Annotated in this window: 56 protein-coding genes and 1 riboswitch (1 of these 57 only partly in view); of the genes, 21 read left to right on the top strand and 35 right to left on the bottom strand. The window is 60.1% G+C overall.

All coding sequences use genetic code 11. The features are described from left to right. The 12 genes from GHO03_RS07460 to cobO form a co-directional block, all read right to left on the bottom strand. A protein-coding gene (locus GHO03_RS07460) for an MFS transporter (protein WP_095003094.1) crosses the window boundary here: on the bottom strand, positions 1–1,185 show its 5' portion. The gene continues 24 nt to the left of window position 1, outside the view; the window shows 1,185 of its 1,209 coding nt (coding positions 1–1,185); its start codon is at positions 1,183–1,185; its stop codon lies off the left edge, out of view. A 52-nt stretch (positions 1,186–1,237) separates the two neighbouring features. Beyond that, positions 1,238–1,651, bottom strand: coding sequence for a MarR family winged helix-turn-helix transcriptional regulator (locus GHO03_RS07455; RefSeq protein ID WP_095003093.1), 414 nt, complete (start codon positions 1,649–1,651; stop codon positions 1,238–1,240). A gap of 88 nt (positions 1,652–1,739) precedes the next feature. Continuing rightward, entirely contained in the window at positions 1,740–2,471 is a 732-nt protein-coding gene (locus GHO03_RS07450) for an adenosylcobinamide-GDP ribazoletransferase (RefSeq protein ID WP_095027046.1), read from the bottom strand. Further along, complete coding sequence (gene cobC / locus GHO03_RS07445) at positions 2,471–3,049, bottom strand: alpha-ribazole phosphatase family protein (RefSeq protein WP_133144864.1); 579 nt, start codon at positions 3,047–3,049, stop codon at positions 2,471–2,473. Before cobC ends, GHO03_RS07450 begins: the two co-directional genes overlap by 1 nt. After that, positions 3,046–4,101 (bottom strand): nicotinate-nucleotide--dimethylbenzimidazole phosphoribosyltransferase, encoded by a 1,056-nt coding sequence (gene cobT / locus GHO03_RS07440; protein WP_133144863.1) that lies wholly within the window; start codon positions 4,099–4,101, stop codon positions 3,046–3,048. The genes cobC and cobT overlap by 4 nt, the downstream gene beginning before the upstream one ends. Continuing rightward, complete coding sequence (gene cobU / locus GHO03_RS07435; RefSeq protein WP_095003089.1) at positions 4,098–4,619, bottom strand: bifunctional adenosylcobinamide kinase/adenosylcobinamide-phosphate guanylyltransferase; 522 nt, start codon at positions 4,617–4,619, stop codon at positions 4,098–4,100. The genes cobT and cobU overlap by 4 nt, the downstream gene beginning before the upstream one ends. Positions 4,620–4,713: 94 nt before the next feature. Next, positions 4,714–6,165 carry a cobyric acid synthase gene (locus GHO03_RS07430; RefSeq protein WP_153399503.1) on the bottom strand — a complete coding sequence of 484 codons (1,452 nt, stop codon included), beginning with the start codon at positions 6,163–6,165 and terminating at the stop codon, positions 4,714–4,716. Next, positions 6,162–7,154 (bottom strand): threonine-phosphate decarboxylase CobD, encoded by a 993-nt coding sequence (gene cobD, locus GHO03_RS07425; protein ID WP_095003087.1) that lies wholly within the window; start codon positions 7,152–7,154, stop codon positions 6,162–6,164. The genes GHO03_RS07430 and cobD overlap by 4 nt, the downstream gene beginning before the upstream one ends. Then, positions 7,147–8,055 carry an adenosylcobinamide-phosphate synthase CbiB gene (gene cbiB, locus GHO03_RS07420; protein ID WP_095019427.1) on the bottom strand — a complete coding sequence of 303 codons (909 nt, stop codon included), beginning with the start codon at positions 8,053–8,055 and terminating at the stop codon, positions 7,147–7,149. Before cbiB ends, cobD begins: the two co-directional genes overlap by 8 nt. Then, positions 8,052–8,702, bottom strand: a complete 651-nt coding sequence (bluB, locus tag GHO03_RS07415; RefSeq protein ID WP_095003085.1) for a 5,6-dimethylbenzimidazole synthase — start codon at positions 8,700–8,702, stop codon at positions 8,052–8,054. Before bluB ends, cbiB begins: the two co-directional genes overlap by 4 nt. After that, positions 8,699–10,012 (bottom strand): cobyrinate a,c-diamide synthase, encoded by a 1,314-nt coding sequence (locus GHO03_RS07410; RefSeq protein WP_153380348.1) that lies wholly within the window; start codon positions 10,010–10,012, stop codon positions 8,699–8,701. The genes bluB and GHO03_RS07410 overlap by 4 nt, the downstream gene beginning before the upstream one ends. 10 nt (positions 10,013–10,022) lie before the next feature. Continuing rightward, positions 10,023–10,634 (bottom strand): cob(I)yrinic acid a,c-diamide adenosyltransferase, encoded by a 612-nt coding sequence (gene cobO, locus GHO03_RS07405; protein ID WP_153399500.1) that lies wholly within the window; start codon positions 10,632–10,634, stop codon positions 10,023–10,025. Positions 10,635–10,711: 77 nt separating this feature from the next. After that, positions 10,712–10,957, bottom strand: a riboswitch (cobalamin riboswitch). Between the two features lie 122 nt (positions 10,958–11,079). Here cobO and GHO03_RS07400 point away from each other — a divergent pair. Next, positions 11,080–12,387, top strand: coding sequence for a sorbosone dehydrogenase family protein (locus GHO03_RS07400; RefSeq protein WP_095003082.1), 1,308 nt, complete (start codon positions 11,080–11,082; stop codon positions 12,385–12,387). 66 nt (positions 12,388–12,453) lie between these two features. On the opposite strand, the gene GHO03_RS07395 is transcribed toward GHO03_RS07400, so the two are convergent. From GHO03_RS07395 to GHO03_RS07375, 5 genes are all read right to left on the bottom strand, one after another. Then, complete coding sequence (locus GHO03_RS07395) at positions 12,454–12,993, bottom strand: C40 family peptidase (protein ID WP_095019425.1); 540 nt, start codon at positions 12,991–12,993, stop codon at positions 12,454–12,456. Positions 12,994–13,138: 145 nt separating this feature from the next. Then, entirely contained in the window at positions 13,139–13,765 is a 627-nt protein-coding gene (locus tag GHO03_RS07390) for a C40 family peptidase (protein WP_095003080.1), read from the bottom strand. A 225-nt stretch (positions 13,766–13,990) separates the two neighbouring features. Then, positions 13,991–14,695 carry a DnaA regulatory inactivator Hda gene (gene hda / locus GHO03_RS07385; protein ID WP_016779862.1) on the bottom strand — a complete coding sequence of 235 codons (705 nt, stop codon included), beginning with the start codon at positions 14,693–14,695 and terminating at the stop codon, positions 13,991–13,993. Between the two features lie 224 nt (positions 14,696–14,919). Further along, positions 14,920–15,993 carry an AI-2E family transporter gene (locus GHO03_RS07380; protein WP_153399497.1) on the bottom strand — a complete coding sequence of 358 codons (1,074 nt, stop codon included), beginning with the start codon at positions 15,991–15,993 and terminating at the stop codon, positions 14,920–14,922. Positions 15,994–16,028: 35 nt separating this feature from the next. Beyond that, positions 16,029–17,063 (bottom strand): DUF2066 domain-containing protein, encoded by a 1,035-nt coding sequence (locus GHO03_RS07375; protein ID WP_095003078.1) that lies wholly within the window; start codon positions 17,061–17,063, stop codon positions 16,029–16,031. A 371-nt stretch (positions 17,064–17,434) separates the two neighbouring features. Here GHO03_RS07375 and purM point away from each other — a divergent pair, with 371 nt between their 5' ends. From purM to GHO03_RS07355, 4 genes are all read left to right on the top strand, one after another. After that, the gene (purM, locus tag GHO03_RS07370; protein WP_016779859.1) at positions 17,435–18,493 is read left to right on the top strand and encodes a phosphoribosylformylglycinamidine cyclo-ligase; all 1,059 of its coding nucleotides are present in this window, start codon (positions 17,435–17,437) and stop codon (positions 18,491–18,493) included. Next, complete coding sequence (gene purN, locus GHO03_RS07365; RefSeq protein ID WP_095003077.1) at positions 18,493–19,143, top strand: phosphoribosylglycinamide formyltransferase; 651 nt, start codon at positions 18,493–18,495, stop codon at positions 19,141–19,143. Before purM ends, purN begins: the two co-directional genes overlap by 1 nt. An 8-nt stretch (positions 19,144–19,151) precedes the next feature. After that, complete coding sequence (locus GHO03_RS07360) at positions 19,152–19,865, top strand: DUF3108 domain-containing protein (protein ID WP_095019423.1); 714 nt, start codon at positions 19,152–19,154, stop codon at positions 19,863–19,865. 266 nt (positions 19,866–20,131) lie between these two features. Next, on the top strand, positions 20,132–20,314 hold the full coding sequence (locus GHO03_RS07355; protein WP_016779856.1) for a hypothetical protein: 183 nt from the start codon (positions 20,132–20,134) through the stop codon (positions 20,312–20,314). A gap of 153 nt (positions 20,315–20,467) precedes the next feature. Here the strand turns inward: GHO03_RS07355 and GHO03_RS07350 are convergent, their stop codons facing one another. From GHO03_RS07350 to GHO03_RS07320, 7 genes are all read right to left on the bottom strand, one after another. After that, on the bottom strand, positions 20,468–21,013 hold the full coding sequence (locus GHO03_RS07350; protein ID WP_019827734.1) for a DUF2058 domain-containing protein: 546 nt from the start codon (positions 21,011–21,013) through the stop codon (positions 20,468–20,470). Positions 21,014–21,035: 22 nt separating this feature from the next. Continuing rightward, on the bottom strand, positions 21,036–21,869 hold the full coding sequence (gene mazG, locus GHO03_RS07345) for a nucleoside triphosphate pyrophosphohydrolase (protein ID WP_095003075.1): 834 nt from the start codon (positions 21,867–21,869) through the stop codon (positions 21,036–21,038). Positions 21,870–21,993: 124 nt separating this feature from the next. Then, complete coding sequence (gene relA, locus GHO03_RS07340; protein WP_095003074.1) at positions 21,994–24,249, bottom strand: GTP diphosphokinase; 2,256 nt, start codon at positions 24,247–24,249, stop codon at positions 21,994–21,996. 118 nt (positions 24,250–24,367) lie between these two features. After that, positions 24,368–25,720: a 23S rRNA (uracil(1939)-C(5))-methyltransferase RlmD gene (rlmD, locus tag GHO03_RS07335; protein WP_133144860.1), complete on the bottom strand. Its 1,353-nt coding sequence runs from the start codon at positions 25,718–25,720 to the stop codon at positions 24,368–24,370. Further along, positions 25,720–26,622 carry a cysteine synthase CysM gene (cysM, locus tag GHO03_RS07330; RefSeq protein ID WP_153399495.1) on the bottom strand — a complete coding sequence of 301 codons (903 nt, stop codon included), beginning with the start codon at positions 26,620–26,622 and terminating at the stop codon, positions 25,720–25,722. The genes rlmD and cysM overlap by 1 nt, the downstream gene beginning before the upstream one ends. 244 nt (positions 26,623–26,866) lie before the next feature. Further along, positions 26,867–28,228, bottom strand: coding sequence for a sensor histidine kinase (locus GHO03_RS07325; RefSeq protein WP_095003071.1), 1,362 nt, complete (start codon positions 28,226–28,228; stop codon positions 26,867–26,869). Beyond that, entirely contained in the window at positions 28,218–28,946 is a 729-nt protein-coding gene (locus GHO03_RS07320) for a response regulator transcription factor (RefSeq protein WP_095019419.1), read from the bottom strand. Before GHO03_RS07320 ends, GHO03_RS07325 begins: the two co-directional genes overlap by 11 nt. Positions 28,947–29,148: 202 nt before the next feature. On the opposite strand from GHO03_RS07320, the gene GHO03_RS07315 reads away from it, so the two are divergent. The 4 genes from GHO03_RS07315 to GHO03_RS07300 all read left to right on the top strand — a co-directional run bounded on the left by GHO03_RS07315 (position 29,149) and on the right by GHO03_RS07300 (position 33,928). Beyond that, positions 29,149–31,914: a response regulator gene (locus GHO03_RS07315; RefSeq protein ID WP_372241715.1), complete on the top strand. Its 2,766-nt coding sequence runs from the start codon at positions 29,149–29,151 to the stop codon at positions 31,912–31,914. A 134-nt stretch (positions 31,915–32,048) separates the two neighbouring features. Next, positions 32,049–33,038 carry a 2-hydroxyacid dehydrogenase gene (locus GHO03_RS07310; RefSeq protein ID WP_095003068.1) on the top strand — a complete coding sequence of 330 codons (990 nt, stop codon included), beginning with the start codon at positions 32,049–32,051 and terminating at the stop codon, positions 33,036–33,038. 51 nt (positions 33,039–33,089) lie between these two features. Further along, a complete protein-coding gene (locus GHO03_RS07305; protein WP_095003067.1) occupies positions 33,090–33,527 on the top strand; it encodes a hypothetical protein in 438 nt (145 codons plus the stop codon). Next, complete coding sequence (locus GHO03_RS07300) at positions 33,524–33,928, top strand: META domain-containing protein (protein WP_095003066.1); 405 nt, start codon at positions 33,524–33,526, stop codon at positions 33,926–33,928. The genes GHO03_RS07305 and GHO03_RS07300 overlap by 4 nt, the downstream gene beginning before the upstream one ends. Positions 33,929–34,014: 86 nt before the next feature. Here the strand turns inward: GHO03_RS07300 and GHO03_RS07295 are convergent, their stop codons facing one another. After that, the gene (locus GHO03_RS07295) at positions 34,015–34,479 is read right to left on the bottom strand and encodes a TlpA disulfide reductase family protein (protein WP_153399491.1); all 465 of its coding nucleotides are present in this window, start codon (positions 34,477–34,479) and stop codon (positions 34,015–34,017) included. A 126-nt stretch (positions 34,480–34,605) separates the two neighbouring features. Between GHO03_RS07295 and arsC the strand changes: the two genes are divergently transcribed. From arsC to GHO03_RS07280, 3 genes are read left to right on the top strand one after another with little or no spacing between them, the layout of a single operon-like run. Further along, a complete protein-coding gene (gene arsC, locus GHO03_RS07290) occupies positions 34,606–34,959 on the top strand; it encodes an arsenate reductase (glutaredoxin) (protein WP_095019417.1) in 354 nt (117 codons plus the stop codon). Beyond that, a complete protein-coding gene (wrbA, locus tag GHO03_RS07285) occupies positions 34,956–35,561 on the top strand; it encodes an NAD(P)H:quinone oxidoreductase (RefSeq protein ID WP_095003063.1) in 606 nt (201 codons plus the stop codon). The genes arsC and wrbA overlap by 4 nt, the downstream gene beginning before the upstream one ends. After that, positions 35,554–35,961, top strand: a complete 408-nt coding sequence (locus tag GHO03_RS07280) for a DUF2069 domain-containing protein (protein WP_095003062.1) — start codon at positions 35,554–35,556, stop codon at positions 35,959–35,961. The genes wrbA and GHO03_RS07280 overlap by 8 nt, the downstream gene beginning before the upstream one ends. Before the next feature lie 81 nt (positions 35,962–36,042). On the opposite strand, the gene GHO03_RS07275 is transcribed toward GHO03_RS07280, so the two are convergent. After that, positions 36,043–36,714: a DNA-3-methyladenine glycosylase I gene (locus tag GHO03_RS07275; RefSeq protein WP_095020929.1), complete on the bottom strand. Its 672-nt coding sequence runs from the start codon at positions 36,712–36,714 to the stop codon at positions 36,043–36,045. Between the two features lie 19 nt (positions 36,715–36,733). Then, complete coding sequence (gene ttcA, locus GHO03_RS07270) at positions 36,734–37,558, bottom strand: tRNA 2-thiocytidine(32) synthetase TtcA (RefSeq protein WP_095003060.1); 825 nt, start codon at positions 37,556–37,558, stop codon at positions 36,734–36,736. Positions 37,559–37,826: 268 nt separating this feature from the next. Here ttcA and GHO03_RS07265 point away from each other — a divergent pair, with 268 nt between their 5' ends. After that, a complete protein-coding gene (locus GHO03_RS07265) occupies positions 37,827–38,429 on the top strand; it encodes a Yip1 family protein (RefSeq protein ID WP_095003059.1) in 603 nt (200 codons plus the stop codon). Between the two features lie 145 nt (positions 38,430–38,574). Beyond that, positions 38,575–39,069 carry a SprT family zinc-dependent metalloprotease gene (locus GHO03_RS07260; protein ID WP_095019416.1) on the top strand — a complete coding sequence of 165 codons (495 nt, stop codon included), beginning with the start codon at positions 38,575–38,577 and terminating at the stop codon, positions 39,067–39,069. 50 nt (positions 39,070–39,119) lie between these two features. Here the strand turns inward: GHO03_RS07260 and GHO03_RS07255 are convergent, their stop codons facing one another. The 3 genes from GHO03_RS07255 to GHO03_RS07245 all read right to left on the bottom strand — a co-directional run bounded on the left by GHO03_RS07255 (position 39,120) and on the right by GHO03_RS07245 (position 42,798). After that, positions 39,120–40,454, bottom strand: coding sequence for a dicarboxylate/amino acid:cation symporter (locus tag GHO03_RS07255; RefSeq protein ID WP_095003057.1), 1,335 nt, complete (start codon positions 40,452–40,454; stop codon positions 39,120–39,122). Between the two features lie 323 nt (positions 40,455–40,777). Then, positions 40,778–42,124, bottom strand: coding sequence for an ATP-binding protein (locus GHO03_RS07250; protein WP_153399489.1), 1,347 nt, complete (start codon positions 42,122–42,124; stop codon positions 40,778–40,780). Further along, positions 42,121–42,798, bottom strand: coding sequence for a response regulator (locus GHO03_RS07245; RefSeq protein ID WP_016779832.1), 678 nt, complete (start codon positions 42,796–42,798; stop codon positions 42,121–42,123). The genes GHO03_RS07250 and GHO03_RS07245 overlap by 4 nt, the downstream gene beginning before the upstream one ends. Before the next feature lie 132 nt (positions 42,799–42,930). Between GHO03_RS07245 and GHO03_RS07240 the strand changes: the two genes are divergently transcribed. From GHO03_RS07240 to GHO03_RS07230, 3 genes are all read left to right on the top strand, one after another. Then, entirely contained in the window at positions 42,931–43,656 is a 726-nt protein-coding gene (locus GHO03_RS07240) for a 4'-phosphopantetheinyl transferase (RefSeq protein WP_095024303.1), read from the top strand. A 73-nt stretch (positions 43,657–43,729) separates the two neighbouring features. Continuing rightward, positions 43,730–45,484, top strand: coding sequence for an ATP-binding protein (locus GHO03_RS07235; protein WP_095003105.1), 1,755 nt, complete (start codon positions 43,730–43,732; stop codon positions 45,482–45,484). A 3-nt stretch (positions 45,485–45,487) separates the two neighbouring features. Beyond that, complete coding sequence (locus tag GHO03_RS07230) at positions 45,488–46,822, top strand: sigma-54 dependent transcriptional regulator (RefSeq protein WP_095019414.1); 1,335 nt, start codon at positions 45,488–45,490, stop codon at positions 46,820–46,822. A 49-nt stretch (positions 46,823–46,871) separates the two neighbouring features. Here the strand turns inward: GHO03_RS07230 and GHO03_RS07225 are convergent, their stop codons facing one another. Together GHO03_RS07225 and pobA are read right to left on the bottom strand one after the other, a co-directional pair. Further along, positions 46,872–48,389, bottom strand: coding sequence for an MDR family MFS transporter (locus tag GHO03_RS07225; protein ID WP_095019413.1), 1,518 nt, complete (start codon positions 48,387–48,389; stop codon positions 46,872–46,874). A 57-nt stretch (positions 48,390–48,446) separates the two neighbouring features. Continuing rightward, positions 48,447–49,631: a 4-hydroxybenzoate 3-monooxygenase gene (gene pobA, locus GHO03_RS07220; RefSeq protein WP_153399487.1), complete on the bottom strand. Its 1,185-nt coding sequence runs from the start codon at positions 49,629–49,631 to the stop codon at positions 48,447–48,449. A 173-nt stretch (positions 49,632–49,804) separates the two neighbouring features. Between pobA and GHO03_RS07215 the strand changes: the two genes are divergently transcribed. Further along, the gene (locus GHO03_RS07215) at positions 49,805–50,686 is read left to right on the top strand and encodes a helix-turn-helix domain-containing protein (RefSeq protein ID WP_095019411.1); all 882 of its coding nucleotides are present in this window, start codon (positions 49,805–49,807) and stop codon (positions 50,684–50,686) included. Positions 50,687–51,073: 387 nt separating this feature from the next. Here GHO03_RS07215 and GHO03_RS07210 read toward each other — a convergent pair whose 3' ends face one another. Then, positions 51,074–51,979, bottom strand: coding sequence for a LysR family transcriptional regulator (locus tag GHO03_RS07210; RefSeq protein ID WP_095024300.1), 906 nt, complete (start codon positions 51,977–51,979; stop codon positions 51,074–51,076). 112 nt (positions 51,980–52,091) lie between these two features. On the opposite strand from GHO03_RS07210, the gene GHO03_RS07205 reads away from it, so the two are divergent. Together GHO03_RS07205 and GHO03_RS07200 are read left to right on the top strand one after the other, a co-directional pair. Further along, positions 52,092–52,976, top strand: coding sequence for an MBL fold metallo-hydrolase (locus GHO03_RS07205; RefSeq protein WP_133144858.1), 885 nt, complete (start codon positions 52,092–52,094; stop codon positions 52,974–52,976). A gap of 29 nt (positions 52,977–53,005) precedes the next feature. Beyond that, positions 53,006–53,623, top strand: a complete 618-nt coding sequence (locus GHO03_RS07200; protein ID WP_095025569.1) for an NAD(P)-dependent oxidoreductase — start codon at positions 53,006–53,008, stop codon at positions 53,621–53,623. 3 nt (positions 53,624–53,626) lie between these two features. Here the strand turns inward: GHO03_RS07200 and GHO03_RS07195 are convergent, their stop codons facing one another. Both GHO03_RS07195 and GHO03_RS07190 read right to left on the bottom strand, forming a co-directional pair. Next, the gene (locus GHO03_RS07195; protein WP_095003047.1) at positions 53,627–54,679 is read right to left on the bottom strand and encodes a Fic family protein; all 1,053 of its coding nucleotides are present in this window, start codon (positions 54,677–54,679) and stop codon (positions 53,627–53,629) included. Between the two features lie 141 nt (positions 54,680–54,820). Next, a complete protein-coding gene (locus tag GHO03_RS07190) occupies positions 54,821–55,705 on the bottom strand; it encodes a LysR substrate-binding domain-containing protein (RefSeq protein ID WP_153399485.1) in 885 nt (294 codons plus the stop codon). Between the two features lie 111 nt (positions 55,706–55,816). On the opposite strand from GHO03_RS07190, the gene GHO03_RS07185 reads away from it, so the two are divergent. After that, positions 55,817–56,460 (top strand): thiamine pyrophosphate-binding protein (locus GHO03_RS07185; protein ID WP_256668443.1); only part of this gene is annotated, 644 nt, incomplete at its 3' end.

Genomic DNA, 56,460 nt, shown 5'->3' with positions numbered 1-56,460 from the left:
CAAACGGGCCACCGGGCGCTCGCGCACGGGCCAGTTCAAGGCAGCCGCCAACAGGCTCAACAAAATCGAGACTTGCCAGATCAGATCATAGCTGCCGGTCTGATCATAGACCACGCCACCCAGCCAGCCGCCCAGAAAAGCCCCCAGCTGATGGAAGAGAAATACGATCCCGCCCAGCATCGACAGGTTACGCACGCCAAACAGGGTCGCCACCGTGCCATTGGTCAGCGGTACCGTCGACAACCACAAAAAGCCCATGGCCATGCCAAACAGGTAAGCGCTGAGTTGTGTGATCGGCGCCCACAAAAACAATACGATCACTACCGCCCGCGCCAGGTACAAGGCCGTCAGCAAGCGCGGCTTGGACATGCGCCCGCCGAGCCAGCCAGCCGTGTAAGTACCGAAGATATTAAACAGACCGATCAGCGCCAGCACCGTGGTGCCAACTGTCGCCGGCAAATGCTGATCCACCAGATAGGCTGGCAGGTGGACACCGATAAACACCACCTGAAAGCCGCAAACAAAAAAACCCAACGCCAGCAGCCAGAAGCCCGAATGCGAGCAGGCCTCACGCAGGGCCTCCCTGAGGGTTTGCTCACCGCCCAGGCTTGGCAGCGGACGATCCTTGAGCATGCCCACTAATGGCACAATCATCGCTACCAGTACGCCCAACACCAAAAGCGCCGTCGACCAGCCGAGCCAGCCAATAAGGCCCAGGGTGCCGGGTAACATGGCAAATTGACCGAAAGACCCTGCGGCACTGGCGATGCCCATGCCCATGCTGCGTTTTTCTGCAGGCAGGGCACGGCCAACCACCCCCAGAATTACCGAGAACGATGTGCCCGACAGGCCGATACCGATCAGCAACCCCGCACTCAACGACAGCGACAGCGGTGAATCCGCCAACCCCATCAGCAACAGCCCTACGGCATACAGCACGCCGCCAACGATCACCACTTTCGCCGCGCCAAAGCGATCAGCCAACGCCCCGGTAAAGGGCTGTGCCAAGCCCCAGATCAGATTTTGCAGGGCGATGGCAAATGCAAACACCTCACGCCCCCAGCCAAACTGCGCGCTCATGGGCGGCAGAAACAACCCGAAGCCATGCCTGACACCCAACGACAATGCCAGAATGAGCGCACTGCCAAGAAGAACCCAAGCGCTGTTGCGCCACACCGTTGTCATTATTATTCTCCGGAAGCGGGTATATACCCATTTAAAGTCAAACGACTGAGTATCAGTCTTTACCCGCCAGCTCATCCAACAGTTGCAACAGCTGCGCACGCCTGGTTTCGCCCAAACGGTCCATCAAGCGCTGCTGGGCGGCCTCCCAGGCCGGCAAGGCAGCCGCAAGGCAGTCCTCACCTGCCCGAGTCAGGCACACCAGCCGGTTACGCTGGTCTGCGCCCTCAGTCATCTTCAGCAACCCGGCGCCCTCAAGCACCCGCACATTACGCCCCAAGGTACTGCGATCCAGCCCCATGGCTTCTGCCAGGGTGGAAATGCTCGGTTGATCGAGCCGCTTGAGATTGCACAGCAAGGAATACTGGGCGACGTTGATCCCGAAGCCATCGAGAGCGCCGTCGTAGTGCCTGCTCACGCCACGTGCAGCACGTCGCAGATTGGTACATAAACACTGGGTTGGTAACATTTTGTATGTATATACCCGCAATAAAAGACAATCAAGATTTATGTAACGCCACCCGCCCGGTTTTTTGTGGGAGCGGGCACGTTCACCATCAGATCAGCGCCAATCCTACCAGCACCAGCACTTCGAGCAGTTCCAGCAGCGCCCCGGCGGTATCACCGGTAGTGCCGCCCAAACGACGGATCATCACCCTGCGCAACCAAACGAACCCCAGCGCTGCCAGGCCAAGCGCCAACCACCCAGAATAACCGGCCAACAGTACACAAACCAGGGCACTAAGCCCCAGCACCCACCAGCCTGCCTTGCGTGGCAGATGATCAGCCAGCGCCTGCCCCAATCCACCCGCGCGCACATAGGGCGTAGTCAGGAATACTGCCAGCAAAGCACTGCGCCCGATCAAAGGGACAATCAGCAAGGCAGTACCGTTGCCGTGCTCAAGCAACGCCAGCAGCGCGCAAAACTTGAGCAACAGCACCAGAATCAACACAACCACCGCAATCGGCCCGCTGCGCGGGTCTTTCATGATGGTCAGCGTACGCTCACGATCACCAAAACCGCCTAACCAGGCATCTGCACTATCAGCCAGGCCGTCCAGGTGCAAACCGCCACTGAGCAACACCCAAAGGGTCAGCAACAAGGCGGCGTGCAACATCAACGGCGCATCGGACAGCAGCCCGCTAACGCCGTACAGCAGCAGGCCGAACAACAATCCCACCAGTGGGTAAAACAACAAAGAGCGCCCCAGTTCTTGAGGCTGGGGCATCCCGGGCAAGCGAATCGGCAAGCTGCTTAAAAACTGCAGGGCAATCCAGAACGGCAACATCACTCGCCGACCTCGAGCAACTGATCATCCGCACCGACCCGCAAACCAATGAGCGCGCCGTGGCCCACAGGCACTTGCAACAGATGCTCACGGGGCAAGCCACGGGCCCGGCCCAGCAACAGTTTCATCACCCCGCCATGGCACACCACGAGCAGCCGCTCACCGGCGAACTGCTGCTGCAAACGGTTGACGGCAGACAGCACGCGCGCCGAAAACGCCAGCACTGGCTCACCCTCGGGCGGAGTAAAAGCATAGGGGTCAGCCCAGAACAAGCCCAGGGCCTGCTCGTCGGTTTCCATCAGCGCCGCAGCACTGCGCCCTTCCCACGCACCAAAATGCAGCTCTTGCAGATCTTTGTCGAAAGACACGGGAATATCGAGCTGCACGCTCAACTCCCGGGCAAACAATGCACAACGCTGCAACGGCGAGCTGACGATACGATCCCACGGCCCTTTGCCCTGGACCGCATCACGCATTTGCGTCCAGCCCAGAGCCGTCAAGGCGTCGTCCAGGCTGCCGCGCAAACCGCCTCCCAGCTCGGTTTCGCCATGACGCAGCAAATCCAGCTGTACGGTCATGCCGGGCGATCTGCCACTGCGGCTTGGGCAAACGTCGCCATCTGCCCGTGCAGGTCGCAGGCCAGACGCATCAACGGCACCGCCAGCGCAGCACCACTGCCCTCGCCCAGGCGCAATCCCAGATCAAGCAGTGGCTCGGCCTGCAGGCTCTCGAGCACATGACGATGGCCCTGCTCTGCCCCGCGATGGCTGAACACCAGCCACTCACGACACTGTGGATTCAGGCGCACGGTGACCATGGCCGCAACGGTGCAGATAAAGCCATCGACCACCGCTACAATCCCCTCCTGAGCGCAGGCCACATAAGCACCGACCAGGGCTGCAATTTCAAAGCCACCCAGACGAAACAGGGTCTGCAGCGGATCATCGAGATGCCCCTCGTGAAACGCCAGCGCCCGCTCAATCACCCGTGCCTTGTGGCTCACTCCCGCCGCATCCAGGCCAGTACCCGGCCCGGTCAACAGTGAAGCCGGACAAGCGAGCAACGCACTGGCCACCGCACTCGCGGACGCCGTGTTACCGATGCCCATTTCACCGCCAATAAACACTTCACTGCCTGCCGCCTGCGCCCGCAGCACGCTGTCGCGCCCGGCCTGCAGGGCTCTCAAACCTTGGCTGTCAGACATCGCCGGGGCCTGGACGAAATTGGCCGTACCCGCACCCAACTGCAGGTGCCGCACCCCGGCCAGCTCCAGCATCGGCGTGACCGTACCCAGGTCCACGACATCCAGTTGCGCACCCAACTGACGGGCCAACACGCTGATCGCCGCGCCGCCGCTGACAAAGTTATGCAGCATTTGCCCGGTCACCGCCTGCGGATAAGCCGAGACACCCTCGGCAACCACGCCGTGATCGCCGGCGAAAATGCCGATCCAAAGTTGATCGACACGGGGCTTGAGCCGCCCTTGCAACCCGGCCAGTTGCACTGCCAGCGCCTCAAGTTGACCTAGCGAGCCCGCGGGTTTGGTCAGTTGTTGCTGATGCTCGCCCGCAGCAGCTTGCATGTCACGATCAACGGGTTTGCAGGGCTTCAGCCACCAGGGGGTGCTCATAGTGCAGTTCCTTTCAACGTCAGGGGCAGGCCAGCCACTGTCAACACGACTCGCTGACAGCGCTCGGCCAGGGCTTGATGCAACCAACCGGCTTCATCGACATAGCGGCGAGTCAATTCGCCCAGCGGTACGACACCCATTCCGGTTTCGTTGCTGACAAACAGGATTTCGCCCGGCAGCTCAGCCAGGCATTCCAGCAGCGCATCACGCTCGGCGTTCAGGCGCTGAAGGTCTTCAAGCATCAGCAGGTTGGTCAGCCATAGCGTCAGGCAATCAACCAGCAGGCAAGCATCGGCGCGCGCGTTGTCGCGCAGTACGCGGGCCAATTCGACCGGTTCTTCAATCAGCGCCCAATGTTCAGGGCGGCGTTCGCGATGATGGCGCACGCGCTCATTCATCTCGCCGTCCAGCGGCTGGCTGGTGGCGATATAGGTAACAGCACAGCCAGACTCGGCCGCGAGCTTTTCAGCCAGACGGCTCTTGCCCGAACGGGCGCCACCCAAAATCAGTTGCAGCATGTCAATTAACCTCTGGAAATGCGGCAAGTCCACTGCGGCAGAGAGCCTGCTCGCGAAGTGGCATTGTTCGCGAGCAGGCTCGCTCCCACACGATTCAAATTCCGCACAGTTCGCGCAAGTACGCCGTATCCAGGTGGTTTTCCACCAGATCCGCCAGCCGCTCGATATCCCGCTCGCGCAGGGCGTGGTAGTCCACGGCCTGCACATCCTGCAAACCGGCCCAGCGCAACAACGCGCTGCAAGCGGCAGGGGATTCGAACAGGCCATGCAGGTAAGTACCGAGAATCTGCCCGTCCGCGCTTTGTGCACCCTCACGGCGTCCGTCATCCAGATGCACTGCCGGTTGCTCCAGAGCAGCCCCCGTCGTCACGCCCGCGTGGATTTCGTAACCCATGACCTCGGCGTTTTCCAGGGCCAGGTGCCCGCGCACATTGCGTAACTGTTTTTCGGCAGCCAGTTCGGTACTGAATGCCAGCAAGCCCAGCCCGGCACTGCTGCCCGCAGTGCCTTCAAGGCCCAGCGGGTCGTGCACCTGCTCACCAAGCATCTGCAAACCGCCGCAAATCCCCAGCAGCTTGCCGCCATAGCGCAAGTGACGGCTGATGACCGTGTCCCAGCCATTGGCGCGTAAATAGGCCAGATCACTGCGCACGCTTTTGGAACCGGGCAGGATGATCAGGTCGGCAGGCGGGATAGGCTGCCCCGGCCCGACAAACTGCAAGTCCACTTGCGGGTGCAGGCGCAGCGGGTCGAAGTCGGTGTGGTTGCTGATGCGCGGCAGCACCGGCACCACCACCTTGAGCACCTGGTCGGCCTTGTCGGTCTGGCGCTGGTCGATGCCGTCTTCGGCCTCGAGGTGCAAGTCCATCACATAGGGCAGCACACCGATCACCGGTTTGCCGGTGCGCTGCTCCAGCCAGTCGAGGCCGGGCTGGAGCAGCGCAATATCGCCGCGAAAGCGGTTGATGATAAAGCCCTTGACCCGCGCCTGCTCGGTGTCCGAGAGCAATTCCAGAGTACCGACCAGATGAGCAAACACGCCACCACGATTGATATCGGCGATCAGCACCACCGGGCAGTCCACCGCCTCGGCAAAGCCCATGTTGGCGATATCACCGGCCCGTAGATTGATCTCGGCCGGCGAACCGGCGCCTTCTACCATCACCACCGGGTACGCCGCACTCAAACGCTGGTGCGAGGCCAGAACGGCCTGCATGGCGATGGCCTTGTAATCGTGATACGCCACGGCATTCATGTTGGTGACAGCACGACCATGAATGATTACCTGGGCTCCGGTGTCGCTATTGGGCTTGAGCAGCACCGGGTTCATGTCCGTGTGCGGTGCCAGCCCGGCTGCCTGTGCCTGTACTGCCTGGGCGCGACCGATTTCACCGCCTTCGGCAGTCACGGCACTGTTGAGCGCCATATTTTGTGGTTTGAACGGCACCACCGCCACGCCCTGACGGGACAGCCAGCGGCACAGGGCCGTCACCAGGGTGCTTTTACCGGCATCGGACGTGGTGCCCTGCACCATCAACGTGCTCATAAGGATTCCTTGGTGTACGCCGCCAGAGCCTGCTCCAGGCGCAGCCAGTCAGCTTCTTCGGCTGGCAGGCCAAAACGCACGCTGCTGTTGTGGGTAAACAGGCGCAGCAAAATGCCGCGGTGCGCCATAAACTCGTAAAGGCTATCGGCATGGGAGGTGATCAACCACTGGAACAGCGCACAGCCCCCTTGCGGCGGCAGATCATGCAAGCCCAACAGACGTTCCAGACGCCCGCTGGCCAGTTCGCTGCGTTCGCGCTGACGAGCTTGGGCCTCGGAGTCGAGCAGGCAGGCCTGGCCGACAATCCGCGTCGGGCCGCTGACCGCCCAGGGACCGACTTGCTCGGCCAGCAACTTGAGTAACTTGAGTTCAGCCAGCACAAAACCCAGCCGAACGCCCGCCAGGCCAAAAAACTTGCCGAAAGAGCGCAATACGATCAACCCGGTACGCTGGGTATGCGCGGCCAGGCTCAGTTGCGGCGTGTTGTCCATAAAGGCTTCGTCCACCACCAGCCAGCCGCCGCGCTGCATCAGCCGCGCATGCCACTCCAGCAGGCGTTCCGGGGTCAGACTCAAGCCCGTGGGATTGTTGGGGTTGACCACCACCAGCACATCCAGTGTGTCGATGTAGAAGTCGATTTCCTGCTCCATGATTTCCCGCACGATATGCCCGCTGCGCCGCCACGCATGGGCATGCTCGGCGTAACACGGCGACAGCACGCCAACCTTGCCGCTACGGCGCAAACGCGGCAGCAACTGAATGGCACACTGTGAACCCGGTACCGCCAGCACATGCGGCGCGCCGTAATAGGCGCAGGCCGCTTGCTCAAGGCCGTCATCGGCCTCAGGCAAGCGCGCCCAGGCGCGTTCGGGCACCTGGGGGATTGCAAAGGGCCAGGGCGCCAGGCCGGTGGACAGGTCCAGCCAGTCCGCCTCGGCAATGCCGTAGTGCAACGCCGCCTTGCGCAAACGCCCACCGTGCTCAAGCATAGAATTCACTCCAGACACACAGGATCAGCAGCCACAGCCATACGCCACGCTGCACCAGTTGCCAGCCACGGCCGATCGACTCGGCGTCTGCCGGTGCACCTTCGCCCAATTGCGGGCGCTCATGCAGTTCGCCGTGATAAATCGCCGGGCCACCCAACTCAACACCCAGCGCTCCGGCACCAGCAGCCATGACCGGGCCGGCATTGGGGCTGTCCCACAGCGGTGCCTGCTTGCGCCAGCTCTTCAGGGCCAGTCGGGTTTTACCCAAAGCGGCATAGGTCAACGCAACCAACCTTGCAGGAATATAGTTAAGAACATCGTCGATCCGCGCCGCAGCCCAGCCAAAACGCTCAAAGCGTTCGTTGCGATAGCCCCACATGGCATCCAGGGTATTACTCAAACGATAGAGCACCACCCCTGGCGCACCCGCGACCACAAACCAGAAAATCGCGGCAAATACCGCATCGCTGCCGTTTTCCAGCACCGACTCGGTGGCGGCACGGGCCACTTCGGTAGAATCCAGCTCACTGGTCTGACGGCTGACCAGATAACCCACCCGCGTGCGCGCCTCATCCAGGTTATTGGCGCGCAATGCCTCGGCTACTGGTTGTACGTGCTCACCGAGGCTGCGCATGCCCAGTGCGCAATACAGCGCCGCAATGTCCACCAGCCAGCCAATATAAGGCAGCCAGGACAGGGCCGTGGCCAGGATCGTCAGCGGCAGCACTGCCAGTACCCAGGCCGTGACACCATGACTGCGCCAGCCACGGCCGCCGGAATTGAAACGCTGCTCAATACGCTCGGCCATACGGCCAAAGGCAACCAGCGGATGCCAGCGTTTGGGCTCGCCGAGCAACGCATCCAGCGCCACCCCGGCAACGCACAGCAACGCCACACTCATGGACTCACTCCCCAATAATTCTCGTACACCAGTTCACTGAGCGGACGCGCTTGCGCCCACCCTTCCAGGACCAGCATCGGCGCCGGATAAAACGCCTCGACCGGGCCCAGGCACAGTACAGCGAGCGGCTTGGCCCCGGCAGGCAACCCCAGCAGATCAGCCAGTGCCTGCGGTTCGAACAATGACACCCAGCCCATGCCCAGCCCTTCGACCCGGGCCGCCAGCCACAGGTTTTGAATGGCACAGGACAAGGACGCCATGTCCATTTCCGGCAGCGTACGGCGACCAAAAATGTGCTTTTCGCGGTCATCCATCAACGCAGCCACCAGCACCTCGGCGCAATCGTTGATACCTTCGACCTTGAGCGTCATGAATTCATCGGAGCGCTGGCCCAGGGCATCCGCGGTGCGTACCCGCTCTTCTTCCACCAGACCCTGGATCTTGCCGCGCAGCTCGCGGTCAGTGATGCGGATAAACCGCCACGGCTGCATCAAGCCCACGCTCGGGGCTTGATGCGCCGCTTCCAGCAAACGCGACAACAACTCGGGTGCCACAGTGCCACCACTGAAGTGGCGCATATCACGACGCTCGGCGATGGCGCGGTACACGGCGGCGCGTTCTTGAGGGCTGAATGCGTTATCGCTCATGGCACCTTCACGGCACATGGCGCAAACAACGCGGCAATGGCCTGAGGATTGGACGGGAAGTAAAAGTGTACATAAGAAGCGGTCATTCGCCCTTCGCGATACACCGCTTCGGCGCCGCGCCCGCCATTGGGGCTCAGGCCGCGAGCAACAGGCTCAAGTTCGGTACTGGTCAGCGAGTGGTGGTAGGTGTGGCCGCGCAACAGCCCTTCAGGCATGTCCACAGCTTGCAGCGCCAGGGCAGCCAGGCGCTTTTGCATCGTCGCCTCCCCTGCCAGCAAGCCAACCAGTTCGGCGCGCTGGCCCTCGACATCGGTCAGGGCATCGAGCAGGTAAAGCATGCCACCGCACTCGGCCAGCAGCGGTTTACCGGCCCTGTGGTGTGCGCGAATCGCCATGAGCATCGGCACGTTGCGCGACAGCTCAAGGTGATGCAGTTCAGGGTAACCACCGGGCAAATACAGGCTGTCTGCTTCAGGCAGCTGACTGTCACGGATCGGTGAGAAAAACAGCAGTTCGGCGCCCATATCACGTAATAACGCGAGGTTGGCGCCATAAGTGAAGGCAAAGGCTTCGTCGCGGGCCACGGCAATTCGCACACCTGCCAGCAGCGGCTCGACGGCCACCGGCTCAGGCGCAGCGAATTCAACCGGCGGTGGCAGCGCTACCTCACAGGTGCTGGCCAGGGCATTGGCCGCCGCATCCAGGCGCGCATCCAGATCATTCAGCTCGCTGGCCTGCACCAGTCCCAGATGACGGCTTGGCAGTTCGATGCCGGTTTCGCGGGACAGCGCGCCGTACCAGCGCAAGCCTTCGGTCAGGCTGCCTTCGAGCAACTGTGCATGGCGTACGGTGCCAACTCGATTGGCCAGCACCCCGGCAAACGGCAGATCCGGCTGATAGCGCGCCAAACCAAGGGCCAGCGCACCAAAGGTTTGGGCCATGGCAGTGCCATCAATCACCCCCAACACCGGCACGCCAAAATGCCGTGCCAGATCGGCGCTGGAAGGCGTGCCGTCAAACAGCCCCATCACACCTTCAATCAAAATCAGGTCCGCCTCACCGGCGGCTTCCCACAGCAGGCGACGGCTTTCCTCGGCGCCCACCATCCACAAATCCACCTGATACACCGGCGCACCGCTGGCGCGCTCCAGGATCATGGGGTCGAGAAAATCCGGGCCGCACTTGAATACCCGCACCTTGCGCCCCTGATTGCGATGCAACCGGGCCAAAGCCGCTGTAACCGTGGTCTTGCCCTGACCGGAAGCCGGCGCGGCGATCAGCACCGCCGGGCAATGACGTGACGCTCTCATACTTCAACACTCACAATTCGATGCCTTTCTGGGCTTTGATCCCGGCCTGGAAAGCGTGTTTGACCACCGCCATCTCAGTCACGGTATCAGCCAGATCAATCAGTTCAGGTTTGGCGCCACGGCCGGTGACCAGCACATGCTGCATGGCCGGACGGGCTTGCAGGTCGGCGAGCACCTGTTCCAGATCGAGGTAGCCGTGCTTGAGCGCGATATTCAGCTCATCGAGCACCACCAACCCAATGGACGGATCGCGCAGCATCTCGCGGGACACTTCCCACGCGGCTTCGGCGGCGGCGATATCGCGCTGGCGGTCCTGGGTTTCCCAGGTAAAGCCTTCACCCATCACGTGGTAGCGCACCTGCTCGGGAAAACGGCGGAAGAAAATCTCCTCACCGGTGCTGTTGCGCCCCTTGATGAACTGCACCACGCCGCACTGCATGCCGTGGCCCATGGCCCGGGCCAGCATGCCAAACGCAGAACTGCTTTTGCCTTTGCCATTGCCGGTCAATACCAGCAGCAGTCCGCATTCATTGGGCGAGCTGGCAATGCGCTCGTCCATAACCGCTTTTTTGCGCAGCATGCGCGCCTGATGGCGTTCGTCGCGCTCGGGGGATTCATTCATGGCAACTCTCCGTTGGGTTCGATGATGCAAACGGGAGGCGGGGGAAATTGAAAAAACACACTGCATCGCCCGCCGCGAGAGTGGTGGATGGATCAGGCCGGTCTCCGGGCTCACAAGCGGGCGGCACCTGTAGGGTGCACCCTTGTCCACGCGCCTTCCCGTGCAAAAAACACAGTGGCACTGAGCGTGGCTTTGACTCGTTTACCGTTGCGGGGGCAGCGCCGGGATCGTGGCGGTTGTGTAGGTCCAACACTCCCTCACCGGCTTCCCTGTTTCACTCTGTCGACCCGTGGCCACAGAGCACCTGAAACAAGCCGCGAAGGTTAGAGGGTTGGGGGTGGAGCGTCAATTAAAGCCGGCGCCTAAAGGCTTTATCCGGCGCCCGGGCTGAACCTTTAAACAGCTACGCTTCTCTACTACCAGACAAGATCTTATGGAGAACCACATGCTCAAGCGCCAGCACGCCGTTGTTATTGTTCTTGCCGCAGGATTGGTCGCTTGCGGCGAAAGCTCGACCCTGCAAGTCAGTGAGGGAACCGGCCCATCACCCAAGCTTCCCGAACCCAATAAAACCCTGATTCCGACGGTCAATATCGCCCCCGCCATCGGCTGGCCCGATAATGCCACCCCAGTGGCTGCCCACGGCTTGCACGTCGCCGCTTTCGCCCAGAACCTCGACCACCCGCGCTGGCTCTATGTACTGCCCAACGGCGACGTGCTGGTGGCCGAATCCAATTCGCCGCCCAAGCCGGATGACAGCAAGGGCATCAAGGGCTGGATCGCAGACAAGGTCATGTCCCGCGCCGGGGCCGGAGTGCCAAGTGCAAACCGGATTACCCTGCTGCGCGACGCGGACCACGATGGCGTCGCCGAAACCCGCACCGTGTTTATTGAGAACCTGAACTCTCCCTTTGGCATGACGCTGGTGGGTAACGATCTGTATGTGGCAGATGCCGACAAGCTGTTGCGCTTCCCCTATCAAGCCGGTGAAAACAGCATCAGCGCCAAACCGGTCAAGGTGGTGGACTTACCCGGCGGGCCTCTGAACCACCATTGGACCAAAAACGTGATCGCCAGCAAGGACGGCACCAAGTTATATGTGACCGTCGGATCCAACAGCAATGTGGGCGAAAATGGCATGGACAAGGAGCAAGGTCGCGCCGCGATCTGGGAAGTCGACCCGGCCACCGGCAGCCACCGCATTTTTGCGTCGGGCCTGCGCAACCCTAATGGCATGGACTGGGAGCCCACCTCCGGCAAGCTCTGGACAGCAGTTAATGAGCGTGACGAAATCGGCAGTGACCTGGTGCCCGACTACATCACATCAGTCCAGGATGGCGGCTTCTATGGCTGGCCCTACAGCTACTACGGCCAGCATGTGGATGTGCGGGTCAACCCGCAAAACCCTGAACTGGTGGCCAAGGCCATTGCCCCGGATTACGCCGTTGGGCCACACACGGCGTCTTTGGGGCTGACGTTTGCCGAAGGCAGCCATTTACCCGGCTTTACCCAGGGTGCCTTTATCGGCCAGCACGGCTCCTGGAACCGCAAACCCCACAGTGGTTACAAAGTGATTTTCGTGCCTTTTGCCGGCGGCAAACCGGAGGGCATGCCGATCGATGTGCTGACCGGCTTTCTTAACGCCGACGAAAAAGCCATGGGCCGGCCAGTGGGCGTGGTGATCGACAAGCAAGGGGACTTGTTGGTGGCTGATGATGTAGGCAACAAGGTTTGGCGGGTGTCGGGAAAATAGGCTTTCTAATCAAGAGCCGCCCTCACCCTAGCCCTCCCCGGAGGGAGAGGGTTGGGGTGAGGGGCTTTAGGGCAAACGTGCCAAATGCTGCTCGGTCGGCAACACGCGCTTGGCATTCAGATAAGCCCTCTGCCAGTAGGCCTTGTTCAGGCTGTCCAGCTTAACCGTACCGCCCGTGGCCGGCGCATGGACAAAGCGCCCTTCGCCTACGTAGATCCCGGCGTGACTGACCTGGGAGCCACCATTGGTTGCAAAGAACAGCAGGTCACCGGTTTGCAGCTTGTCCTGGCCGATGCTCTGCGCACGCATCACGATCATCTCGCGCGTAGTGCGCGGCAACGAAATACCCGCGGCGTCGTTGTACACGTACTTGATCAGGCCACTGCAATCAAACCCCGAATCCGGGGTATTGCCGCCCCAGCGATAAGGCGTACCTACCAGACCAAGGGCGCGAAAAAGCACATCTGCGGCAACCGGCGAGGTTTCTTCGGGATGAGTGATAAACACAACCGGCTTTTGTGCCACGGGGGCTGGCGGGGTGCGGCTGGCGCAGGCACTGAGCAGTGCTGCTAAAGTGAGGAGAGCAACGCGGGCCATGATCGACATAAACAGAATGTTCCTGATTCTGGATACGGCAACTCAGGCCGCGAACCCCAAAGCCGCGAGAGGGGGCACCTTCGCGGCTTCAGAAATTTAACATTGCGACTTAATTCTAGCTCTTAGCTGCAGAACTTCAAGTAACACATTAACTTTACTTGCGGGCTACGACGCTCGCAGGGGCCATCGCCAGGGCGCGTTTGGCCTCAATAAAGGTCTTGCTCCAGTAGCTGTCACCCAGGTTATCAATCCGCACACCACCGCTGCGGCGGCTGCTGGAGTGAATAAACTGGTCATCACCCAGGTAAATCCCGGCATGGCTCACACGGCCACGACCATTGGTGCTGAAGAACAGCAAATCACCCGGTTTCAAATTATTCCGTGCGACCAGCGGTGCTTTTACGTTGATCATTTCGCGGGTTGAGCGCGGCAATTGCATGCCCGCCTCTTCCTTGAACAGATAACCGATAAAGCCGCTGCAATCGAAGCCTGCCTCGGAGGTGCCACCAAAACGGTAACGGGTACCGATCAAGGACATACCGCGCTCTAGAATGCTGTCAGCCAGAGCTGGCAATTCATAAGGCTTGCTGTTGGCAGAAAACTCAGCCAGTTCTTTTTCGGTTGCCAGTTCTTCCTGATAAAGAGCGGAAGTTTGCGAGACCGAAGATGACTTTTGAACCTGAGCCTGGACGACTTGCTGCGACACTGGCGTGTGAGCAGCACAACCAAACAACAGGGTAACGAGTGCGAGGGGCACGAGGGGTGCGAAGCGCTTTAGCATGGGCACGACCGTGGCTTATTAGAAAAAGTAGCCGCGACTATGCCTTCTATGATCCTCATTTGCAAATTCAATCGATCTAAATGTGACTTGATGGTTTTGTCGTGACATCTAAGGCTTTACACCCCTGACGACAGATTTTGCGCCCACAGCCCTTTGGCCGCGCAGGATTTTTGGCGCCTGGAAACTGTCAAAACCGGCTACAACCCTTATTTTTGAAGGGCTGAGCTACCAGCCAAGGGTTTCTTTCAGGAAGGGAATGGTCAGCTTGCGCTGCGCCTGCAAGGACGCTTGATCGAGCCGCTCGAGCAAATCAAACAAGGCACTCATGCTGCGGGTACCGCGCGTGAGAATGAAATGCCCGACTTCGTCAGTCAGGTGCAGGCCACGGCGTGAAGCACGCAACTGCAAAGCCCGCAGCTTGTCCTCATCGGACAGGGGGCGCATCTGGAAAACCAGCGCCATGGTCAGGCGGGACTTGAGGTCTGCCAGTTTGATCGGCAATTCTCGAGGCGAGGTGGAGGCTGCAATCAACAGGCGCCGGCCGCTGTCACGCAGCCGGTTGAACAGATGGAACAGCGCCTCTTCCCAATCAGCACGCCCGGCCACCGCCTGCAGGTCATCCAGGCAAACCAGCTCGTACTGCTCAAGGTTATCGAGGATTTCTATGCCGCGATCCAGCAACTCGGCCAGCGGCAGGTAAACCGCCGGTTCGCCCATCTGCTCAAAGCGCAGGCAAGCGGCCTGCAGCAGGTGCGTACGCCCTACGCCATGTTTGCCCCACAGGTAAATCAGGCTTTCTGTCCAGCCGGCGTCGGCTTCGCACAGACGTTCGACATAGCCGAGTGCAGCGGCATTGGCGCCTGGATAATAGTTTATGAAGGTAGCGTCATCACGCAGACGCACACCTAGGGGCAGCTGAATCGGTTTCATGCTGACTGAACAGTTCAAGCGAACCGTTAGTGGCCTCTGTGTAAGGTTTGAAAAGTTTATACCCGTGTCGCCGGGCACACAATGTAACAGACCACGAGCAAAATCAAAGGTTTGCGTTAAGGTCTTGGATTGATTGGGCTTTTTCTGGCGCCTGCGAGCCGCCTCGAACGCACAAAGAAGGCCGGGCCGCCTCGCGACAACCCCGCCGCTTCACAACCCACCCTCTACAACTGCGGATCCTCACTGCCTTTATAGACCTGGGAATCCTTATACAAATCCTGCACATGGCGCACCAGCACCATGATCACGGCCGCTACCGGCAAGGCCAGCAATACACCGGTAAAACCGAACAGCTCACCGCCAGCCAGAATCGCAAAGATCACCGCCACCGGGTGCATACCGATTTTGTCACCCACCAGCAGCGGGGTAAGCACGGTGCCCTCCAGGGCTTGGCCGATCATAAACACCGCCACGATGCCGAGCATCGGGTACAGATCCCCGCCAAACTGGAATAACCCGGCAACCAACGCCGCACCGATGCCGACAATAAAGCCCATATACGGCACGATGGCCGCTATACCCGCCATCAAGCCGATCAACAACCCCAGCTCGAGGCCGACCAGCATCAGGCCCGCCGAGTAGATCACCCCCAGCGCCAGCATCACCAGCAACTGACCGCGCACAAACGCGCCGAGCACGTCGTGGCACTCTTTGGCCAGTGACACGATCTGATCTGCCCGAGCCCGCGGCAACAGACCGCGAATCTTTGCCATCATGATGTTCCAATCACGCAACAGGTAGAACGCCACCACCGGAATCAACACCAGATTGGCCAAAAAGCCGATCAGCGCCAGACTGGAAGCCGTGGCCTTGGACAGGACGATTCCGACAATGTCAGTGGCCTGCCCCATATGCTCGGTGATCGCCGCCTTGATCTTGTCGAACTTCCAGAAACTGTCACTCAAGCCGAACTTGGCTTGCACCCACGGCATTGCCGTGTGCTGCAGCCAGTCGAGGATCTGCGGTGCCAACTGATAGAGCCTCAACAGTTGCTTGGCCAGCAGCGGCACCAGTACCAGCAGCAATGTCATCAAAATGACAGTGAACACGGTAAAGACCGCAACCACACCCCAGGTTCTTGAAAGTCCGAACCTTTCCAGTCGATCGACCACAGGGTCGAACATATAGGCCAGGACGATGGCGACCAGAAAAGGCGTGAGTATCGGATGCAGGAAATACGCGAACAGGGCGAATCCCAACGCCACGCCCCACCACACCCACCGTCGCGAATCAGCCATGAGCCACCCCATCCTTATATAAAGAAGACATCAACCTACCAGCGAAACCGCAACTGCGCCGCAGGGCCTGAGGCAACACTTGACGCCTGCCCCCCATCAGCCGCAACAGGCACTTGCCCCGCCGGTACTTCCTGCAACTGCGCCAGCCCCAATTGCGAACGCAACTGCTCGGCGCTGCCGTTTACCAGGTACACAACACGATCACCGTCAACGCTCTTGAGTTGCGCACCAAAAGGCTCAAGCAAATGCCCCAGCTGCGCATAACGCTGCAACGTCATGCCTTGCACTTCGAGCAACTGCTCGGAAGAAACCCCGGGCTTGACCGCATAGCGCGGCGCCAGACGCTGGCTGACCGCAAGCATCACGGCATCGGCCAGCGCTGCCTGATCAGGAGCCTGAGCGCTGCCCTGCTCCTGCTGATCACCTACCCACAAACGCCATTTGGCGCTCCACTGCCCGTCATCTTCACGAGCATGCACCGCCAGCAATGCGTCCGCACCATAACGCTCGGAAGCGTCTTTTAAAGGCGCAGGATTGCTGCCCTCAAGATTTTCAGCCGTACCCACAAGCTGTTCACTCAAATCCGCCAACGGCAAGCGCAATGGCAAACCCCGATGCTGCGCGGCACGACGCAACGGCTCGGCCACTGACTGACCGTCCCCCACCAGGCTCGAACCTTCGACCGAGTCATTCAGCCACCAGCCCAGCAGCGCAGGGCGATTACTGCCCCACAGCGACAGCCCGGCCTGATGCAACGCACGATCGGTACTCACCGGATCGAAGTCCACTTGCAGGCTTTGCGGCGGGCCGGCGTCATAGCCGTAGCGACTGATGATTTGCTGCGGATCTTTGCGAATCGCCTCCAGCGCCGGACTCTTAATCGCCGCGGCATCTCCGGTCAGACGCAACACCAGGGTTTCCAGGGCCTTTTGCGTAGCCTGGGTGCGCTCATCAGGTGACTGGGTGGTGACTGGCTCGAGCACCTGATAAAGACCGGTGAGGATTTCGGCATGACTGGCCAGGCTGAAAAAAGACAGACAGCCCACGGCTAAAAATTGGCTAAAACGCATGAAAGATTCCCGATGACAAAAAGCAGCCTATTAAGGACGCCATAAAAACACTCGAACAGACTTCTGACACGGCCACGGCCAAATCATTCACGCCCGTTTCGCGTTTTCACGCGGTCACACAACCTCTCTATACCTTATACAGGCCTGTGCGCAGACCCAAGTACGACTAAAAAAGGTTTTTTTCGCCAGATATAACCCTGCCTGTCGGCCCGAGGATGGCCGCTGCCCTTCAAGCCTGATAAAATCGCGCGCCTTCGCAGACCGCCAACAGCCGGGCACCCTGCAAATGCTCTGGTGCAATCCTTGAGCACTTGCAAGCCTGCCCCCTGAACTCGGTCGATACCCCCGAATCCCCCCTAAAGGCCTGGATTATGAGCAAGCAACCATCCCTGAGCTACAAAGACGCCGGTGTAGACATCGACGCCGGTGAAGCATTGGTCGAACGCATCAAGAGCGTGGCCAAGCGCACTGCACGCCCGGAAGTGATGGGCGGCCTCGGCGGTTTTGGCGCCCTCTGCGAAATTCCGGCTGGCTACAAGCAGCCTGTTCTGGTTTCCGGCACTGACGGCGTCGGCACCAAGCTGCGCCTGGCCCTGAACCTGAACAAGCACGACAGCATCGGTATCGACCTGGTTGCCATGTGCGTCAACGACCTGATCGTATGCGGCGCCGAGCCTCTGTTCTTCCTTGACTACTACGCCACCGGCAAGCTCAACGTTGAAACCGCGACCCAGGTGGTAACCGGTATCGGCGCTGGCTGCGAACTGTCCGGTTGCTCGCTGGTTGGCGGCGAAACCGCTGAAATGCCAGGCATGTACGAAGGCGAAGACTACGACCTGGCCGGCTTCTGCGTTGGCGTTGTAGAAAAATCCGAGATCATCGACGGTTCCAAGGTCGCTGCCGGCGACGCCCTGCTCGCCTTGCCGTCCTCGGGCCCGCACTCCAACGGCTACTCGCTGATCCGCAAGATCATCGAAGTGTCGGGTGCCGACATCGAAAACATCCAGCTCGACGGCAAGCCACTGACCGACCTGCTGATGGCGCCGACCCGCATCTACGTCAAGCCGCTGCTCAAACTGATCAAGGAAACCGGCGTGGTCAAGGCCATGGCCCACATCACCGGTGGCGGCCTGCTCGACAACATCCCGCGCGTACTGCCAAAAGGTGCACAAGCGGTGGTTGACGTTGCCAGCTGGCAGCGCCCTGCCGTCTTCGACTGGCTGCAGGAAAAAGGCAACGTGGACGAGCACGAAATGCACCGCGTGCTGAACTGCGGCGTTGGCATGGTCATCTGCGTAGCTCAGGCTGACGTTGAAACCGCGCTGAACGTACTGCGTGAAGCGGGCGAGCAGCCTTGGGTCATCGGTCAGATCGCAACCGCCGCTGAAGGCGCTGCGCAAGTTGAGCTGCAAAACATCAAGGCGCACTAATGCCTGATACCTGTGATGTAGTGGTGCTGCTTTCCGGCACCGGCAGCAACTTGCAGGCCTTGATCGACAGCGATGACGTCAAGGCCAGCCCGGCAACAATCCGCGCGGTGATCTCCAACCGCGCAGATGCCTACGGCCTGCAACGCGCCAAAGACGCGGGTATCGATACCCGCGTACTGGATCACAAGGCATTCGAGGGCCGCGAGGCCTTCGATGCTGCATTGATCAAAGTCATCGACGAATTCAAACCGAAACTGGTGGTTCTGGCCGGGTTCATGCGCATTCTCAGCGCAGAATTCGTGCGTCACTATCAGGGTCGCCTGCTGAATATCCACCCTTCCCTGCTCCCCAAATACAAGGGTTTGCACACGCACCAGCGGGCGCTGGAAGCAGGAGACGGTGAGCACGGCTGCAGCGTGCACTTTGTGACCGAGGAACTCGACGGCGGACCTCTGGTCGTACAGGCAGTGATACCGGTAGAGTCCGATGACTCGCCACATAGCCTGGCGCAACGGGTTCACGCCCAGGAACACCGGATTTATCCGCTTGCAGTGCGCTGGTTTGCCGAAGGTCGCTTGTCACTTGACGAGCGAGGCGCATTATTGGACGGTCAATTACTTGCGGCCAGCGGCCACTTGATACGAACCTAGGAGAACTTATGCGTCGTGCCCTGCTTCTCGCCCTTAGCCTGCTGGCTATTCCAGCAGTCCAAGCGGCCGATCTTCAGCCTTTCAAGGCCAGCTACACCGCAGACTGGAAACAGCTGCCCATGAGCGGTTCTGCCGAGCGCAGCCTGACCAAGGGTGACAATGGTATCTGGACCTTGAATTTCAAGGCTTCAATGCTGGTAGCCAGCCTGAACGAAGAAAGCACCCTCAAAATCGAGAAAAACACGCTGATCCCGCTGACCTACCACTTTGAACGTGGCGGCCTGGGAAAAGCCAAGAAGATCGATCTGGATTTCGACTGGGCGGCCAAGATGGTCACCGGCACCGATCAGGGCGACGCTGTCAAAGTACCCTTGCTCAGCGGCATGCTCGACAAGTCCACCTACCAGCTGGCACTGCAGCGTGACGTAGAAGCCGGCAAAAAGTCCATGAGCTACCAGGTGGTTGATGGCAATGACGTCGACACCTATGACTTTCGCGTGATCGGCCCTGAAGTGGTTGAAACCAAGGCTGGCAAGGTCGACGCAATCAAGGTTGAGCGCGTACGCGACCCGACACAGAACAAGCGCATCACTGAAATGTGGTTCGCCAAGAACTGGGGTTCGCTGCTGGTCAAACTGCGCCAGGTCGAAAAAGACGGCAAGGAATACAACATCATGCTGCTGGACGGCACGGTGGATGGCAAAACGGTCAAGGGCAACTAAGCGACAAGCCTTTAGCTGCAAGCCTCAAAAAAACCTCGCTTCGGCGAGGTTTTTTTGGTCTGTAACACACCAAAAACATGAAACATTTTTCATAAAACTATTAAACAAATCCGTAAACACCCCGTGCTTAAAGGGCTGCAGGGTTTAAGGATTTTCTGCAAGATGACAGCGCGACAATCAGCTATTTACTTAGGAAGCTAACAGATTCTATAAAGAAGTCCTGCGACGCCTTGCCGCAGGCCCTCATCAGAATTTGGAGCAAGCAGATGACTATCAAAGTAACTGAGCGCGACGATTCACGTATGTTCCACCAACTGGTAGCCCACGGTGTACACCTATGGGATGTGCATCAAGAAGACATACTGGTAGGCATGTTCCACCGCGAAAGCGACGCTCACAGCTACAAGGCTGAGCTGGAAAAGCTGGAAGCGCAGAAACGCCAGGCCTGAGCAGAAGAAACTACTGTCTTGAAAAACACAAACCCCGCCGAAGCGGGGTTTGTTTTGTTATGCGCCAACGCAACACTCTGTGGGAGCGAGCCTGCTCGCGAAGAGCAGCGAACGCTTTCGCGAGCAGGCTCGCTCCCACAGGTTATGCCAGCACTACCACATCAGGTCATCAGGGATCTGATAGGCCGCGTACGGATCGTCTTCTTCCGGGGTTTTCGGCTCAACCAGGATATTCAGCTGCACGATCCGGCGCGGATCGCGCTCCTGGATCTTCAGTGCAGCTTCACGGGGGATGACTTCGTAGCCGCCCTGGTGCTGCACGATCGCCAGCGAGCCATTGGCCAGCTTGTTGCGCATCAGGGTGTTGACCGACAGGCGCTTGACCTTTTTGTCATCAACGAAGTTGTAGTAGTCCTCAGTGGTCAGCTTGGGCAGACGTGATACTTCGATCAATTGCTTGATCTGCGCAGCACGGGCTTTTTGCTCGACCTTCTCCTGCTGCTGGCGGTTCAGTTCCTGGTCGCGCTTGACCTTCTCGGCCTTGGCTTCGGCAGCCAGACGCTGCTGGGTGTCGTCCAGTTCGATCTGGCCTTTGTGGGCCAGACGCTGTTGTTTCTGTTTTTCTTTGCCGGCCTGCTTGGCCTGCTTCTCGTTGACCAGTCCGGCTTTGAGCAACTGGTCGCGTAGGGAAATGCTCATCTACTTACTCACTTAGGCAAACTCAGCCGCAGCTGGGCAAATTCTTTTCCTGGCGCTTGGCTTCACCCCACAGGGCGTCCAGGTCTTCAAGGGTGCAACTTTCAATGGGACGCAGGGTATCGCGCAATGCCTGCTCGATAAACCGGAAACGTCGATCAAATTTTGCATTGGCACCACGCAAGGCGGTTTCCGGGTCCACTTTAAGATGACGGGCCAGATTGACCACGGAAAACAGCAGGTCGCCGATTTCGTCATGAATGGCCGCCGAATCGTTGTCGGCCATGGCCTCCAGCACTTCATCCAGCTCTTCACGCACCTTGTCCAGCACCGGCAATGCCGCTGGCCAGTCAAAACCGACCTGGGCGGCGCGCTTTTGCAGCTTGGCGGCGCGGGACAGGGCAGGCAAGGCGACGGGCACATCGTCAAGCAAGGACAATTGCTCGGGGGCGGTAGACTTTTCTGCGCGCTCCTCGGCCTTGATCTCATCCCAGCGTACCTTGACCTGTTCTTCGCTCAAGCGCGGCACATCCAGCGGCGCATACAGGTCACCGGTGGGAAAGACATGGGGGTGACGGCGGATCAGCTTGCGGGTAATGCTGTCGATCACCCCGGCAAACTCGAAACGGCCTTCTTCCCGGGCCAGCTGGCTGTAATACACCACTTGAAACAGCAAATCGCCGAGTTCGCCCTGCAGGTGCTCGAAGTCACCCTGCTCAATGGCGTCAGCGACCTCGTAGGCCTCTTCGAGGGTATAAGGCACGATAGTGGCGTACGTTTGCTTGATATCCCACGGGCAGCCGTACTGCGGGTCACGCAGGCGGGCCATGAGGTGCAGCAGGTCGTCGAGGTTGTACATCTGTAATCCTTTGGCACACGCTAACCACACCCTGTGGGAGCGGGTTTGCTCGCGATATGAACACCCCGGTACAGCTGACTCACCGAGGAGATGCAATCGCGAGCAAGCCCGCTACCACAAAGGATCAGCGCGGCTCACTACGCCCGATCCGGCGGGTTTCGATGATGTTCGGCAGTTGCGAGATCCGCCCCAGTAAACGCCCCAGCGCATCCAGCCCCGGGATCTCGATGGTCAAGGTCATCAACGCGGTGTTGTTTTCCTTGTTCGAGCGGGTGTTGACCGCCAGCACGTTGATCCGTTCGTTGAGCAACACCTGCGACACATCACGCAACAAGCCCGAACGATCGTAGGCGCGGATTTCGATATCCACCGGATAGGTCGAGACCGGGATCGGCCCCCAGTTGACCTGAATCATCCGCTCCGGCTCACGACTGCCCAGTTGCAGCACCGAGGCGCAGTCCTGGCGGTGAATGCTGACGCCACGGCCCTGGGTGATGTAACCGACAATCGCATCCCCCGGCAGCGGCTGACAGCACCCGGCCATCTGGGTCAGCAGGTTGCCGACGCCTTCGATCTGGATGTCTCCACGCTTGCCCGGCTTGTAGCCCGTGGCCTTACGCGGGATCAGCTCCATCTGCTCGCTGCCGCGCTCAGGCTCGACCTGTTGCTGGGCCAGGTTGATCAACTGCGCCAGGCGCAAGTCGCCAGCCCCGAGCGCCGCGTACATGTCCTCGGCGGTTCGCATGTTGGCCTTGTCGGCGAGCTTCTCGTAATCCACCGCCGGCAGGCCCAAACGGCCGAGTTCGCGCTCGAGCATGGTTTTGCCGGCAGCGACGTTCTGATCGCGCGCCTGCAACTTGAACCAGTGGACGATTTTCGCCCGCGCCCGCGAGGTGGTGACATAGCCCAGGTTCGGGTTCAGCCAGTCGCGGCTCGGCGTACCGTGCTTGCTGGTGATGATCTCGACCTGCTCACCGGTCTGCAGACTGTAGTTGAGCGGCACGATGCGCCCGTTGATCTTGGCACCACGGCAGTTGTGGCCAATCTCGGTGTGAACCCGGTAGGCAAAGTCCAGCGGCGTCGCCCCCTTGGGCAGGTCGATGGCATGCCCGTCAGGGGTGAAGATATACACCCGGTCCGGCTCGATATCGACGCGCAGCTGATCGGCCAGGCCACCGATGTCGCCCAGTTCTTCGTGCCACTCCAGCACCTGGCGCAACCACGAGATTTTCTCTTCGTACTGGTTGGACCCGGCCTTGACGTCAGTGCCCTTGTAGCGCCAGTGCGCGCAAACCCCCAGCTCGGCCTCTTCGTGCATGGCATGGGTGCGAATCTGCACTTCCAGGACCTTGCCTTCAGGCCCGATCACGGCAGTATGCAGCGAGCGGTAGCCGTTCTCCTTGGGGTTGGCGATATAGTCGTCGAATTCCTTCGGGATATGCCGCCACAGGGTATGGACGATGCCCAGCGCGGTATAGCAGTCGCGCATTTCCGGCACCAGTACCCGTACGGCACGCACGTCATAGATCTGGCTGAAGGCCAGGCCCTTGCGCTGCATTTTGCGCCAGATCGAGTAGATATGCTTGGCCCGGCCGCTGATGTCGGCGTCGGTCACGCCGGTGGCTTCCAGCTCGGTACGCAACTGGTTCATCACATCGCTGATAAAGCGCTCGCGGTCGAGGCGGCGCTCATGCAGCAAGGTGGCGATCTGTTTGTACTGCTCGGGCTCCAGATAGCGGAAGGACAGGTCCTCCAGCTCCCACTTGATGTGGCCGATGCCCAGGCGGTGCGCCAATGGCGCATAAATATCGAACACCTCGCGGGCGACGCGGTTGCGCTTCTCGTCCGGGGCATTTTTGACTGCGCGAATCGCGCAGGTACGTTCAGCCAGCTTGATCAGTGCCACGCGCACGTCATCAACCATGGCAACCAGCATCTTGCGCAGGTTTTCGACCTGGCCCTGGGTGCCCAGCACCATCGATTGACGGGGGCTGAGGCTGGCACTGATGGCCGCCATGCGCAGTACACCATCAATCAGTTTGGCCACCACCGGACCGAAGCGCTGGCTGACGGCAGGCAACAGCACCTGCCCTTCGCGCACGCAACGATAGAGAATCGCGGCAACCAGGGAATCCTGATCCAGTTTCAGATCGGCCAATATCTCGGCGATTTCCAACCCGGTACGAAAGCTTGAGGTGCCCTCGGCCCACAGGTTTTTCGCCGCATTGGCTTGCTGCTCGGCCTCGCGTGCAAACTCACACGCTTCTTTCAAGGCTTCACGGTCCAGCGCCACATCGACACTCACCGCATGATCCAGCCATGCCTCGAGGTTGAGACTGCCGTCGGTGTTGATCGGCTGGTGTGCTCTGACCTGTACCATCTTGCTTACCTTCCCTACAGCGCAGGTTCAATGCGCCGAAATCACAGGCCCTGATCCCAACCGCGCGCTACAGGGCATAGCGTCGCGGGTTGCGGGCCCGTTGAAATAGACAGACATCCTAGTCTGCTTCAAATAACGCCATCGCCTCGACATGCGCTGTTTGCGGGAACATGTCGAGGATTGCGGCACGTTTTAACCGGTAACCCTGTTTAATCAGTTCAACCGTGTCGCGCGCCAGGGTGGCCGGGTTGCACGACACATACACCAAACGTTTGGCACCCAGGCCAGACAACTTTCGTACCACTTCATAAGCGCCGTCGCGAGGCGGATCGAGCAGTACCGCATTGAAACCGGCTTTGGCCCAGGTTGCATCCACAAGCGGCTGCGACAAGTCGGCCTGAAAAAACACTGCATTATGCAGGCTGTTACTGACCGCGTTTTGCGCGGCGCGTTCGACCATGGTCGCAACACCTTCAACAGCCACGACTTCACGCGCTTTTTGTGCCAGTGGTAGAGCGAAGTTACCCAGCCCACAGAACAAGTCAAGAATCCGTTCGTCAGCTTGTGGCGCAAGCCACTTAATGGCTTGAGCAACCATCGCTTCGTTAACGCCGGCATTGACCTGGACAAAATCCCCGGGGCGATACGCCAGCTGCAAATCCCATGTTTCCAGACGATAGCCCAAGGCCCGGGTCAAATCGACCGGCTGCGGCTCGCCTTCGCCATGCAGCCACAATTGGGCGTTATGGGTAATGCAAAATGCCTCAAGGACCTGCATGTCGGCAGCGCTCAGCGGCGCCATATGGCGCAGCAAAACCGCAATCGCCGAGCCACTGAACAACTCCACGTGGCCCAGTGCCTTGGGGTTGCCCAGTTGACGCAACATGGCGGGCAGCCCGGTCATGATAGGTTGCAAAGCCTGTACCAGAACCAAACAGTGATCGATGGCGACGATGTCCTGGCTGCCAGCAGCACGGAAACCCACGTCCAGGTGCTTGGCCCGCGCATCCCAGCGCACGGCGATACGTGCCCGGCGGCGGTAGCCAAACTCGGGACCGGTCAGCGGCGCTGCCCACTCTTGAGGTTCGACACCGGCCACGCGGGACAGTTGCTCGGCGAGCATGCGCTGTTTCAGTGCAAGCTGCTCTTCATGGGGCAAATGCTGCACGCTGCAGCCGCCGCACTTGCCCGCATGGGCACAGGGTGCCTGGCGACGGATCTCGCTGGCCTTGAAAACACGCTCGGTACGGGCTTCAACGACCTTGCCATGGGCACCCAGCACCCGGGCTTCGACTTCTTCACCGGCCAGAGCCCCCGAAACAAACCAGGTACGCCCTTCAATAAAGGCAATACCGCGGCCGTCGTTGGCCAGGCGCTCGATATTCAAACGCTGTTTCTTGCCCGCAGGCACTTGCGCAGCCTTGGTGCCGCCAGCAGGCTGGAAGCGCAGGCCTCTCTCTTGCTTGGCCATCAGTTGGGCGCATCGTAAATGCCGGTCGACAGATAACGGTCGCCTCGGTCACAAATGATCGCGACCATCACCGCGTTTTCGACTTCCTGGTTCAGGCGCAGCATCGCTGCCACCGCTCCGCCCGAGGACACACCACAGAAAATGCCTTCTTCACGGGCCAGTCGGCGGGTGACGTCTTCGGCTTCGCGCTGGGCCATGTCGACGATGCGGTCTACGCGGTCGGCCTGGTAGATCTTGGGCAAGTACTCGGTCGGCCAGCGGCGGATGCCCGGAATGGCAGCGCCTTCCATCGGCTGCAAACCGACGATCTGCACGCACGGGTTTTGCTCCTTGAGGTAGCGCGACACGCCCATGATGGTACCGGTAGTACCCATCGAACTGATGAAGTGGGTGATGGTACCGTTGGTCTGACGCCAGATTTCCGGGCCCGTACCGGTGTAGTGAGCCTCGGGGTTGTCACCGTTGGCAAACTGGTCGAGCACCTTGCCCAGGCCCTGGGCCTGCATCTTGTCGGCCAGGTCGCGGGCGCCTTCCATGCCCTCTTCCTGACTGACCAGGATCAGCTCGGCACCGTAGGCGGTCATGGCAGCCTTGCGCTCGGCGCTGGAATTGTCGGGCATGATCAGGATCATCTTGTAGCCCTTGATCGCCGCGGACATGGCCAGGGCAATCCCGGTATTGCCCGAGGTGGCTTCAATCAAGGTATCGCCAGCCTGGATCTGGCCGCGCGCTTCGGCGCGGGCAATCATCGACAGAGCCGGACGGTCCTTGACCGAGCCTGCAGGGTTGTTCCCTTCGAGCTTGAGCAACAAGGTGTTGGTAGTGTTTCCAGCCAGGCGCTGCAAGCGCACCAGTGGAGTGTTGCCGACGCAATCGGCGATAGTTGGGTACTGCAATGTCATGGCGTATTCGCAATCCAGACCGCGGGGTCGCACATCATACCGACAAACGCCGACAGCCCATATCACGCAAAGTACGGTGCTTATGGTTAAAGGCTATAAGCGCCGCAAGCCCATCACAATAATTCCTGTGGGAGCCGGGCTTGCCCGCGATTCTGACGCCGCGGTCTGTCAGGTAAAACGGACTGATACCATCGCGGGCAAGCCCGCTCCCACAGGGATGTATGTACAGCCGCGGCCTGAGCGTTTACGCGGCATGTCCGGCAAGCAAACGAACATGCACCCGCAACCCGCCGCCGTGGTTCTCTGCCCACAAACTGCCACCCTGCAGCCGCAGGGCATTGCGCGCAATACTCAGGCCCAGACCAAAGCCGCCATCGCCGGGACGCGAGCCATCAAGGCGGGTAAAAGGCGCAAAGATCCGCTCCAGTTCTTCAGGTGCCACACCTGCGCCCTGGTCATCGAGCCACAGGTGCCACATATTGCCTTCGCGCCGGCCATCAAGGCTGACGATACCCTCGGGTGGAGAATGGCGAATGGCATTGCGCAGGATATTTTCCATGGCTTGAGCCAGGCTGTTGAGATGCCCGCGCACCCAGCAATGCTCATCCACCAGACAAGGCAGTCGCGATTGCGGCCAGCCACTTTCAAAGCGGGCGTTTTCGGTGAGCATCTCCCACAGCGCCTGCACCTGAATGTCTTCCACCGGCAGCGGCCCGCGCTCGGCATCCAGCCAGGCCAGTTGCAAGGTGTCTTCGACCAGCCGTTGCATGCCGTCGACTTCACGGCCCAGGCGCTCACGCAAGGCCTCGCCCCCCTGCTCGCTGTCACAGGCTACCCGCAAACGGCTCAAGGGCGTGCGCAGCTCATGGGACAAGTCGCGGAGCAATTGCTGCTGTTGCGAGACCGTACTCTGCAAGCGCTCGGACATCTGATCGAACGCCCGCGCCAGCTCACCCAGTTCGTCCTGGCGGCTGGTGATCTGGCTCGATAGCCGCGCCCCCAGTTGATCAGCCCGCCAGGCATTGGCCTGTTCGCGAAGATGGTTAAGCGGCACGATCAGCACGCGGTACAGGCCCACGCACAGCAACAGGGTCAGCAAGCCAGGAATTACGCCGTTGGTGACAATCCGCCAGATCACCTGGGAGCGCCCGGGCATAAAGCGTTGCGGCAACTCGATCACCAGGCTGCCCGCCGACGGGTCGCGGGGAAAGGGCACCTTTATCCATGGCCGCGCCGTCTTGATATGGCTGATGGGCCAGTCCAGGCCGCGCAAAAAGGTCAGCCGCTCACTTTCTCGATCACTCAGCGGGTAGCTGCTCAGCGACTGCAGGTCCTGACCAATCACCCCGACCCAGCCCGGCTCCCTGTGCCCCATGCCCTGCAACCACTGGTCGACGCCGGCTTGCTGAGCGCTCTCCCAGGCGCGCTCGGCCTCACCGGCATAGCGCACCAGGGTGCCGTGGGCCTGCTCGGACAAAAAGCCGGTGCGCTTGTCCATATAGCGACCCCAGGACCAACTGAGCCAGATCATCAGCAAGCAGAAAACCACCAGCAAACACGCCAGCTTCCAGAACACCGAATTCTTGCCGGGCACCTTACGGGGCATCGCTGGCACTAAGGACATAGCCCTTGCCCCACACCGTGCGTACTTCATGCTGGTAATAGCCGATAGTTTTGAGCTTTCGCCGGATCTGGCTGATATGCATGTCCAGGCTGCGGTCATGGGCTGCATAGCCGCGCTGCAAGACCTGCTGATAGAGAAAGGCCTTGCTCAACACTTCGTCGGCATTGCGCTGCAGGGTATCGAGCAGACGGAACTCGCTGCGGGTCAACCCGGCCCATTGCTCGCCCCGGCGCACATCGCACGCCTCGTCGTCGAACAGCAAACCGCTCTCGGCCGGTGGCAGTTCCTGCACCGTTGGGGCGCCAGGCATGCGATCCAGGGCCACGCGACGCAAGATGGCCTGGATGCGCACCCGCAGTTCGGCCATGCTGAACGGCTTGGGCAGATAATCATCGGCGCCCAGCTGGAAACCGCTGATACGGTCGGCCTCGGCACCCAGCGCCGACATCAGGATCACCGGCAAGGCGTGGGTCTGGCGCAGTTGCGTCAGCACCTGCAAGCCATTCATGCCGGGCAGCAGGATATCCATCAGCACCACGTCAAAGTGCTCCTGGCGGGCACGGGCCAGACCTTCCAGGCCATTCTGGCACCAGATAACGTCAAACCCGCAACGCCCCAGCTGCTCGTGCAGATAGGCGCCCAGAACGGGGTCGTCTTCAATGGTCAGTAGGCGCGAGGGGCTAACAGCTACGGGATTCATTAGCGTCTGCAAGTAATTCTCAATCGGCGATTATTCAAGATTGAGCCCCTGCGGGCAACCGGCACGGGCTTTACCCCGTCTGATAAACCGAAATTGATGGCAAATTTTCAAAGATTTGCCGGGCACCATATGGCTACACTGCCACCTGATCCGGGCGGGAAGCCCGGATCACTCTTAAAAGAATGCAGGGCTGGAGAGTTGTGTGCTTAAAAACCTCGGTATCAAAGGCCGCGTATTGCTGTTAACGCTATTGCCCGTCAGTTTGATGGCAAGCGTGCTCGGCGGCTATTTCACCTGGCTGCAACAGTCCGAACTGCAATCGCAACTGTTGCAGCGCGGGGAAATGATCGCCGAACAACTCGCCCCCCTGGTCGCCCCCGCCATGGGGCGCCACGACACCGCATTGCTGGCCCGTATCGCCACCGAATCTCTGGAACAACAGGATGTGCGCGCCGTGGCGTTCCTCAACGCCAACCACGAACCGCTGGCCCATGCCGGGCCGATCATGCTCAATCAGGCTCCACTGGGCAGCAGTACCCATCTGCAACAGCGCACCGACAACGATGCCACGCGCTATTTATTGCCCGTATTTGGCCGCCATCGCAACCTGGCCGGGGATGTGATCCCTAACGAAGCCCATCGCCTGCTGGGCTGGGTCGAACTGGAGCTGTCCCATAACGGCATGCTGCTGCGCAGCTATCGCAACCTGTTTGCCAGCCTGTTGCTGATCGTCACCGGGCTGGTGCTGACCACCCTGCTGGCCTTGCGCATGAGCCGCACCATCAACGCACCGCTGGGGCAAATCAAACAAGCCGTGGCCCAGCTCAAGGACGGGCATCTGGAAACCCGCCTGCCGCCACTGGGCAGCCACGAACTTGACGAACTGGCCTCGGGCATCAACCGCATGGCCGAAACCCTGCACAATGCCCAGGAAGAACTGCAGCACAGCGTCGACCAGGCCACCGAAGACGTACGCCAGAATCTCGAAACCATCGAAATCCAGAACCTTGAACTCGATCTGGCCCGCAAGGAAGCCCTGGAGGCCAGCCGTATAAAGTCCGAGTTTCTGGCCAACATGAGCCACGAAATCCGCACCCCGCTCAACGGTATCCTCGGTTTTACCCACCTGCTGCAAAAAAGCGAGTTGACCCCGCGCCAGTTCGACTACCTGAACACCATCGAAAAATCGGCCGACAACCTGCTGGGCATCATTAACGAGATTCTCGATTTTTCGAAAATCGAAGCCGGCAAGCTGGTGCTCGACAGCATTCCGTTCAATTTGCGCGACCTGCTGCAGGACACCCTGACCATCCTCGCCCCTTCGGCCCACGACAAGGGCCTGGAACTGGTCAGCCTGGTGTATCGCGACACCCCGCTGTCGCTGATCGGCGACCCGCTGCGGCTCAAGCAAATCCTCACCAACCTGATCAACAACGCCATCAAGTTCACCCGCGAGGGCACCATCGCGGTGCGGGCCATGCTTGAAGACCAGGACGAAAATGAAACCGACGGCAGTGTGCAACTGCGCATCAGCGTGCAGGACACCGGTATCGGCCTGACCGCCCAGGATATCCGCGCCCTGTTCCAGGCTTTCAGCCAGGCTGACAACTCACTGTCTCGCCAGCCCGGCGGCACCGGGTTGGGGCTGGTGATATCCAAGCGACTGGTCGAACAGATGGGCGGCGAAATCGGCGTTGAAAGCACCCCTGGCGAAGGCTCGGTATTCTGGATCAGCGTCAGGCTGCCCAAGGCTCGCGATGATGTCGAAGACTTGCCCGGCGCGCCGCTGCTGGGCCGGCGCGTAGCCATCCTGGAAAAACACGACCTGGCCCGCCAGGCCCTGCACCATCAACTGGAAGACTGCGGCCTGGAAGTCACGCCCTGCACTACTCTGGAAAACCTCACCAATTGTGTGACCGGCGCTCACCAGACCGCCCAGGCTATTGGTCTGGCAGTTCTGGGCGTAACGGCCAATGACACCCCGCCAGAGCGTCTCAACCAGCACATCTGGGATCTCGAGCACCTGGGTTGCAAGGTACTGGTTCTGTGCCCGACCACCGAGCAGGGCCTGTTCAACGCGGTGGTGGACAACCCCCACAGCCAGCTCCAGGCCAAACCCGCCTGCACCCGCAAACTGCGTCGGGCCCTGGCCGACCTGGTCAGCCCGCGACAAACCCGCAGCGAACCCGGCGAACCGCTGGCCAGCCGCGCGCCGCGCATTCTGTGTGTGGATGACAACCCGGCCAATCTGCTGCTGGTGCAAACCCTGCTTGAAGGCATGGGCGCCAAGGTGACTGCAGCGGACAGCGGTTATGCCGCCATTGATGCGGTCAAGGCACACGATTTCGATCTGGTGCTGATGGATGTGCAAATGCCCGGCATGGACGGGCGCGAGACCACCGAAGTCCTGCGCCAGTGGGAAAGCGAGCGCCACTGTACGCCGCTGCCGATCGTTGCGCTCACAGCCCACGCCATGGCCAACGAAAAACGCGCCTTGCTGCAAAGCGGCATGGACGACTACCTGACCAAACCGATCAGCGAACGGCAGTTGGCCCAAGTGGTGTTGAAGTGGACGGGCTTGGCCTTGCGCAATCAGGCCAGCGAAAACTCGCACGAACCGACCCGTCACACCACGCAATTGCTCGTCCTCGACCACGATGAGGGGCTGCGACTGGCGGCAGGCAAGGCGGACCTGGCCATCGACATGCTGGCCATGCTGCTGGCTTCGCTGGAAGCCGACCGCGACGCTATCCGCCAGGCCCGTGAGGCCAGAGACAACAACGCATTGATCGAGCGCGTCCACCGCTTGCACGGCGCAACCCGTTACTGCGGCGTACCGCAATTGCGTGCGGCCTGCCAGCGCAGCGAGACCCTGCTCAAGCAGGCAAGCCCCAACGCCGTCGCCGCCCTGGACGAGCTGGATCAGGCCATCACACGCCTGGCCAAAGAAGCACGCAGTACTGCATAGCAAAATCATCGTGTGGGAGCGGGCTTGCTCGCGATTCGGGCGGCGCGGTATGTCAGGTAAACCGCCGTGATGCCATCGCGAGCAAGCCCGCTCCCATAAAAGCCGATTTGTAGTTACAGACCAAGGAAGACCCCATGCGCACGATTCTTTTCAGCAGCCAGACCTACGACCGCGACAGTTTCATCGCGGCCGCACAAGACGACGGTAACGAGCTGCATTTCCAGCCCGCGCGCCTGACCCTGGACACCGTAGCACTGGCCCATGACTACGAAGTGATCTGTCCGTTTATCAACGACGACCTCAGCGCCCCGGTGCTGGAGCAACTGGCTGCTGGCCGCACCCGCCTGATCGCCCTGCGCTCGGCCGGCTACAACCATGTGGATCTGCCCGCCGCCAAACGCCTGGGCCTGAGTGTGGTGCGCGTCCCCGCGTACTCCCCCCACGCCGTCGCCGAACATGCCGTGGCCCTTATCCTGGCGCTCAACCGCCGCTTGCACCGCGCCTACAACCGCACCCGCGAAGGCGACTTCACTCTGCACGGGCTGACCGGTTTCGATCTGGTGGGCAAGACCGTGGGCGTGGTGGGCACCGGCCAGATCGGCGCCACATTCGGCAAGATCATGGCCGGTTTCGGCTGCAAGCTGCTGTGCTTCGACCCTTATCCAAACGCCGAACTGCTGGCGCTGGGCGCTCGCTACGTCAGCCTGCCCGAACTGCTGGCCGGTTCGCACATCATTTCCCTGCACTGCCCGTTGACCGCAGACAACAAGCACCTGATCAACGCCACCAGCCTGGCCACCCTCATGCACGGCGCCATGCTGATCAACACCGGACGGGGGGCGCTGGTCGACACGCCGGCGCTGATTGAGGCGCTGAAAAGTGGCCAATTGGGATATCTTGGGCTGGATGTGTACGAAGAAGAGGCCCAACTGTTCTTCGAGGACCGCTCCGACCTGCCCTTGCAGGATGACGTGCTGGCCCGGCTGCTGACCTTCCCCAATGTGATCATCACGGCCCATCAGGCGTTTCTGACCCGCGAGGCGTTGAATGCAATTGCCAGCACGACCCTGAGCAATATCGCGGCCTGGAGAAACGGTACGGCGCAAAACCTGATCGAAGGTTGAGTCTGGACTTTGATGCCTGCGTGCTAGCATAGCGACTTACTTGGAGGACCCATGGTCGAACACGATTTCCGCTACAGCCTGCTTAACCCGCAGCACACCCTGATTGAATGCCGCGCTCTGGCGCCGGGCCTGTATCAAGTCACCGGCAACGGCGGCTCGATTCAAGCCGGTGATGTGCTGATTGTGTCCCTCAAGGGCAGCAAGACCTTGTCCATGCGTTTGAGCGTCGACAAGGTGCGCCACCTGATCAACCCGCGTGGCCAGTGGGTTGCCGTCACCAAAGGGCCGGTGTTCGGTGAATTGGCGATTCATGAATGGCAGGTCAACTGCGATGCTTGCGCCAAAGAGCTGAAGTTCGAGTTCGCAGTCGACGCCAAACTCGGCACCAAGGCGCAAAAGCCCGCAGCCACGGCGCGGATTGCCGAGCTGGGCTGGAGCACTGAAGGCAGCAAGCACCTGTGCCCGCAATGCCAAAAGGCCGCGCAATGAAACGCTTGATCCTGCTGGCCGTGCTGGGCGCAAGCCTGACGGGGTGTGCGGGTGATCCGGTGAAGTTGCAGCAAAACCACACCTACGTGTTGGAGTGGATCGGCGAACGACCGCTGATCGACAACAGCCACCTGACCGTCACCCTGGACGATGCTGGTCGGGCCTATGGCAGTGGCGGTTGCAACCATTGGTTTGCACCTTACACCCTCGACGGCGACAAGCTGACCTTTGGTGGCGTAGGCAGCACCCGCAAGGCCTGTGCGCCGGCGTTGATGGAGCAGGAGCAGCGATTCTTCGAGGCCTTGCAGACCGTACAGCGCTGGGACATATCGCCGATCGAGCAGGTGCGATTCTGGCCTGAACAGGGCAAGCCTCTGCGGCTTTGGCCTGAAGAAGGCTGATACCGCGGCGCTTGAATCACGAGCAAGCCCGCTCCCACAGACTGGTGCCAGCCTGTGGGAGCGGGTTTGTTCGCGATGGCTTCGACTCAGGCCCCTCTCAATTCCTTGATCTTCGCCAACACACCGGCCGCGGTCTGCTCGCCCATCAACGTTGCCCGCACCTTGCCTTTCTCATCCAGGATATAAGTCACCGGCAAGGCTTCGCTGCGTGGCAAATCGAACACCTCCGCCGGATCCTGCGCCAGCACGGTAAAGGTGATGCCCAGCGCGGTACTCGCGTCGCTCAGCTCCTTGCCCTGCAAACCATCGTAGTTGACCCCGAACACTCCCACCGACTGCCCCTGCAGCTGTTTTTCCAGCGAGTTGAGTTCAGGAATCTCGATACGACACGGGCCACACCACTCGGCCCAGTAGTTGATGACCTTCCATTGCTTGTCCAGACGCTCCGAGGCGATCTTCTGTCCGTGCTGATCGACCCCATAATCATTTCCGCAGCCGGCCAGCAATAATGTGGCGCAGACGATAACTGCTGCCATGAGTCGCTTAAACATGCGTTGATCCTTCCCGGTAAATACATACAAAAATACATCAGCGAGCGGCCATTTACCGCATACGGTTCAGGCGCGCCCGTCAGGCAGGTAGAATAGCCGCCACCTTACGCAAGATGCGACCCGCACATGACCGATCTGACGCTTTATCACAACCCGCGCTGCTCGAAATCCCGCGGTGCGCTCGAACTCCTCGAAGCCCGCGGCCTGACCCCTACCGTGGTGCGCTACCTCGAAACGCCGCTGAGCGCCGCCCAACTGCGCGACCTGCTGGCCAAGCTGAACATCAGCGCACGGCAATTGCTGCGCAGCGGCGAAGACGAGTACAAGGCCCTCAACCTGGCAGACAGCGGTCTCACTGACGCGCAGCTGATCGACGCCATGGCTGCACATCCCAAGTTGATCGAGCGGCCGATCCTGGTCGCAGGCGACAAAGCCGTGATTGGTCGCCCACCGGAAAAAGTCCTGGAGATCCTGTCGTGAGTGCGCCTTATATTCTGGTTCTGTTCTACAGCCGCAACGGTTCGACCAGCGAAATGGCCCGGCAAATTGCCCGAGGCATCGAACAGGGCGGCCTCGAGGCGCGCCTGCGCACAGTGCCGGCCATTTCTGCCGAATGTGAAGCCGTGGCCCCGGCCATTCCGGACGAAGGCGCGATGTACGCCAGCCTCGACGACCTGAAAAACTGCTCGGGGCTGGCCCTGGGCAGCCCGACGCGTTTCGGCAACATGGCCGCACCGCTCAAGTACTTCCTGGATGGCACCAGCAACCTGTGGCTGACCGGCGCGCTGGTGGGCAAGCCGGCCGGTGTGTTCACCTCCACTGCCAGCCTGCACGGCGGCCAGGAAAGTACCTTGCTGTCGATGCTGCTGCCACTGATGCACCACGGCATGCTGGTCACCGGGCTGCCCTACAGCGAATCGGCCCTGCTGCACACCACGGCAGGCGGAACGCCCTATGGCCCGAGCCATCACGCAGGTGCCGACGGCAAGCGCGGGCTGGACGAGCACGAAATCGCCCTGTGCCGGGCCTTGGGTCAGCGTTTGGCCACCATTGCCCGCAAACTGGAGAGCAACCGTGGCTAAAAAGCCAAAAGTGCTGCCGCCCATCGAGTGGCTGCAGCCGCGGGTAAGGCTGATGCGGGTAGTGAGCCTGGCGTGCTTCTTTGGCCTGATCGCCCTGCTGTGTGTTTATTACCTGATGTTTGCCAACCTGCACGGCGCGCGCCCGTGGGTGATCCTGCTGATCGAACTGGTGCCCTTGATGTTTGTGGTACCCGGCATGCTGATGGGCAGCCCCCGTGGGCACTCGTTCACCTGCTATGTGGTCAACCTGTACCTGATCAAGGGCGCGCTGGCGGCATTCGACCCGAACCGCCAGGTGTTCGGCCTGCTGGAGATCGCCGCCAGCGTGGCGGTATTTGTCAGTGCATTGCTGTTTGTGCGCTGGCGCTACCAACTGGATCGACGCCTGAGCGGCGAGTGATGCAGCTGTTGTGGGAGCGGGCTTGCTCGCGAACGGCCTTCGCGAGCAGGCTCGCTCCCACAATTGAAGTTGCTCGGCGGCTTAGTGATTCACCGTAAACGCCAGCATCTGTGACAGCTGGCACATCGGCCGGCCACTTTCGGCGTGCCACTGGTTGAAGGCGTTCTGCACAATCGCCAGGTCACGCAGGCTGGTGGGTGCCTTGTCCACCAGCTTCTGCGCGTTCAGCGCGGCCACCACGTCATAACTTGGCACAAAGGTGTCCTTGCCAACCATGCGTAAAAAGCGTGGAGCCGACAAACCACCCAACTGATGCCCATGCTTGGCCAGGTACTTCCACAAACCGACGATATCAGTCACTGGCCACTGGGCGATAAACGCGCCAAAACTGCCGTACTCGTGGGCAATGTCGAGCACCATCTGGGCATTGCGTGGCACGCTTTTAAGCTTGCCCAGATGGCGAATGATCCGCGCATCCTGCATCAACCGCTCCAGATGCTCGGCGCCCATCAGCACGACTTTCTCCGGGTCGAAACCGAAAAAAACCTCTTCAAATACCGGCCACTTGGCATCAACCACACTGTGTTTGAGCCCGGCACGGAACACCCGCAGGGCCAGGGTCGACAGGTAGCGATCATCGCTGATATGGCGCAACTGTTCCGCAGTTCTCGGGACAGGCAATTGGGCTTCAAGTGCGGCTGACGAACCAAAGCGGTTCAGACAGTATTCGTGCAGCCATTTGTAGTCGCGCATGCCCTCTCCTCTCGGCAATTTACAGATTGAGCAGGTTGACGAAACGCGGCGTTGCGCTTTCGTCGATCTTCAGGCTCGCGAAATCAAACAGGTTACGGTCCGCCAACTGAGACGGGATCACGTTCTGCAGGCTGCGAAAGATACTCTCGGTGCGGCCCGGCGTCTTGCGGTCCCACTCCTGGAGCATGTCCTTGACCACCTGGCGCTGCAGGTTCTCCTGGGAGCCACAGAGGTTGCACGGGATGATCGGGAACTGCTGCCAGTCGGAATAGGCCTGGATATCCTTCTCGTTGCAGTACGCCAGCGGACGAATCACCACATTGCGCCCGTCATCGGAGCGCAGCTTGGGCGGCATCGCCTTGAGGCTGCCATTGAAGAACATGTTGAGGAAGAAGGTTTCGACGATATCATCGCGATGATGCCCAAGTGCCATCTTGGTCGCACCGATTTCATCGGCAAAGGTGTACAGGGTGCCGCGACGCAGGCGCGAACACAGCGAGCAGGTGGTCTTGCCTTCGGGGATCAGCTCCTTGACCACCGAGTAAGTGTCTTTTTCAACGATGTGGTATTCCACACCCAGCGACTTGAGATAAGCCGGCAGCACGTCCTCGGGGAAACCCGGCTGCTTCTGGTCCATGTTCACGGCCACGATCTCGAACTGGATCGGCGCGACTTTCTGCAGGTGCAGCAACACATCAAGCAGGGTGTAGCTGTCCTTGCCGCCCGACAGGCAGACCATCACCTTGTCGCCATGCTCGATCATGTTGAAATCGGCAATTGCCTCACCGGTCAATCGACGCAGGCGTTTCTGGAGTTTGATTTGAGAGACCGAGTGAGTGCCCATAGCGCTTCAATTCCGCGAGTTAAGACCAAAAGCCGGGGATTTTACCGAAAAATACCCGGTCAACGAACCCCTTGCCTGCCTAAAGACGCCAATGCGATAAGACCGCCTTTGACAGCACAATAAGCTCTAAGGAGCCGAGGTTATGGGGCGGCAGGTTTCCTATACTTGTCATCAAGGCCGCACGCCTGTCTGCTTCTCAATACGTTCTGGCTGCGCGACCGGCACGCGTCCCACTGGGGGCGATGCGTCTTATACAGGAGCGACAGCCATGATCCATCACGTTGTGGGCCTTTTCACCCACCCCGATAAAGAGTGGCGCGAAATCCGTGGTGATGCCGAAGAAAGCATCGGCCATATGTATTTCACGCACACGTTAATTCTGGCAGCGATTCCGGCCATTTCTGCATTTATTGGCACTACCCAGGTGGGCTGGGTAATCGGTAACCGCGCCCCGGTGATGCTGACTCTGGACAGCGCCCTGTGGATGACCCTGCTGTCCTACGCCGCCATGCTGGTAGGCGTGGCCGTGATGGGCGCATTCATTCACTGGATGGCCCGTACCTACGATGCACAACCCAGCCTGCCGCGATGCGTGGCCTTTGCCACCTACACGGCCACACCGTTGTTTATCGGCGGGCTGGCGGCGCTGTATCCGCATATGTGGCTGGGCATGATGGTGGGCACCGCTGCCATTTGCTACACGGTGTACCTGCTGTACGTGGGCCTGCCTACCTTTATGAGCATCGACCCGGACGAAGGCTTCCTGTTTTCCAGCTCGGTGCTGGCGGTGGGCCTGGTGGTGCTGGTGGCGATCATGGCCTTCACCGTGATCGTCTGGGGCCTGGGCGTCGGGCCGATCTACACCAACTAGGCCACAACCCGTGGAAGCGAACCTGCTCGTGATTGCTGTTCGCGATCAGGCTCGCTTCCACGGGCTCATGAAGACCATTGGGCGCCAACAGGTTCGCAACCCCAGCGCTTGCGGCATAATCGCCGGCTCTGGAGAACCGAACCGCATGCCCGAGCTGCTCAATACCCGCGTCGAAGACTGTTTCCAACAGGCCGAAGTGTTTTTCAAACGCCCCTTCAAACGCCCCGTCGTCAGTTTCAAACTGCGCGGGCAAAAAGCCGGGGTCGCCCATTTGCATGAAAACCTGCTGCGCTTCAACCCGCAGCTGTACCGTGAAAACAGCGAAGACTTCCTCAAGCAGACCGTCCCCCATGAAGTGGCGCACCTGGTTGCCCATCAACTGTTTGGCGAGCGCATCTCGCCCCACGGCGAAGAATGGCAATTAATCATGCGCGGGGTGTACGAACTGCCGCCCAATCGCTGTCATACCTACGCCATCAAGCGTCGCAGCGCCACCCGCTATATCTACCGTTGCCCCTGCCCTGACAGCGACTTCCCGTTCTCGGCCCAGCGTCACGCTTTGGTCAAACAAGGCCGCGGCTACCTGTGTCGACGCTGCCGTAACCCCCTGGTGTTCAGCGGCCTGACCCGGGTCGAATGAGCAGGCATAAAAAAACCCGTCCGAAGACGGGTTTTTTTATGCACTCAAACTTACTTGAGCAACACCGGGGCCGGGCCTTCAGCCACACCCAGATCATCTTGCGGACGGGTATCCTCCAGCGGACGGCCGCCAGAGTTCAGCTCGGTTTGCAGGGTGTCGGTGTCCAGTTCCTTGACCCACTTGGCCACCACCAGGGTTGCTACCGCGTTACCGATCAGGTTGGTCAGGGCGCGGGCTTCGGACATGAAGCGGTCGATACCCAGGATCAGCGCCAGACCGGCTACCGGCAAGTGCCCTACAGCCGACAGGGTTGCCGCCAGTACGATAAAACCACTACCGGTGACGCCAGCAGCACCTTTGGACGACAGCAACAGCACCAGCAACAGAGTGATCTGATGGGTGATATCCATATGGGTGTCAGTCGCCTGGGCGATAAACACGGCCGCCATGGTCAGGTAGATCGAAGTACCGTCGAGGTTGAACGAGTAACCGGTCGGGATCACCAGACCCACTACCGATTTCTTCGCGCCCAGGCGCTCCATTTTCACCAGCATGCGTGGCAGGGCCGATTCCGACGAGGACGTACCCAGTACGATCAGCAGCTCTTCACGGATGTAGCGGATCAGCTTCAAAACGCTGAAACCGTGAGCGCGGGCAATACCGCCCAGCACGATCAGCACGAACAGCACGCAAGTGATGTAGAAGCAGATCATCAACTGACCCAGCTGAACCAGCGAGCCTACGCCGTAAGCGCCGATGGTGAAGGCCATCGCGCCCAGCGCACCGAGGGGTGCCAGCTTCATGATCATGTTGATGATATTGAACATCACGTGAGCGAAGCGATCGATAAAGTCCAGTACCGGCTTGCCGTAGGCACCCAGGCGATGCAGGGCGAAACCGAAAATCACCGAGAACATCAGCACTTGCAGGATATCGCCATTGGCGAAGGCGCCAACAATGGTCGACGGGATCACGTTGAGGATAAAGCCTACGATGCTCTGGTCTGCACCTGCCGACACGTAACCGGCAATTTTGCTGGCATCCAGGGTCGACACGTCAATATGCATGCCTGCGCCAGGCTGAACCACGTTAACCACAACCAGGCCGATCAGCAGCGCGATAGTCGACACGACTTCGAAGTAGAGCAAGGCATAGCCGCCGGTTTTGCCGACCGATTTCATGCTCTGCATGCCGGCAATACCGCTCACCACCGTACAGAAAATAATGGGCGCGATGACCATCTTGATCAGTTTGATAAAGCCATCACCCAACGGCTTGAGGGCAACACCGGTTTCCGGGTAGTAATGGCCCAACAAGATACCGATAGCGATCGCTACGATTACTTGCACATACAGGGATTTGTACAGTGGCTGACGAGTCGTCATTGCAAAGTTCCTCAAGTGCATCACTCAATCATCATTCCGTCTGAGACTGGTGACACCTAAAGCGCGAACCCTCCTGTACTTGGAGGGATTTGTTTTTGGGGCTGCTCTTACGGCAGCCCTCTCGCACTTATTGCAAGCCGTGGGCCACATTGCGCAAATGCCGCGCAATAGCCCATGGCGCCTGAGTTTGAAGGAAAATTCTTATATATTTTGCAGGTCAGGGTTTGGCGGGATTCCGCCCATTGGGCGTGTTGAAACGCAGAAGGTGGCGGATATCCGCCTGAACCCCACGTACTCCCGTAGCAGCTACCAGGGTTCGTCGATTAGCCCGCCGGGAAATAAATCCTGAACGCCGCGCCGCCCAACGAGGAATCTTCCAGGGTCAAGGTGGCGTCATAGCTTTCAATGATGTCCTTGACCACCGCCAGACCAATGCCCTGCCCCGGATGCTGGCGGTCAAGCCGTTCGCCGCGCTGCAGGATGCGCGCACTCTGATCCGGCGGCACTCCAGGACCGTCATCTTCGACGCAGACCTCAATGCCGTGAACGTTACGGTGCAGGCTGATACGTACCTGGCTCAAGCACAGCCTGTAGGCGTTTTCCAGCAAGTTGCCCAGTAATTCCAACAAGGCATTCTGCTCGATCGGCACATGGCTCAGCTCAGGGATGTCATAGCTGACCTTGACCCCCTTGTCGCGATAGACCTTGTCCAGCGTATTGCACAAGCTCTGTACCACCGGCAGCAGTTCGACCTGGTGACGTACCAGACCACTCTTGCGCAAGCTGGCACGCTGCAACTGATAGCCGATTTGCTGGTTCATGCGCTCGATCTGGCTTTGCAGGACCCAGGCCTGTTCACGGTCAGCCGGGCGCTGGGCCATGCTTTCGCTCACGCCCTGCAATACCGCCAGCGGGGTTTTCAGGCTGTGGGCCAGGTCATCAAGAGAATCGCGATAACGTGAGCGCTGTTCGCGCTCGCTTTGCAGCAAGCGGTTCAACGAGCCGGTCAGGCGCAGCAGCTCACGCGGGTGCTGCTCGCTGAGGCTGTCGCGCTCGCCGGTTTCGATTTCATCCAGTTCCTGACTCAAACGTCGCAAGGCACGTAACCCCCACGTCAGACCAATCCATAGCAATGCCAGCAGCACAATCAAAGCTGCGCCGAACCCCAGATAAAGATTTTCCCGCAGGCCTTCCAGTGTGCGGTTGTATTCGCGCATCGGTTGCAGGGCGACAAAGCTGAAGGCAGCACTTTTGCCACCGAGCAACTTGACCTCTACGTCGTAGACAAAAAACTCTTCGCCGTTATCTTCGCGAATACTTGCAAACTCGTTGCCGCGCCCGTCATAGCGCGGCCGGTAATTGATGGTTTCTTCCTGAGTGGCCCGCGAGCGCCACACCAGGTGCCCGTCGCGGTCATAGATATAACCCAGCAGGCGACTGTCCGGCAGATCGAACTGCTCATCGGGCAGCAACGCCGGCATCTTGAGGCGGTTCTTTTCCATCTTTGCCGCTGAAATCAGCGTGGTGACATCTGACGCCAGGCGCTGCTCTATGGCGTCCTTGAGCGCCAGACTGAACGCTCCCTGCATCGCCGGCAACAGCGCCAGCATAAACAACACGGCCAACAGGGTTGCCGCCAGCATCAATCGAACGCGAAGCGAACGAATCATCGGCAGCGCTCAGTAAACAAGTACCCCAGGCCGCGCACCGTATCGATTGGCTTAAAGCCGTTTGCCCCCTCCAGCTTGCGTCGCAGGCGCCCGACCAGCACCTCGATCACATTCGGATCACGCTCCTCGTCATCCGGGTACAGCTGTTCCATCAGTCGGTCCTTGGCCACCACTTGCTGGTGATGGCGCATCAGGTATTCAAGAATCCGGTATTCATAAGCGGTCAGCGCCAGCGGCTCGCCGTCGAGCACCGCCTGCTTGCGGTTGATGTCCAGCACCAGCGCCCCCGCCACTATCGTCGGCTGGGTAAAGCCACTGGAGCGGCGCAGCAAGGCATTGAGCCGCGCATCCAGCTCTTCGAACTGAAAGGGCTTGACCACATAGTCGTCAGCGCCCGCTGCCAGCCCTTCGACCTTGTCCTGCCAATTGCCACGGGCGGTGAGAATCAGGATCGGAAACGTCTTGCCCCGGGCACGCAACTGGCGAATCAGTTCCAGGCCACCGAGCCCCGGCAAACCCAGGTCAATCATCGCCAGGTCATGATTGAACTGTTCGGTCTGGTACAGCGCCTCTTCGGCATTGGCCACCGCTTCGACCACATGGCCACTTTCTGTCAGACGGGTTTGCAAGTGATGGCGCAGCAACGCCTCATCTTCAACCACCAGCAATTTCATCGCGCTCTCCCAAGCCAATCCGCGTCTCGAAGGACGTGTGTCCCATACAGCCTAGCCACACAGTAAGTTGTGTGCCCTGAACATACTCTGAACAATTGCACAGCCGGGCCAAGCCCCGGCACAATGCCCGGCATGAACCGACTCCCCGCCCTGCCTGCCTGCTGCACGCCATTGCGTGACGACTGGCCCTTGCCAGAGGTCCTGCCCGCCAGTGTGTGGCTGAGCACAGACTTTATCCCGGCACAGCTTGAAGACGACGACTTTGCCCGCAGTGCAATCGATATGCCTGCGAGTATTCAACGCTCAGTGGCCAAACGCCAAGCCGAATTTCTGGCCGGGCGCCTGTGCGCCCGCGCAGCGCTGCGGCAACTGGATGGCACTTGCGTGGCTCCCGCCCTGGGTGAAGACCGCGCGCCCGTGTGGCCAGACCATATCAGCGGCGCCATCACCCACAGCAACGGCCGCGCCGGGGCACTGGTAGCCTTTAAACGTGACTGGCAGGCCCTGGGCATCGACCTGGAAACCCTGCTCAGTCTCGAACGCGCCAGGCGCCTGGCCAAGGAAATCCTTACTCCCGATGAGCTTGTGCGTATGGCCGCCGGGCCTGCAGATCAGATTGCGCTGCTGGTCACCTTGACGTTTTCGGTCAAGGAAAGCCTGTTCAAGGCGCTATACCCGCTGGTGCAAAAACGCTTCTACTTTGAACACGCCGAAGTGTTGAACTGGACCCCCCAAGGGCATGTACGCCTGCGCCTGCTCACCGACTTGTCACCTGAGTGGCAACATGGCAGTGAGCTGGATGCGCAGTTTTGCCTGCTGGACGGGCAACTGCTCAGCGTGGTGGCGATAAAAGCCTGACCCCGTTGCCCTGTGGCCGCGGGATACGCCCGCCATGCTATCGTGCGCGCCCCTGTTCGAACGGTTTGCCACCATGCCTGTGACGTCTCGCGCCCTGCGTCTGGCGCTGTATTGCCTGTTGATCCTGGCCGGAGCCATTCTGGCTGGCGGCTGGGCGATGCGTCAGGCCAAACAGCACGCACTGGAAGAGAGCGCCAGGCGCGGGCCTGAACAATTGAGCCTGTATGCCAATTCGCTGTACACGGTGATCGAACGCTATCGCGCCCTGCCAGCCGTACTGGCACTGGACCCGGAGTTGTCGGACGCACTGGCGCACCCCATGACGCCACAGGTGCAGGCGCTGCTCAACCGCAAGCTGGAACGTATCAACGGTGCAGCACAATCTTCGACACTGGAGTTGCTCGACAGCACCGGCCTGGCAGTAGCCGCCAGCAACTGGAACACGTCCAATAGTTACGTCGGTCACAACTACGCGTTCCGCCCGTATTTCAGCCAGACACGCAGCCAGGGTACCGGCAGCTTTTATGCCGTGGGCGTAACCAGCGGCATACCGGGTTACTTTATGTCCAGCGCGGTACAGGGTGCCGACGGCCGGTTTCTGGGCGCCATGGTGGTCAAACTGGAGTTTCCGGAACTGGAGCGCGAGTGGAGCCACGGCAGCGACACGCTGCTGGTCAGTGACAACCGGGGCATTGTATTTATTGCCAATCAGCCCGGCTGGCGCTATCGCCACCTGCGCGAGCTGAACGACCGCGACCGCAGCGCCATCAGCGTGACGCGACAATACGACAAGCAACCGCTAACGCTGATGACCTCGCAGACCTTGCACAGTTTTGGTGAAAACAGCTACCTGAGCCGCGTCAATGGCCCGCAGGGCCAGGCCGACTACCTGTGGGGCTCGCAACCCCTGAACATCGAGGGCTGGACGCTGCACTTGCTGCGTCGCCCGGCAATACCGGCCGAAGACAGCCGCAATGCCGCCCTGGCGGCAATCGGCCTGTGGCTGACGCTGGTATTTCTGGGGCTGTTTTTACTCCAGCGCTGGCGGCTCGCCCGTTTGCGCCAGCGCAATCGGGCAGAACTTGAACAACTGGTCGAGGCCCGTACCCGGGATCTGCGCACCGCCCAGGATGGCCTGGTGCAATCCGCCAAACTGGCGGCGCTGGGGCAAATGTCAGCGGCGCTGGCCCATGAAATCAACCAGCCCCTCACCGCCCAGCGCATGCAGCTGGCGACCTTGCGCCTGTTGCTCGATCACGGTCGTATCGATGACGCCTACAAAGCCCTGGAACCCCTGGAGCAGATGCTCACACGTATGGCCGCCCTCACCGGCCACCTGAAAACCTACGCCAGGCAAAGCCCCAGCGGCCTGCGTGAAAAACTGGATCTGGCTAATGTGGTGGATCAGTCCCTGCAACTGCTGGAGCCGCGCCTGAAGGACGAACAGATCGACTTGCGCGTCAATCTGCAGCGTCCGGCCTGGGTGCGTGGCGACGCAATTCGCCTGGAGCAGGTACTGATCAACCTGCTGCGCAATGCCCTGGACGCCATGGGCGACAAACCGCGTAAACACCTTGAGATCCGTATCGAAGCCGACCAGCAACTGTGGCGCCTGACCGTCACTGACAGCGGCGGCGGAATTGCCGATGAATATTTGGGTAAAATTTTCGACCCGTTCTTCACCACCAAACCCGTGGGCGATGGATTAGGCTTGGGCCTGGCGGTGTCATACGCCATTGTTCATGAAATCGGTGGTCGCCTGACTGCTTGCAATCACGTTGATGGCGCGCAATTCACGCTGACACTGCCCATCGCACAGGAATCTTGAGACATGCTCAACTCGGTGATCGTGGTCGATGATGAGGCCAGTATTCGCAATGCCGTCGAACAGTGGCTGAGCTTGAGCGGCTTTGACGTGCAGCTTTTCAACAACGCCGAAGACTGTCTGCACCGGTTGCCTGCGCATTTTGCCGGAGTGATTGTCAGCGATGTGCGCATGCCGGGCATGGGCGGCCTGGCCCTGCTGACCCGGTTGCAGCAACTGGACGCGGATTTGCCGGTGATCTTGCTGACCGGCCATGGCGATGTACCCATGGCCGTGGAGGCCATGCGTGATGGTGCCTACGACTTTCTGGAAAAGCCCTTCAGCCCCGAAGCCCTGCTCAGCAGCCTGCGCCGCGCGCTGGAAAAGCGCCAACTGGTACTGGAAAACCGCCGTTTGCATGAGCAGGCAGACCTGCGTGAGCAGATCGACGGGCGCCTGCTTGGGGTATCGCGCAGCTTGCAGACCTTGCGCCGTCAGGTCCTGGAACTGGCGCCTCTGCCCGTCAATGTGTTGATTCGCGGCGAGACCGGCAGCGGCAAGGAGCTGGTCGCCCGCTGCCTGCATGATTTTGGCCCACGTGCCGACAAGCCCTTTGTGGCCCTCAACTGCTCGGCAATCCCCGAGCAACTGTTTGAAGCCGAATTGTTCGGCCATGAAAGCGGCGCCTTTACCGGCGCCCAGGGCAAGCGCATCGGCAAGCTGGAGTACGCCGATGGTGGCACCTTGTTTCTGGATGAAATCGAAAGCATGCCACTGGCCCAGCAAGCCAAACTGCTGCGAGTGCTGCAGGAGCAAAAACTCGAGCGTCTGGGCTCCAACCAGAGCATCAACGTGAACTTGCGGGTGGTTGCCGCCACCAAACCCGACCTGCTCGACGAAGCCCGCGCCGGACGCTTTCGTGAAGACCTGGCCTATCGCCTGACCGTGGCCGAATTACGCCTGGCGCCGCTGCGTGAGCGGCGCGAGGATATTCCCTTGTTGTACGACGCCTTTTCACGCAATGCCGCTGAACGCCTGGGGCGCAGTGCACAAGTGCTGAGCGGCCCGCAGCTGTCGCGTCTGCTCAGCCATGCCTGGCCAGGCAATGTGCGCGAGCTGGCCAACGTAGCCGAGCGGGATGTGCTGGGTTTGGGCGAGCCGCAATTGCCCGACACCGACGCGGGGCAATCACTGGTGGCGCAACAGGAAGCCTTCGAGGCGCAGTGCCTGCGCGCGGCGCTGACCCGGCATAAAGGTGATATCAAGGCAGTGCTCAATGAGCTGCAGCTGCCGCGACGTACCCTGAATGAGAAAATGCAACGCCACGGGTTGGCGCGTGAAGCATTTTTAAGTGCCGAATAAACCACCCCCCTGGCCTTTCGGGAGAGGGACGCGGGGCTTTTGTTCAGCCCTAGCGCGCCTTGTCCTCACGCCCGCGCAGTACCTGGTCGGGCATCGCCAGCGCCGCCGCCAGCCCCAGCAATGACACTGCCGCACTGATGCTCAACAGATGACGGAAGGTCAGCAGCAGTTCTGCTCTCAGGCTTTGCAGCGCCGGCCCCTGAACCGCGCTCAGACTGTCGAGCAGTACATTGCCCGAGCTGCCTTCGCCAATCAGCGGCTGGCCCATGACCGGTACCGGTAACGAGTCATGCAGCAATGCCAGCAGCAGGGCCGACATCAAGGCCACCCCCATCGCCCCGCCCAGGGCACGAAACAGGTTGGTGGTGCTGGTCGCCACGCCAATATCATGCTGTTGCACCGAGTTCTGCGCGCCCACCAGCGACGTCGGGAACTGCATGCCGGAAGCTATCCCGCTGAACAGCATAAACACCCCGCTCAACAACTCGGCGCCGGGCGGGCTGAATGCCATGCCCAAAATGGACAGGGGCATCAGCGCCGCCCCGCTCAAGATCATCGGTTTGTAGCGCCCGGTTACCGAAGTCATGCGACCGGCAAAATAAGCCCCCATCGGCAACCCGATGGCCAGCGGCAACAGGTGCAGGGCCGCGCTGTCGGCACCGGCGCCAGTGATGCTCTGATAGCGCAGCGGCATCAACACAATCAGCGAAATAGCCTGAAAACTGGTGAAAAAAACCGTGCACCAGCACAGCACCGCATGGCGGTTGGCAAACAGGTGCATGGGCAGCAACGGCTCTGGCGTGCGCCGTTCATGCCAGACAAACAGCGCCAGGGCGATCAGCGCCACCACCAGAAAGCCTGCGACCTGTTGGTCATGCCAGCTTTGGCCCTGACCGATAAAGGTGATGCTCAGCAGCAGTGAAGTCAGGCCCAGGATCATCAACATAGTGCCCAGGTAGTCAATCACGGGTTTGCGCTGCGGCACCGGCAGGCCGACCAGGGTACGGTGGGAGATCCACCAGGCCGCCAGCCCCAGCGGCAGGTTGATCAGGAATACCCAGCGCCATGACAGGTACTCGGTCATATAACCGCCCAGCACCGGCCCGGCAACGCTGGCCAGGGCATACATGCTGCTGAAGTACCCCTGGTAGCGGCCGCGTTCACGGGGCGGGACGATATCGCCGATGATCGCCTGGCTGACCGAAATCATCCCGCCGGCGCCAATGCCCTGAATGATCCGCGCCAGCACCAACTGCTCCATGTTCTGTGCCAGCCCGCAAAACAGCGAAGCCAGGGTAAACAGGCCCATGCCGAACAGCATCAGGCGGCGGCGCCCGTACAGGTCACCGAGCTTGCCGTAGATCGGCACCGCCACGGTCATGGCCACCATATAGCCGGAAATCACCCACGCCAGCTGGCTGACATCCTTGAACTGGGCGGAAATGGCGGGCATGGAGACGGCGACGATGGTCTGATCCAGCGCCCCCAGAAAAATCGCCAGCATCAGGGCAATCAAAATGCTGCGAATGGCCGGTTTGGCCTGGGGAGGCTGGTTCAGACTGGTCACGTGAACACCTGTAGGCGAAGCTTGTATCGGATGGCCCTCAGTGTACTCGATAGGATCCTATTCGATAGCTTCGTAAGGGAGCCCGACGTAATTTTCTGCAATGGTGGTGCGGCCTGCCTCGGAGTCGACGAAATACGCCAGCTCGCTGTCAGTAATGCGCTGGCTGAAGCCGTCGCTGTCCGGAAAACGGTGCAACATCGAGGTCATCCGCCAAGAGAAGCGCTCGGCCTTCCAGATACGCCGCAGGCACACCTCGGAATAGCGCTCCAGCAAGTCGGTGCGGCCCTCGGTGTAGACCTTGCACAACATAGTGAACAGGGTGCTGACATCGCTGGCCGCCAGGTTCAAACCCTTGGCCCCGGTCGGCGGCACGATATGAGCGGCATCCCCCAGCAGAAACAGGCGCCCGTACTGCATCGGCTCAACGACAAAACTGCGTAGCGGCGCGATACTTTTCTCGAGGGAAGGCCCGGTCACCAGGCGTTCGGCCAGAGCCGTGGGCAGGCGGGTTTTCAGCTCGTCCCAGAAGCGCTGGTCGGACCAGTCCTCGACCTTCTCCCCAGCAGGAACCTGCAGGTAATAACGGCTACGGCTGGCCGAGCGCTGACTGCACAGGGCAAAACCGCGCTCGTGGCGGGCATACACCAGTTCGTCATTGACCGGTGGAGTCTCGGCCAATACACCGAGCCAGCCGAAGGGATACACCCGTTCGAAAATTTTCAGTACATCACTCGGAATCGACTGGCGCGCCACCCCGTGAAAACCATCGCAGCCCGCAATGTAATCGCAGTCCAGGCGCCAGCTTTCGCCCTCTTTATCGAAGGTGACATAAGGCGTATCGGTTTTCATATCGTGGGGCTGGACGTTGCTGGCGCTGTAAAGGGTTTGTGCGCCGACGGCCTCGCGAGCGTCCATCAGGTCGCGGGTGACTTCGGTCTGGCCATAGACCATCACGGTCTTGCCGCCGGTCAGGCCCTTGAGGTCGATATGCACCTGGCGATCATCCAGCGCCAGCTCAAAGCCCGCATGCACCAACCCTTCGGCGTCCATGCGCTGGCTGACACCGGCCTGGCGCAACAGGTCGACCATGCCCTGCTCCAGCACCCCGGCGCGAATCCGCCCGAGGACATATTCGCCGGTCTGGCGCTCGATGATGACGTTATCAATCCCGGCGTTGTGCAGCAGTTGGCCAAGCAGCAGCCCTGAAGGACCGGCACCGATAATAGCGACTTGAGTTCTCATTATTGTTGTCTCTCGCAGACTCGACCCCAAGGGGTGAGTAGATTCTTATAGGTTAGTGCCTGTATTTTTCGCTTGCGAGAGCAGCAATTGAAGGTGATAACCCTGGGATTACCGGTACTTTTCGCCAATTAGTGCGATTATCGGCCGACGATACGACAACAGGTACGACGCCAATGATTCCTTCAGTCCCGGTGTTCAAGCTTTATGGCGAGCAGCAAGACCGGCTTGGCCCCGATCTGCTGCACTGCGAAACCATATCGCTGCGCAGCCGCGTCCACGATTGGGAGATCCGCCCGCACAGGCACGCCGACCTGTGCCAGTTGCTCTATGTCCACCAGGGTCGGGCGCAGGTTGAGGTCGAGGGGCAGCGCCATATCCTGGAGCAATCGGCGGTTCAGGTTATCCCGCCTTTGTGCGTGCACGGGTTTGAGTTTTCGCCCAACGTAGAAGGCTTTGTCCTGACCCTGGCCGCGCCGTTGGTGGCGCAGTTGCAAGCCCAGCTGGGCGACAACATCAGTCTGTTGCAGCGGGTCGCCAGTTACCCCGCAGGCAAGGACAGTGATTACCTCAACAACCTGTTCAGTGAGCTGCAAAGCGAATACGACAGCGTACGCCCTGCCCGCGAAATGCTGCTGCAGTCGCTGGTCAGCGTGCTGTTGGTGTGGGTGGCACGCCAGGTGCTCCAGCGGCGTGAGGCGCGACAGTTGCTACCACGGGGGCACGAGTATCTGGGCCTGTTCAATCAACGGGTCGAGGCGCAGTTTCGCCAGCAGCCCAGTGTTGAGCAGTTGGCACATCAGGTGGGGATTTCAGTGGCGCACTTGAACAGCATCTGCCGCGAGCTGGCGGGACAGTCGGCGTTGCAGATCATTCACCAGCGGTTGTTATTGGAGGCCAAGCGTCATTTGATTTATACACCGATGACCATCAGCGAAGTGGCTGATAGCCTGGGTTTTGCAGATCCGGCGTACTTTGCGCGGTTTTTCCGACGCCTGAGTGGGACATCACCCAGTACTTTTCGAACCGGGCGGACTGACATAATCAGCCCGCCCTGACACTCCGGGGCATCCTACCTCAGAGCGCTGAACATGGCATTGCAGTGCGCGCCATTGCAACTGGCGATCAATCCGGCTGCCTGGCGGGTTTGCTCGGCGCGGTAGCAAGCGCTTGCAAACAGGACAGCGGCAGCGAAAACGATAAAAACAGTCATACATGTTGTTTTTGTTTTGGTAGTCATGGCATTGGCTCCCTTGACGTCACAGCTTTGAGGCTAGTTCAGACACAGGTTCTTGCCATGCCAGTTGTACGAGTGGTCGTGCCCGATTTCATCCTTCAAATGGACTAGACATGTAATTCCTGTAGCCGCTGCAGCGAGGGAAAACTGCACTTGTGGGAGCGAGCAGGCTCGTTCCCACAATAGGGCTTGATCTGCAACAGCGTATCTATAGATATTTATCCCACACCGGTTCGTCGGTAAAGCGCTCGGCGAGGAAGTCGAGCATGCTGCGCAGCGTGGCCGGCATATGTTTACGTGAGGCGTACACCGCGTAGATGTTCATCAGGCGCGGTTCTGCTTCGGGCAACAGGCGCACCAGCTCACCGCGCTGTACAAACACCCCGGCCTGATAGCTGGGCAGCAGCGAAATTCCCGCGCCAGCCAGTGTGGCACTCAACAGGGTGCTGGCTTCATTGGCGCTGATATTGCCCTGCACCGGTACCGACACCTCCTCACCCTCGCAGGTGAAATGCCACATGCTCTTGCCGTAGTAGGAATGGGTCAGGCAGTTGTGCCCACTAAGGTCATCGACCTGCTGCGGCGCCGAGTGTTGGCGTAAATAGGCCGGGGATGCGCACAGCACCGAGCGACAAACGGTCAGCTTGCGGGCAATCAGGCTCGGATCCAGGTCATTGCTGGTACGAATTGCCAGGTCGATGCGTTCATCCACCAGGTTCACGGTACGATCGAGCATCTGCAGGTCGATGCTGACCTGGGGGTAAAGCCGTACGTAGTCGGTGACTGCCGCCGCCAATTGCGCCTGGCCGAACGAGGTGCTGACGCTGATCCGCAACAGCCCCCGCGGCGCATCACTGGGCACCTCCACCGCGGCCTGCATGTCGTCGGCCAGTTCCAGCAACTGCCGGCAGCGCGGCAGGGTTTCATTGCCCGCTGCCGTCAGACTCAGCTTGCGCGTGGTGCGGTGCATCAGGCGTGCGCCCACCCACTCTTCAAGTTCGGCCAGGTAACGCGACACCACGGGGCGCGACAGATCCAGGTGGTCGGCTGCCGCAGACTGGCTACCGAGGTCGACGACGGTGACAAACACCCGCATTGCAATAAGACGATCCATGATCTGCCCGATATCTGAAACAAACTATGTTCAAGCATCGCATTTTTAGTTCGCGATCGGGCAACTAAGCTCTGTCCATCGCCAACCCTGGCCACTGATTCAGGAATCACCCATGAGCGGATTTTCCACCCTTCGCCGTTTTGCCCTCAGCGCTGCAATGCTGGGTTTTGCAGCCCATGCGGCGGCGGCCCCGGCGCCTTTGACCCTTGACGTGTACAACCCCGGTGCAGCGGCGATTTTCCCGGTTTCTTCGGTGCTGATCAGTGGTGACAAGGACGCCATCCTGGTCGATGTCCAATTTGGCAAGGCCCAGGCCCGCCAGGTGGTCGACAAGATTCGCGCCAGCGGCAAACACCTGACCACCATCTATATCAGCCACGGCGACCCGGACTACTACTTCGGCCTGGAGACCCTGACCCAGGCGTTCCCTGACGCCAAGGTGGTGGCCCCGGGGCCGGTGGTTGAGCATATCAACCAGACCAAAGACGCCAAGCTGGCGTTCTGGGGCCCGCAGATGGGGGCCGATATGCCGCAACAGTTGATCGTGCCGCAGGTGCTCAAGGGCAACACCCTGGACCTTGAAGGGCGTGAACTGGATATCGTCGGCCTGAGCGGACGTCAACCGGACCGCACCTTTGTATGGATCCCTTCCATCAAGGCGGTGGTGGGCGGAGTGGTAGTGGCCGACAACCTGCACGTATGGATGGCCGACACCCAGACACCGCAATCGCACAAGCAATGGCTGGCCACCCTTAAACGTATCGACAGCCTGCAACCGAAAATCGTGGTACCGGGCCATTACCTGGGTGACAGCGACCGCTCGTTGAAAGCGGTGTACTTCACCCGCGACTACATCAAGGCGTTTGACGAAGAGGCGCTCAAGGCCCGCAACTCGGGCGAATTGATAGCGGCCATGAAAAAACGCTACCCGGACCTGGGCGAAGAATCTTCGCTGGAACTGAGTGCCAAGGTGGCCAAAGGCGAAATGAAGTGGTGAACGCTACTACCTACTCACTGGAGAATATCATGAGCAAAATCGCAATCATCGGGGCTACCGGTCGTGCCGGCAGCCAACTGCTGGAAGAAGCCCTGCGTCGTGGTCACAGCGTCACGGCCATTGCCCGCAATGCCTCGAAAAAACTGGGTGAGCGTACGGGAGTGGTGGTCAAGGATGTCGATGTCAACAACGCCCAGGCCCTGCAAGATGCCGTCACTGGCCATGATGTGGTGCTCAGCGCCGCGCATTTCTCGACCCTGCCGGCCTCGGCCATTATCGAGCCGGTAAAAAAAGCCGGGGTCAAACGCCTGCTGTTTGTGGGCGGTGCAGGCTCACTGTTGCTGCCGGGTGACACCAAAGTCATCGACAGCCCGGGCTTCCCCGACGAATACCGGCCTGAAGCCACGGCAGGCGGCGTCTACCTCGACACCTTGCGCGGCGAAAAAGACCTGGACTGGAGCTTCCTGTCACCCTCGGCCGAATTTGTCGAAGGCGAACGCACGGGCAAGTTCCGTCTGGGCAGCGACCGCCTGCTGATCAACAGCGAAGGCAAAAGCTGGATCAGCTTCGCCGACTTTGCCATCGCCATGCTCGATGAGGTCGAACAGCCCAAGCATTCCCGCCAGCGCTTTACGGTGGGGTATTAAGTTTCAGGGTACGGGGCGATTGCGCCATTTCGCGCTTCGCCCCTTGCCGGTGGACTCAATCAAACCTTCGGATTTCAAAGCGCGTAACACCAGGCGCACCGTGTCTCGGCTCGTACCGGGGCATGCCTGCTCAATCTCGCTGATTGAAAAGGGCAGTGAACGGTTCAGTACGGCTATGCGAACGCGGCTGCTCTTGTTACCGTACTTTTTCTCGATGGTTCCAACCCGCGCTTCAAACTCTTTATAGGCTTTGATCAGCGCGCCCCAAAAGTAATTGAGCCAAGGCCCTGCATCGTGAGTGCCTGAATGCCAATTAACAGAGCTGGCCTCCAGGGTTTCGTAATAGCTCTCCTTGCTGTCTTCAAAAATCCGCTCAAGGCTGATGAAACGGCCTACGACGTAATCAAACTGATAGAGCAGCAAGAGAGTCAGCAGGCGTGCAACGCGACCGTTGCCGTCTGCAAAGGGGTGGATACACAAAAAGTCCAAAACACACAACGGAACCAAAACCAGTGGATCGGCAAGTTTTTGCTGATTTGCGCTGTAATAGCGGCTTAGCAGATCACTCATGGCCATCGGCGTCAGATGAGCGGGAGTGGGTGTGAATCTCACCCTGAGACTACCATCAGGATGACGCTCGATGATGTCGTTGTTGGTTGATTTCCAGCTGCCTCCCTCTTGTGGCAAGTATCGATAAAGAATCGTATGTAACTGGCGTACCGTGCCTTCCGAGAAAGGCATGGCATCGCAGGCTTCGTGTATCAGCGACAGCGCATCCCGATAGCCGGCAACTTCCTGCTCGGAGCGACTTTTAGGCTGGGCATTTTTGATCATCAAGGATTTCAGGCGGCTGGGCGAAACGATTACGCCTTCCAGACGGCTGGATGATTCTGCGGACTCAATTACTGCCTGCTGCTTGAGATCTGCGAGCGCTTCTGCCGATTGGGCGACAAACAGCTTTTGCTTGCCCCTGTACTCGCCCAGCGCCCTCAGGGTTGAAAGCTGCAGGCCGTCAAAGCGAAGTTGGGTCAGATGTTCGACGGTGAGCGAGTGCATAAACGTCCTTAAATAGGGTAATCCAAAGGATTAAATGGGGCTTTATTGACTGTTTTTACCCCATTTACTCAAGAAATACCCCCTTTAAACTGTTACAGCGATTTTTTCCGCACCAGGAGAATGGGCTGTATCGATACAGGGTTAATCCGTGCAGCGCGTCTGCTCCACCAGCCAGTCCAGCAACTCGCGCAACGGCGCAGACGCCTCGTGGCGTGGTGAGCACACCAGCAGGTAGGCGGCGCCGGTATGCACTTTGAAATCGAAAGGCATGGCCAGTCGGCCTGCCTTGAGGTCGTCGCCAATCAATGACCAGTCGCCTATCGCAACACCGTTGCCCTGGGCGGTAACGGTCATGGCCAGGTCCAGGGTGTCGAAGTACTGGCTCTTGCGGATCGCCGACACCTCGCCCCCCGCCGCATTCAGCCACTGGGTCCAGTCCTGCTGGTCTCGGCTGGGATGTAGCAGGGTGTGCTGCGTCAGATCGCCCAGCTGGTTGATGGCATCGCGACCCTCCAGCAGCTGCGGGGCACACACCGGGGTCAGTTGTTCGTCAAACAGGTGCCTGCCCTGTCGCTTGGGCCCTGGCTGCGGGCTGTACACCACTGCCGCATCAAACGCCTCACGGCGAAAATCCACCCCGTGCTGCACACTACTGGTCAGTTCCACCGGCACATCCGGGCGCAATGTTTGCCAATGCAGCAATTTGGGTAGCAGCCAGCGCAGCATGCAGGTGGGTGCCTTGATCTGCAGCGGGGTACGGCGAATGCTGGCGTACTCCACGGCCTCGCCAATCAGGTCGAATACCTGTTCGATACGCGGGTACAGCGCCTGGCCCTGCTCGGTCAGGCTCAGCCCACGGGCCTGGCGGTGGAACAGCGGGTAACCCAGATGCTCTTCCAGCCCGGCAATTTGTCGGCTCACCGCCCCTTGGGTGATATGCAACTGTTCGCCGGCACGGGTGAAGTTGCAGCACTGGGCCGTGATCAAAAACGTATGCAGCGCAGGAAGTGGTGGAAGGCGTTTCATCAATGGTCAGCCATGAGTCCAGGACATGGCTAGTATGAGCACGTTTGCGTTGTGCGTACCACAGCCGGCCGTTTCAATGGTCTTTTCCAGAACAAAAAAGGAACAGGACACATGGCGACGTGCGGCGAAGTATTGGTCAAGTTGCTGGAGGCGTACGGGGTCGAACAGGTGTTCGGCATTCCGGGAGTGCATACCGTTGAGCTGTATCGAGGGCTGGCCGGTTCGACGATCAACCACATCAGCCCGCGTCATGAGCAGGGTGCTGGCTTTATGGCCGACGGCTATGCACGCACCAGCGGCAAACCGGGGGTGTGTTTTATCATCACCGGGCCGGGAATGACCAATATCACCACCGCAATGGGCCAGGCCTATGGCGACTCGATCCCGATGCTGGTGATTTCCAGTGTGCAGTCGCGCAGCCAACTGGGCGGCGGGCGCGGCAAGCTGCACGAGCTACCGAACCAGAGCGCGCTGGTGGCCGGGGTGGCGGCGTTTTCCCATACGCTGATGTCGGCGACGGAACTACCAGGCGTACTGGCCCGGGCCTTTGCCCTGTTTCAGGCCGGCCGACCGCGGCCGGTGCATATTGAAATACCTCTGGACGTGCTGGTGGAGAATGCCGACGCCCTGCTCGCCAGCCTGCCGGTGAGCATTGCCCGCCCCGGCGCCGCGCCTGCTGCCATTGAACAGATGGGCCAGCTTCTGGCCCAGGCCAAACACCCGCTGATTCTGGCGGGTGGCGGCGCCATCGATGC

This window comes from Pseudomonas sp. FSL R10-1339, from assembly GCF_009600545.1.
Lineage (GTDB): Bacteria > Pseudomonadota > Gammaproteobacteria > Pseudomonadales > Pseudomonadaceae > Aquipseudomonas > Aquipseudomonas bubulae.
Note: the sequence above shows the minus strand (reverse complement) of the source record. Positions and strands in the feature narration are given on the sequence as shown.

Bases quoted from the DNA above. Each gene is read 5' to 3' on its own strand.
- GHO03_RS07455 (WP_095003093.1), bottom strand. From the start codon at position 1,651: ATGTTACCAACCCAGTGTTTATGTACCAATCTGCGACGTGCTGCACGT.
- GHO03_RS07450 (WP_095027046.1), bottom strand. From the start codon at position 2,471: ATGTTGCCGTTCTGGATTGCCCTGCAGTTTTTAAGCAGCTTGCCGATT.
- cobC (WP_133144864.1), bottom strand. From the start codon at position 3,049: ATGACCGTACAGCTGGATTTGCTGCGTCATGGCGAAACCGAGCTGGGA.
- cobT (WP_133144863.1), bottom strand. From the start codon at position 4,101: ATGAGCACCCCCTGGTGGCTGAAGCCCTGCAAACCCGTTGATCGTGAC.
- cobU (WP_095003089.1), bottom strand. From the start codon at position 4,619: ATGCTGCAACTGATTTTGGGTGGCGCCCGTTCGGGCAAGAGCCGTCTG.
- GHO03_RS07430 (WP_153399503.1), bottom strand. From the start codon at position 6,165: ATGAGCACGTTGATGGTGCAGGGCACCACGTCCGATGCCGGTAAAAGC.
- cobD (WP_095003087.1), bottom strand. From the start codon at position 7,154: ATGCTTGAGCACGGTGGGCGTTTGCGCAAGGCGGCGTTGCACTACGGC.
- cbiB (WP_095019427.1), bottom strand. From the start codon at position 8,055: ATGAGTGTGGCGTTGCTGTGCGTTGCCGGGGTGGCGCTGGATGCGTTG.
- bluB (WP_095003085.1), bottom strand. From the start codon at position 8,702: ATGAGCGATAACGCATTCAGCCCTCAAGAACGCGCCGCCGTGTACCGC.
- GHO03_RS07410 (WP_153380348.1), bottom strand. From the start codon at position 10,012: ATGAGAGCGTCACGTCATTGCCCGGCGGTGCTGATCGCCGCGCCGGCT.
- cobO (WP_153399500.1), bottom strand. From the start codon at position 10,634: ATGAATGAATCCCCCGAGCGCGACGAACGCCATCAGGCGCGCATGCTG.
- GHO03_RS07400 (WP_095003082.1), top strand. From the start codon at position 11,080: ATGCTCAAGCGCCAGCACGCCGTTGTTATTGTTCTTGCCGCAGGATTG.
- GHO03_RS07395 (WP_095019425.1), bottom strand. From the start codon at position 12,993: ATGTCGATCATGGCCCGCGTTGCTCTCCTCACTTTAGCAGCACTGCTC.
- GHO03_RS07390 (WP_095003080.1), bottom strand. From the start codon at position 13,765: ATGCTAAAGCGCTTCGCACCCCTCGTGCCCCTCGCACTCGTTACCCTG.
- hda (WP_016779862.1), bottom strand. From the start codon at position 14,695: ATGAAACCGATTCAGCTGCCCCTAGGTGTGCGTCTGCGTGATGACGCT.
- GHO03_RS07380 (WP_153399497.1), bottom strand. From the start codon at position 15,993: ATGGCTGATTCGCGACGGTGGGTGTGGTGGGGCGTGGCGTTGGGATTC.
- GHO03_RS07375 (WP_095003078.1), bottom strand. From the start codon at position 17,063: ATGCGTTTTAGCCAATTTTTAGCCGTGGGCTGTCTGTCTTTTTTCAGC.
- purM (WP_016779859.1), top strand. From the start codon at position 17,435: ATGAGCAAGCAACCATCCCTGAGCTACAAAGACGCCGGTGTAGACATC.
- purN (WP_095003077.1), top strand. From the start codon at position 18,493: ATGCCTGATACCTGTGATGTAGTGGTGCTGCTTTCCGGCACCGGCAGC.
- GHO03_RS07360 (WP_095019423.1), top strand. From the start codon at position 19,152: ATGCGTCGTGCCCTGCTTCTCGCCCTTAGCCTGCTGGCTATTCCAGCA.
- GHO03_RS07355 (WP_016779856.1), top strand. From the start codon at position 20,132: ATGACTATCAAAGTAACTGAGCGCGACGATTCACGTATGTTCCACCAA.
- GHO03_RS07350 (WP_019827734.1), bottom strand. From the start codon at position 21,013: ATGAGCATTTCCCTACGCGACCAGTTGCTCAAAGCCGGACTGGTCAAC.
- mazG (WP_095003075.1), bottom strand. From the start codon at position 21,869: ATGTACAACCTCGACGACCTGCTGCACCTCATGGCCCGCCTGCGTGAC.
- relA (WP_095003074.1), bottom strand. From the start codon at position 24,249: ATGGTACAGGTCAGAGCACACCAGCCGATCAACACCGACGGCAGTCTC.
- rlmD (WP_133144860.1), bottom strand. From the start codon at position 25,720: ATGGCCAAGCAAGAGAGAGGCCTGCGCTTCCAGCCTGCTGGCGGCACC.
- cysM (WP_153399495.1), bottom strand. From the start codon at position 26,622: ATGACATTGCAGTACCCAACTATCGCCGATTGCGTCGGCAACACTCCA.
- GHO03_RS07325 (WP_095003071.1), bottom strand. From the start codon at position 28,228: ATGCCCCGTAAGGTGCCCGGCAAGAATTCGGTGTTCTGGAAGCTGGCG.
- GHO03_RS07320 (WP_095019419.1), bottom strand. From the start codon at position 28,946: ATGAATCCCGTAGCTGTTAGCCCCTCGCGCCTACTGACCATTGAAGAC.
- GHO03_RS07310 (WP_095003068.1), top strand. From the start codon at position 32,049: ATGCGCACGATTCTTTTCAGCAGCCAGACCTACGACCGCGACAGTTTC.
- GHO03_RS07305 (WP_095003067.1), top strand. From the start codon at position 33,090: ATGGTCGAACACGATTTCCGCTACAGCCTGCTTAACCCGCAGCACACC.
- GHO03_RS07300 (WP_095003066.1), top strand. From the start codon at position 33,524: ATGAAACGCTTGATCCTGCTGGCCGTGCTGGGCGCAAGCCTGACGGGG.
- GHO03_RS07295 (WP_153399491.1), bottom strand. From the start codon at position 34,479: ATGTTTAAGCGACTCATGGCAGCAGTTATCGTCTGCGCCACATTATTG.
- arsC (WP_095019417.1), top strand. From the start codon at position 34,606: ATGACCGATCTGACGCTTTATCACAACCCGCGCTGCTCGAAATCCCGC.
- GHO03_RS07275 (WP_095020929.1), bottom strand. From the start codon at position 36,714: ATGCGCGACTACAAATGGCTGCACGAATACTGTCTGAACCGCTTTGGT.
- ttcA (WP_095003060.1), bottom strand. From the start codon at position 37,558: ATGGGCACTCACTCGGTCTCTCAAATCAAACTCCAGAAACGCCTGCGT.
- GHO03_RS07265 (WP_095003059.1), top strand. From the start codon at position 37,827: ATGATCCATCACGTTGTGGGCCTTTTCACCCACCCCGATAAAGAGTGG.
- GHO03_RS07260 (WP_095019416.1), top strand. From the start codon at position 38,575: ATGCCCGAGCTGCTCAATACCCGCGTCGAAGACTGTTTCCAACAGGCC.
- GHO03_RS07255 (WP_095003057.1), bottom strand. From the start codon at position 40,454: ATGACGACTCGTCAGCCACTGTACAAATCCCTGTATGTGCAAGTAATC.
- GHO03_RS07250 (WP_153399489.1), bottom strand. From the start codon at position 42,124: ATGATTCGTTCGCTTCGCGTTCGATTGATGCTGGCGGCAACCCTGTTG.
- GHO03_RS07245 (WP_016779832.1), bottom strand. From the start codon at position 42,798: ATGAAATTGCTGGTGGTTGAAGATGAGGCGTTGCTGCGCCATCACTTG.
- GHO03_RS07240 (WP_095024303.1), top strand. From the start codon at position 42,931: ATGAACCGACTCCCCGCCCTGCCTGCCTGCTGCACGCCATTGCGTGAC.
- GHO03_RS07235 (WP_095003105.1), top strand. From the start codon at position 43,730: ATGCCTGTGACGTCTCGCGCCCTGCGTCTGGCGCTGTATTGCCTGTTG.
- GHO03_RS07230 (WP_095019414.1), top strand. From the start codon at position 45,488: ATGCTCAACTCGGTGATCGTGGTCGATGATGAGGCCAGTATTCGCAAT.
- pobA (WP_153399487.1), bottom strand. From the start codon at position 49,631: ATGAGAACTCAAGTCGCTATTATCGGTGCCGGTCCTTCAGGGCTGCTG.
- GHO03_RS07215 (WP_095019411.1), top strand. From the start codon at position 49,805: ATGATTCCTTCAGTCCCGGTGTTCAAGCTTTATGGCGAGCAGCAAGAC.
- GHO03_RS07210 (WP_095024300.1), bottom strand. From the start codon at position 51,979: ATGGATCGTCTTATTGCAATGCGGGTGTTTGTCACCGTCGTCGACCTC.
- GHO03_RS07205 (WP_133144858.1), top strand. From the start codon at position 52,092: ATGAGCGGATTTTCCACCCTTCGCCGTTTTGCCCTCAGCGCTGCAATG.
- GHO03_RS07200 (WP_095025569.1), top strand. From the start codon at position 53,006: ATGAGCAAAATCGCAATCATCGGGGCTACCGGTCGTGCCGGCAGCCAA.
- GHO03_RS07195 (WP_095003047.1), bottom strand. From the start codon at position 54,679: ATGCACTCGCTCACCGTCGAACATCTGACCCAACTTCGCTTTGACGGC.
- GHO03_RS07190 (WP_153399485.1), bottom strand. From the start codon at position 55,705: ATGAAACGCCTTCCACCACTTCCTGCGCTGCATACGTTTTTGATCACG.